39 protein-coding genes and 1 pseudogene (2 of these 40 running past the window's edge) are annotated in these 57,671 nt (G+C 37.8%); 24 read left to right on the top strand and 16 right to left on the bottom strand.

The window, feature by feature from the left end:
- The 9 genes and pseudogenes from BGC7_RS09285 to BGC7_RS09245 all read left to right on the top strand — a co-directional run.
- Positions 1-1,445 carry the end of a SusC/RagA family TonB-linked outer membrane protein gene (locus tag BGC7_RS09285; RefSeq protein WP_242034328.1) on the top strand. Its footprint begins 1,810 nt before the window's first position, so only the last 1,445 of its 3,255 coding nucleotides appear in the window; its start codon lies beyond the left edge, outside the window; its stop codon occupies positions 1,443-1,445.
- 16 nt (positions 1,446-1,461) lie between these two features.
- Complete coding sequence (locus BGC7_RS09280) at positions 1,462-3,435, top strand: RagB/SusD family nutrient uptake outer membrane protein (RefSeq protein ID WP_050701303.1); 1,974 nt, start codon at positions 1,462-1,464, stop codon at positions 3,433-3,435.
- Positions 3,436-3,655: 220 nt separating this feature from the next.
- Entirely contained in the window at positions 3,656-5,977 is a 2,322-nt protein-coding gene (locus BGC7_RS18040) for an alginate lyase family protein (protein ID WP_050701302.1), read from the top strand.
- Between the two features lie 21 nt (positions 5,978-5,998).
- Entirely contained in the window at positions 5,999-7,243 is a 1,245-nt protein-coding gene (locus BGC7_RS18035) for a glycoside hydrolase family 5 protein (RefSeq protein ID WP_050701301.1), read from the top strand.
- A gap of 98 nt (positions 7,244-7,341) precedes the next feature.
- Positions 7,342-7,839 carry an ROK family protein gene (locus BGC7_RS18165; RefSeq protein ID WP_255351464.1) on the top strand — a complete coding sequence of 166 codons (498 nt, stop codon included), beginning with the start codon at positions 7,342-7,344 and terminating at the stop codon, positions 7,837-7,839.
- Entirely contained in the window at positions 7,817-8,335 is a 519-nt protein-coding gene (locus BGC7_RS18160; RefSeq protein ID WP_255351463.1) for an ROK family protein, read from the top strand. The genes BGC7_RS18165 and BGC7_RS18160 overlap by 23 nt, the downstream gene beginning before the upstream one ends.
- Before the next feature lie 286 nt (positions 8,336-8,621).
- A pseudogene (locus BGC7_RS18325) lies at positions 8,622-10,475 on the top strand (glycosyl hydrolase family 18 protein).
- 53 nt (positions 10,476-10,528) lie between these two features.
- The gene (locus BGC7_RS09250) at positions 10,529-11,344 is read left to right on the top strand and encodes a ThuA domain-containing protein (protein WP_050701298.1); all 816 of its coding nucleotides are present in this window, start codon (positions 10,529-10,531) and stop codon (positions 11,342-11,344) included.
- 15 nt (positions 11,345-11,359) lie between these two features.
- Positions 11,360-12,583: a DUF5009 domain-containing protein gene (locus BGC7_RS09245; protein ID WP_050701297.1), complete on the top strand. Its 1,224-nt coding sequence runs from the start codon at positions 11,360-11,362 to the stop codon at positions 12,581-12,583.
- A gap of 143 nt (positions 12,584-12,726) precedes the next feature.
- Here BGC7_RS09245 and BGC7_RS09240 read toward each other — a convergent pair whose 3' ends face one another.
- From BGC7_RS09240 to BGC7_RS09205, 8 genes are all read right to left on the bottom strand, one after another.
- Positions 12,727-14,145 carry a Gfo/Idh/MocA family protein gene (locus tag BGC7_RS09240; protein WP_050701296.1) on the bottom strand — a complete coding sequence of 473 codons (1,419 nt, stop codon included), beginning with the start codon at positions 14,143-14,145 and terminating at the stop codon, positions 12,727-12,729.
- 11 nt (positions 14,146-14,156) lie between these two features.
- Positions 14,157-15,671 (bottom strand): alpha-L-fucosidase, encoded by a 1,515-nt coding sequence (locus BGC7_RS09235; RefSeq protein WP_050701295.1) that lies wholly within the window; start codon positions 15,669-15,671, stop codon positions 14,157-14,159.
- A 273-nt stretch (positions 15,672-15,944) separates the two neighbouring features.
- On the bottom strand, positions 15,945-18,098 hold the full coding sequence (locus BGC7_RS09230; protein WP_050701294.1) for a glycoside hydrolase family 2 protein: 2,154 nt from the start codon (positions 18,096-18,098) through the stop codon (positions 15,945-15,947).
- 4 nt (positions 18,099-18,102) lie between these two features.
- The gene (locus BGC7_RS09225; protein WP_050701293.1) at positions 18,103-19,248 is read right to left on the bottom strand and encodes a glycoside hydrolase family 88/105 protein; all 1,146 of its coding nucleotides are present in this window, start codon (positions 19,246-19,248) and stop codon (positions 18,103-18,105) included.
- A gap of 131 nt (positions 19,249-19,379) precedes the next feature.
- A complete protein-coding gene (locus BGC7_RS09220) occupies positions 19,380-23,474 on the bottom strand; it encodes a hybrid sensor histidine kinase/response regulator transcription factor (protein ID WP_050701292.1) in 4,095 nt (1,364 codons plus the stop codon).
- A 415-nt stretch (positions 23,475-23,889) separates the two neighbouring features.
- Positions 23,890-25,890 carry an OPT family oligopeptide transporter gene (locus tag BGC7_RS09215; protein WP_050701291.1) on the bottom strand — a complete coding sequence of 667 codons (2,001 nt, stop codon included), beginning with the start codon at positions 25,888-25,890 and terminating at the stop codon, positions 23,890-23,892.
- A 117-nt stretch (positions 25,891-26,007) separates the two neighbouring features.
- Positions 26,008-26,460: a hypothetical protein gene (locus tag BGC7_RS09210; protein WP_050701290.1), complete on the bottom strand. Its 453-nt coding sequence runs from the start codon at positions 26,458-26,460 to the stop codon at positions 26,008-26,010.
- 183 nt (positions 26,461-26,643) lie between these two features.
- Positions 26,644-27,408 carry a tRNA threonylcarbamoyladenosine dehydratase gene (locus BGC7_RS09205; protein WP_050701289.1) on the bottom strand — a complete coding sequence of 255 codons (765 nt, stop codon included), beginning with the start codon at positions 27,406-27,408 and terminating at the stop codon, positions 26,644-26,646.
- A gap of 112 nt (positions 27,409-27,520) precedes the next feature.
- On the opposite strand from BGC7_RS09205, the gene purD reads away from it, so the two are divergent.
- The 9 genes from purD (at position 27,521) to BGC7_RS09160 (ending at position 37,448) form a co-directional block, all read left to right on the top strand.
- A complete protein-coding gene (purD, locus tag BGC7_RS09200; protein ID WP_050701288.1) occupies positions 27,521-28,792 on the top strand; it encodes a phosphoribosylamine--glycine ligase in 1,272 nt (423 codons plus the stop codon).
- A 2-nt stretch (positions 28,793-28,794) separates the two neighbouring features.
- On the top strand, positions 28,795-29,808 hold the full coding sequence (locus tag BGC7_RS09195; protein WP_050701287.1) for a hypothetical protein: 1,014 nt from the start codon (positions 28,795-28,797) through the stop codon (positions 29,806-29,808).
- A gap of 83 nt (positions 29,809-29,891) precedes the next feature.
- Positions 29,892-30,362, top strand: a complete 471-nt coding sequence (locus BGC7_RS09190; RefSeq protein ID WP_050701286.1) for a DUF4251 domain-containing protein — start codon at positions 29,892-29,894, stop codon at positions 30,360-30,362.
- A gap of 125 nt (positions 30,363-30,487) precedes the next feature.
- The gene (gene lpxD / locus BGC7_RS09185; RefSeq protein ID WP_185112970.1) at positions 30,488-31,528 is read left to right on the top strand and encodes a UDP-3-O-(3-hydroxymyristoyl)glucosamine N-acyltransferase; all 1,041 of its coding nucleotides are present in this window, start codon (positions 30,488-30,490) and stop codon (positions 31,526-31,528) included.
- An 18-nt stretch (positions 31,529-31,546) separates the two neighbouring features.
- Positions 31,547-32,932, top strand: coding sequence for a bifunctional UDP-3-O-[3-hydroxymyristoyl] N-acetylglucosamine deacetylase/3-hydroxyacyl-ACP dehydratase (locus BGC7_RS09180; protein ID WP_050701284.1), 1,386 nt, complete (start codon positions 31,547-31,549; stop codon positions 32,930-32,932).
- A gap of 13 nt (positions 32,933-32,945) precedes the next feature.
- Positions 32,946-33,731: an acyl-ACP--UDP-N-acetylglucosamine O-acyltransferase gene (gene lpxA / locus BGC7_RS09175; RefSeq protein ID WP_050701283.1), complete on the top strand. Its 786-nt coding sequence runs from the start codon at positions 32,946-32,948 to the stop codon at positions 33,729-33,731.
- Between the two features lie 12 nt (positions 33,732-33,743).
- Positions 33,744-34,538, top strand: a complete 795-nt coding sequence (locus BGC7_RS09170; protein ID WP_050701282.1) for an FkbM family methyltransferase — start codon at positions 33,744-33,746, stop codon at positions 34,536-34,538.
- Between the two features lie 112 nt (positions 34,539-34,650).
- Positions 34,651-36,453, top strand: a complete 1,803-nt coding sequence (typA, locus tag BGC7_RS09165; RefSeq protein WP_050701281.1) for a translational GTPase TypA — start codon at positions 34,651-34,653, stop codon at positions 36,451-36,453.
- A gap of 140 nt (positions 36,454-36,593) precedes the next feature.
- Positions 36,594-37,448 carry a hypothetical protein gene (locus tag BGC7_RS09160; RefSeq protein ID WP_050701280.1) on the top strand — a complete coding sequence of 285 codons (855 nt, stop codon included), beginning with the start codon at positions 36,594-36,596 and terminating at the stop codon, positions 37,446-37,448.
- A 15-nt stretch (positions 37,449-37,463) separates the two neighbouring features.
- Here the strand turns inward: BGC7_RS09160 and BGC7_RS09155 are convergent, their stop codons facing one another.
- Both BGC7_RS09155 and BGC7_RS09150 read right to left on the bottom strand, forming a co-directional pair.
- Positions 37,464-38,768, bottom strand: a complete 1,305-nt coding sequence (locus BGC7_RS09155; RefSeq protein ID WP_050701279.1) for an NAD(P)-dependent oxidoreductase — start codon at positions 38,766-38,768, stop codon at positions 37,464-37,466.
- A 322-nt stretch (positions 38,769-39,090) separates the two neighbouring features.
- A complete protein-coding gene (locus BGC7_RS09150) occupies positions 39,091-39,753 on the bottom strand; it encodes a hypothetical protein (protein ID WP_050701278.1) in 663 nt (220 codons plus the stop codon).
- Between the two features lie 171 nt (positions 39,754-39,924).
- Here BGC7_RS09150 and leuS point away from each other — a divergent pair, with 171 nt between their 5' ends.
- The 3 genes from leuS to BGC7_RS09135 all read left to right on the top strand — a co-directional run bounded on the left by leuS (position 39,925) and on the right by BGC7_RS09135 (position 44,473).
- Positions 39,925-42,726, top strand: coding sequence for a leucine--tRNA ligase (gene leuS / locus BGC7_RS09145; RefSeq protein WP_050701277.1), 2,802 nt, complete (start codon positions 39,925-39,927; stop codon positions 42,724-42,726).
- Positions 42,727-42,827: 101 nt separating this feature from the next.
- Positions 42,828-43,697, top strand: a complete 870-nt coding sequence (locus BGC7_RS09140; protein ID WP_050701276.1) for a YitT family protein — start codon at positions 42,828-42,830, stop codon at positions 43,695-43,697.
- Positions 43,698-43,699: 2 nt separating this feature from the next.
- Positions 43,700-44,473: an SDR family NAD(P)-dependent oxidoreductase gene (locus tag BGC7_RS09135; protein WP_050701275.1), complete on the top strand. Its 774-nt coding sequence runs from the start codon at positions 43,700-43,702 to the stop codon at positions 44,471-44,473.
- Here the strand turns inward: BGC7_RS09135 and BGC7_RS09130 are convergent.
- On the bottom strand, positions 44,470-45,039 hold the full coding sequence (locus BGC7_RS09130) for a phosphatase PAP2 family protein (RefSeq protein ID WP_050701274.1): 570 nt from the start codon (positions 45,037-45,039) through the stop codon (positions 44,470-44,472). The two genes, BGC7_RS09135 and BGC7_RS09130, sit on opposite strands and share 4 nt — an antisense overlap.
- A 155-nt stretch (positions 45,040-45,194) precedes the next feature.
- On the opposite strand from BGC7_RS09130, the gene ruvB reads away from it, so the two are divergent.
- A complete protein-coding gene (gene ruvB / locus BGC7_RS09125; RefSeq protein WP_050701273.1) occupies positions 45,195-46,217 on the top strand; it encodes a Holliday junction branch migration DNA helicase RuvB in 1,023 nt (340 codons plus the stop codon).
- A gap of 33 nt (positions 46,218-46,250) precedes the next feature.
- Positions 46,251-47,498: an ABC transporter permease gene (locus tag BGC7_RS09120; RefSeq protein ID WP_050701272.1), complete on the top strand. Its 1,248-nt coding sequence runs from the start codon at positions 46,251-46,253 to the stop codon at positions 47,496-47,498.
- 47 nt (positions 47,499-47,545) lie between these two features.
- Here the strand turns inward: BGC7_RS09120 and BGC7_RS09115 are convergent, their stop codons facing one another.
- From BGC7_RS09115 to murF, 5 genes are all read right to left on the bottom strand, one after another.
- Positions 47,546-49,579 (bottom strand): glycoside hydrolase family 97 protein, encoded by a 2,034-nt coding sequence (locus BGC7_RS09115; protein WP_050701271.1) that lies wholly within the window; start codon positions 49,577-49,579, stop codon positions 47,546-47,548.
- 42 nt (positions 49,580-49,621) lie between these two features.
- On the bottom strand, positions 49,622-53,068 hold the full coding sequence (locus tag BGC7_RS09110) for a glycoside hydrolase family 2 TIM barrel-domain containing protein (protein ID WP_050701270.1): 3,447 nt from the start codon (positions 53,066-53,068) through the stop codon (positions 49,622-49,624).
- 159 nt (positions 53,069-53,227) lie between these two features.
- On the bottom strand, positions 53,228-54,613 hold the full coding sequence (locus tag BGC7_RS09105) for a Gfo/Idh/MocA family protein (RefSeq protein WP_050701269.1): 1,386 nt from the start codon (positions 54,611-54,613) through the stop codon (positions 53,228-53,230).
- 14 nt (positions 54,614-54,627) lie between these two features.
- On the bottom strand, positions 54,628-55,731 hold the full coding sequence (locus BGC7_RS09100; RefSeq protein ID WP_050701268.1) for a phosphotransferase enzyme family protein: 1,104 nt from the start codon (positions 55,729-55,731) through the stop codon (positions 54,628-54,630).
- A 249-nt stretch (positions 55,732-55,980) separates the two neighbouring features.
- A complete protein-coding gene (gene murF / locus BGC7_RS09095) occupies positions 55,981-57,267 on the bottom strand; it encodes a UDP-N-acetylmuramoyl-tripeptide--D-alanyl-D-alanine ligase (RefSeq protein ID WP_050701267.1) in 1,287 nt (428 codons plus the stop codon).
- A 266-nt stretch (positions 57,268-57,533) separates the two neighbouring features.
- Here murF and cysK point away from each other — a divergent pair, with 266 nt between their 5' ends.
- Positions 57,534-57,671: the beginning of a cysteine synthase A gene (gene cysK, locus BGC7_RS09090; protein ID WP_050701266.1), read on the top strand. It continues 810 nt past the right edge of the window; 138 of the gene's 948 nt are visible here — the first part of the coding sequence; the start codon lies at positions 57,534-57,536; its stop codon lies beyond the right edge, outside the window.

Genomic DNA, 57,671 nt, shown 5'->3' with positions numbered 1-57,671 from the left:
GCAAACAAAGCGTTGTTGCCCGTGGTACTTATGGTTTCGACAACAGATATTATCTGGAAGCTAGCTTTGGGATGACAGGTAGTGAAAATTTTGCAAAAGGGCATCGTTGGGGTTTCTTCCCGGCTGTAGGGGCAGCATGGACTGTAAGTCAGGAAAGTTTTATGAAAAGTGCCGAGAATACACTTAGCAAATTAAGATTCAGAGTTTCTTACGGTAGAACAGGTAACGACCAATTGTCGAATGATTTATCACGTTTCCCATATCGTGAAAAAGTAAATGAAGGTGCTTCAGGCTATCCTCTCGGAATCACTCAAGGATCAGGAGGCGGAGGTACAAACAATCCAGGTAACGGAATCGTTGAGAGTGATTATGCTACTCCTTTACTGAAATGGGAAATAGAGGATAAGTTTAATCTAGGGATGGACTTAGGCCTATTAAGAGGAAAAGTTGATTTAGGAATCGACTATTTCAGAAACAACCGCCATGCCATATTAATGCGTCGCAATACAATACCTTCAGCAGCCGGACTTCGTGTAAGTCCAATGCAAAACTTTGGCAAAACCGAAAATCAAGGTATTGATGCCAGTCTGGTTGTTCGTCACGAAATAGGTAATGTTTCTTTGGCTGCCAGAGGTAATATTACATATACTAAAAATAAAGTTATAGAATATGACGAAATACCTCAGGTATACAAGTATCAGCAATATACAGGAAACAGTATTGGTCAGCCACTTCTCTATATAGCAGAAGGATTATATACTCCCGATGATTTTATTATTACAACGGACCCTCATTCTAAGAAACAAACATATAAACTGAAAGAAGGCCTTCCTGTACCGGGAGCCATAGTTTCTCCGGGAGATATAAAGTATAGAGACCTCAATGGAGACGGAGTTATAGACACCTATGACAGAACTTACGACAATGGGTTCTACCCGTCATCTTCTCCGGGCATTGTTTACGGATTCGGACTGAACGCAGAATGGAAAGGCTTTAATGTCGGAGTATTTTTTCAAGGAGTTACCAATGTGTCAGCAAACTTACTAAACAAAGTAGAAAACTTTGTTCCTTTTGTAAGAGGTGTAGAATATCAATCGGTACGCACCGAAGGCCTTAACCGATGGAGATCAGAAGATCCTTACAATCAGGATGTAATTTATCCAAGGCTACATTCAACATCTTTCTCAAACAATCTGGAATGGAGTACATGGTGGCATCGCGATGCAAGCTTCTTACGTCTGAAAAACATAGAATTTGGTTACACTTTCGAAAAAAAGTTAGTACAAAAAGTAAAACTCGAAGGAATACGCCTTTATGTACAAGGACAGAATCTACATACATGGGATAATATAAAATTCTGGGATCCTGAGTTACGTGATGCCCGTTCGGGAGCAAAATATCCGATGAGTGCCAGCTGGACACTAGGTTTAGATGTTACATTTTAAATAAATATGATATTATATGAAAACAATAAATAAAATATTCCTATCAATAATTGCAACGGGAGCTATCTTTTTCTCTTCTTGTAGCGATTATCTGGATGTATCAGGAGAACTATCCGACAACCTCACCATAGATAAGGTTTTCGAGAACACGACTTATACTAAAAGATGGCACGGTAATATATTTAATGCCATATGTGAATACTCAGAAAATGGATCAAGCTCTGCAAGCGGAATGAAGAATCCATGGTCGGGTATATCCGGAGAGATAATGCAGAATAATGGCCCTGCCAAGAATTTACTTGTACAAGGTTACAATGCTTCAAGTGCCAATCTGCATCGTTGGTCAACTCAATACCAATATATCCGCCAAGCTATGATCTTTATTGAAAGAGCCAAACCGATAGGAAATCCGAACGAATCCACTTCGCTCCGTGAAGCAGATGTGAACAAAATGAAAATGGAAGCGAAATTTCTAATGGCATATGCTTACTTTTCATTGTTCGAACTCTACGGGCCTGTTCCAATTGTCACTGAGATAACAAATACAGAGTCTAAAAACATCGACTTTGCCCGTGCTCCACTAGATGATGTAATAAAATATATAGACGACCTGCTAGTAGAAGTCATTGATTCTCCATATATTCCAAAATCGATATGGGACTGGGAAAAACCAGCGGGAAGTAATGCTTACAACCTCAACGAAGTTGTACGTCCGACCAAAGTCGCAGCAATGGCACTACGTGCAAAGTTATGGGTATATGCAGCATCTCCTTTATTCAATGGAGGTTTTCCTGAAGCTCTCTCTCTAACTAATTTTGACGGAACACGCCTATTCCCCGACAAAGATCCTAATAAATGGGATATAGCAAAACAAAGGCTTGAAGATCTATTGACATTTGCCGAAGCCCAAGGACATAAGCTGTATATCAAGCTAAATTCGAATGGAGGTATCGACGCAGACTTATCTGTATATGAGCTTTACCAATCATACAACGACGAAATCTTATGGGCTACAGCTCAAAATGATTATAGCACAGAACATGCTGCTGAAAAACGTTCTACCCCTCGGGATATTTATTCTTGTTATGGCAATATAGGCGTATCACAAGAAACAGTAGACGCATTCTTTATGAATAATGGATTGGATATAAATGATTCAGGATCAGGCTACCGCAAAGACGGATTTACAGGAGTTGTCAATCCATGTAATACTAGCAAGCGTACCGATACCAACATATTCAACATGTATGCAAACAGAGAAGCACGCTTCTATGCAGCAGTGGCCTATCAAGGAAAAAGCTGGCACAAACAGCCCAACAATAATGCGAACTATCAGATAGGCTTTGCTGTAGGACAACCATCTGATGGATCGAACGACAATAGTCCCAGAGGAGGTTACCTTCTTTATAAGCTAAAAAACAGACAAGTGCTGTGGAGTGGAGCCAGTGGCGACCTCAAGAGCTTCGCCCGTCCATCTATCCTTTTTCGTTTAGCAGATTTTTATCTCTATTACGCAGAAGTATTGAATGAAATAAACCCTTCCGATTCCAGAATTATTGAATATGTCGATAAAATTAGAGAAAGAGCTGGCATCATGGGATATGGAGAGTTACAAGCAGAAGGTAAAAAGACTGGAATCATAGGTGATCAGCAAAAACAGCGTAAAGCTATCTATCGTGAGCGCCGTGTCGAATTACTGGCCGAAGGGCAACGTTGGTTCGATATGCGCAGATGGATGATTTGCGAACCGACTGAAGCAAACCGTGAAGTGGAAGGGGATATCACTTTATTTAATGGAATGAATATGAAAGGTTATGCCGATCAGCCAATAGGGAGCCCTACATCTTTTTTCACCAAAGTACAAATCGAGAGCCGTACATGGAAGAAAGAAATGTATTGGTATCCTGTTCCTCAAAATGAAATAAGTAAGAGCCGCCTGTTAGTTCAAAATCCTCTTTGGGGTGAAGCTCTTGAGCCACCTGCAAAATAAAACAAGAGAAGATTGGGTTCTATATAATGCGAATAGCATAGTAAATGGATTTCGGGAAGCGACAGGGGGCTGAGCCCCCTGTTATTCTCTTAAAAGGTAAAATAAAGATGCATATCTAAATAAAGAAATAAAAGTCGAATTAAAAGCTCAATCGGGAAAATCATTTATCAACGAAATAAAGTTGAGAAAGCTATGGTAAACTATCAATAACTATTTAGGTATGAATAGAATATATATAATCATTATTACAACTATTTGTTTTTCACTGAATGCCCATGCTCAATGGCTGTGGAATAGAGAAAAACTAGAAAGCATAAAAGCCGATGTGAAATCACTGGCATATTTTAACGCATACGGACTGCTCATACAGCAGGCCGATACAAAGCTTTCGGAAGGAACCTATTCGGTTACCTATAAAAAATCAATTGCTCCCAATGGAAACAGACACGATTATGTGAGTCTGAGCCGTTATTGGTGGCCTAACCCTGATACAAACAATCATTTACCCTACATATATAAAGACGGACAATCCAATCCTGAACTTAATCAGTATGACAGAAACTCTTTGGGAGATATGTGCAATGCTGTCAACACCTTGGCTTTAGCTTACTTCTATAGTGAAGAAGAGCGCTATGCAACAAAAGCCATAGAGTTACTCCGAACTTGGTTTCTGAATAAAGAAACGAAAATGAATCCCAACCTCAATTACTCTCAATTTGTTCCCGGCAGAGACGGATCTAAAGGCAGACCGGAGGGGTTAATCGATTCCTACTCTTTTGTAGCCATGCTAAGTAGCGTTCAGTTATTAGAAGGTTCGGCAAATTTTACAAAACAAGACAAAACCGATTTGCAGAATTGGTTTGCAGAATTCGCCTATTGGCTTCAGACAAGCCCTCTAGGAAAAAAAGAAAATGAAATGAAAAATAATCATGCTACAGCATATGATTCACAATTAGTCACCTATCTCCTTTTTTCGAAAAAAATAGATGAAGCTAAAAAGATAATTGAGGCTTTCCCTGAAAAGAGGATTTTCACACAAATAGAACCTGACGGAAAACAACCTCATGAGTTGTGGCGTACCTTAGCCTATCACTATTCCGAGTATAATCTCAGCCATATGATAGACCTGTTTGCCACTGCAAAAAGAATTGGAGAAGAATTATACAAAGTCGAATCACCCGATGGAAGAAGTTTTTATAAAGCAATGGATTATCTTATTTCTTTCTTAGGCAAAGATGTATCGGAATGGCCTTATAAACAAATAAGCGGATGGGAAGCAAAACAACAGGATGTTTGCAATAATATTTATCGCATTTTAGATTTAGACTCTACTCGTAAAGATTATTCTACTATCTATAAGACATATAGTAAGCAAGATGCAACCGACAGAAATAGACTGTTATATGGCACAGTTGATCCGATAAAAGAAATATTCTCCTTTGCCGGCATACAATTCGACTATGCTTTTACTTGCATCGCTGAAGCTATGAAAGAGGCTCAAAAGAAAAACTTAGTAAGTCCCCGATCAATAGACAAGAACGGACATCTGCGCATGGTAAATCCCCGGGACTGGTGCTCGGGATTCTTTCCCGGTTCTCTGTGGTTTATGTATGAATATACAAAAGACGAAAAATGGAAAGAGAGAGCCAATAAACACTCTATGTTAATAGAAAATGAGAAGTTTGACAGAACGTCACATGATGTCGGCTTTAAGATTTTTAATTCATTTGGCAATGGGTACCGACTAACAGGAAGCCCTGAATATAAAGACGTAATAGTACAAGCGGCCAAAACATTATCGTTACGCTTCAATAAGAAAATAGGCTCTATACGTTCATGGGATTTCAACCAGAAAGAATGGCAATATCCAGTTATTATAGATAATATGATGAATCTGGAACTCCTTTTCGAAACTACAAAGATGACCGGAGACAGTTCTTTTTATCAGATAGCAGATGCACATGCTATGACGACTCTTAAAAACCATTTCAGAGAAGATTATTCATCGTTCCATGTTGTAGACTATGATAGCATATCAGGACTTCCTCGACTGAAACAAACACATCAGGGATACGCCGATCAATCTGCTTGGGCACGAGGACAAGCTTGGGCTATTTACGGATTCACAATGTCGTACAGATATACCAGAAGAACCGAATATCTGCAGCTAGCTGAAAATATTACCAATTTCATATTTTCGCACCCTAACCTTCCTAAAGACTTAATCCCTTATTGGGACTTTAATGACCCTTCGATACCAAATGCACCTCGCGATGCTTCTACGGCATGTATTATCGCATCAGCTTTATACGAACTATCAAAATATTCTGAGACAAACAGCAACAAGTATAAAAGATGGGGCGATACGATTATAAATAATCTAATCAGTCATTACAAATCAGATCCCAAAACAATGTATGGCTTTCTTTTGCTTCACTCTACAGGACACCATCCGGGAGGAGACGAAATAGATGTACCAATAAGTTACGCCGACTATTATTTTCTGGAAGCCCTATTAAGACGAAAAAATTTGAATAAATAAAATTATATAACACTAAACATTATGAAGAGAATATTAAGCACAATCACAATAGCCGTTGCTTTATTATCATGTCAACAAGCTACGAGCGAAGAACAAGTTTTACCTAATACATTCGTCCGTATAGATGGGCATAACTTAATCATGCCCAACGGAGAAAAACTTTTTATCAAAGGAACAAATCTTGGTAACTGGCTGAACCCTGAAGGCTATATGTTTGGTTTTAACAAGGCTAGTTCTGCCCGTTTTATCAATGAGATGTTTTGTCAGCTCGTAGGGCCCGATCGCACCGAAGAATTCTGGAAATCTTTCAAAAACAGCTACATCACACAAGAAGATATCCATTTTATCAAACAAACCGGGAGTAATACCATACGTTTGCCGTTCCATTACAAACTATTCACCGATGAAGATTATATGGGATTAACAGTGAATCAGGATGGTTTTACCCGTATAGATACACTCATTAGTTGGTGCAAACAAGAAGGACTATACCTCATTTTGGATATGCACAATGCTCCGGGCGGACAAACAGGAGACAACATAGATGATAGTTATGGTTATCCTTGGCTTTTCGAAAGCCAAGCCAGTCAAAAGCTATATTGTGACATTTGGCGAAAAATTGCTGATTATTATAAAAATGAGCCGACAATATTAGGTTTCGAATTATTTAACGAACCCATTGCTCCTTACTTCAACAATATGGAAGAACTGAACGATAAACTGGAAGATATTTATAAACTGGGAGCAGCAGCTATTCGCGAAGTAAATCAGAATCATATTATCCTGTTAGGAGGCTCACAATGGAATGGGAACTTTAAGCCATTTAAAGATTCCAAGTTTGACAACAAAATTATGTACACATGCCATCGCTATGGAGGAGAGCCTACTCCTGAGGCAATTAAAAACTTTATAAACTTCCGTGACAGCGTCAACCTACCAATGTATATGGGAGAAATAGGACATAACACAGCCCAGTGGATGTCAACATTTTGTAAAACGATGGAAGATAACAATATCGGCTGGACATTCTGGCCATATAAAAAAATACACGATTCTTCCTTTGTAGGCATCCAAGAACCCGAAGGATGGGATAAGATAAAAGCGTTTTCCGAAGCTCCACGAAGTACTTACAAGGAAATACGAGAAGCCCGCCCAAATCAGGAGGAAGCATGGAAAGCAATGCAAGCTTTTATCGACAATTCAAGATTAGAGAAGATTGTAATACAAAAAGAATATATCAATGCATTAGGACTAAAATCCGAGTGATGTAACAAAATAGAATATAGAATGATAAGAATAACAAGTTTCTTAGTAAGTGCTTGCGCTTGTGCTTCACTATTAGCACAAACAAATGTAGAGATATTATGAACGATACATACCTAGCTCTCGATCTAGGAGCAGCAAAACTCTTGATAGGAGAAGTTAATTCCAAAGGGAAAATACTCAATTCGAAAAGGTACGAAACCGGATATATAGATCAAATATCAGCCTTTTCAATTATCAAGAGATCTTTAGAAGACTATATCTCTACTGTAGGGTGGTATACTGAGACACGCCCTGTTTGCATAGGAATTGGATTAATGGGATGCGTAGACCATGAAAACGGAATTTGGCTGCAAACGCATTCCAAACGCACCCATTCTATTCATCTTGCTGAGGATATTACCAAAGCATTTAAAATACCTTGCTTTATAGATAATAATGTGAAAAGTATAACAAGAGCTATTAAGAAGTGGAAATACGGAACTTGTTCAAACAATTTCATATACTTAAATATCAGTTCGAGCATTACTGCCGGATTTGTTATAAACGGGCAGCTCATTAGAGGTAACCAATTTGATGCAGGAGAAAGTAGCTCATAGTAATTCGGGTGTGGAAGTTGGTATCAAGTGTAGCTGTGGAAGTAAAGATTGTGTAGAACTTGTTGCAACAGGATCGGGGCTGAATAAGTCGGCTCGCATCCTAAGTTCTTCTCACAAAACACAACTTTATATTCCTCAAGACGAAAACATAAAAGTTGATACTAAAGAGATATTCTTTCTATACCAGCAAAATGATGAACTATGTGTCCGTCTGGCTAACAATGCAATAACCGCAATAGTAAATCTCATAATGAATCTTATACGTGTAAGCGATCCCGATATGGTAATACTCGGAGGCAGTATTATTTCCGATGGATTCCTATATTCCAAAATACTCGATAGGTTGAATAAAACGGCTACCCGTTTTGTTACAAATGTAATAGTTCTGAATCAACTGGATCCGAATATAGCAGGTCTGCTAGGGGCGGCTGCGGTTGCTTCGGAGGAATATTCTGTATACAAAAGAACCGAACTAAAATCTTCTAATGCTCAATAAAAATTTATCTATATAAAAGCCCCTCCAACCTCCCCAAAGGAGAGGCTTAGGCAAAGCCAAGAGGGAAATATAAACTGGGGAAGCTAGCAGTGTCAACAGTTAGCACAAGTGGAATAAATTTCTAGCGTCAGCTGTTTCTCCCCTTCGGGGAGACGAAGAGGGGCTTGAAATATGTCCAACTTTGTCAGGTTTTAGTTAAAATTACATTTTCCAGAAGCTAGATAAAGAATTGTTTTAAATAAAAACAACTACTGATCGGCATTAATAATACAAACAGTAAAAGATTATGAAATACTTAAAAACAACCACTTTAATCATAATATTATACTTTGCCTTCGCATGTACATCGAATAAAACGGCTGGCAATGTAATTAATAGAAACGAAGAAAAAATAGTATTGGCCTATGTGACATCATGGAGTAGTATAATACCTGATCCGAACTATATCACACACATCAATTATGCTTTTGGCCATGTAAACAACACATTCGATGGAGTGCGTATAGACAATGAAAATAGGCTGAGGCAGCTAGTCGAGTTAAAGATACAAAAGCCATCATTGAAGATCATTCTATCTATAGGAGGATGGGGAAGCGGACGCTTTAGCGAAATGGCAGCAGACGAACATTTTCGACGTTCATTTGCAAAAGACTGCAAACGAGTAATTGATGAATTTGCTCTTGATGGCATTGACATCGACTGGGAATATCCTACTACTGATATGGCCGGCATCTCGTCTTCTCCGGCAGACAAAGATAATTTCACGTTGATGATGAAATATATACGGGAAGAAATAGGTGAAAATAAATTGCTAACCCTCGCCACAGTAGCCAATGCAAGATATATTGATTTTAGAGGAATAGGCTCTTATATCAATTTTGTAAACATCATGTCTTATGACATGGGTAGTCCTCCTTTTCATCATTCTGGTCTGTACAGATCGAAACATACAGGAGGAACCTCTGTAGATGAAGCAGTAAAAGCCCATGTAAACATGGGAGTATCATTAAATAAGTTGGTGATGGGAATTCCTTTTTATGGCAGAGGAAAAAAGGAAATAGGAAATTTCAGTAACTATAGAAACATTATTGCTCTTAACGGCTACACTACCAAGTGGGACGATGAGGCAAAAGCTCCGTATCTTAGTAGCGACTCCGTTCCGTTTGTTTGTGGCTATGACGACGCTCGTTCTATCAGCATCAAATGCAAGTACATCAAAGAACATGGAATGTTAGGAGCCATGTATTGGGACTATGCAGGAGATGATGACGAGGGAACTCTGCGTAAAGCGGTGTATAATGGATTAAATCTTTAATTTAACTGCACTATTATAAGAGAGACGGACGATAGTCAAATTTAAAACAAAAACAACATGAAAAAAATCTATGCCTTACTCATATTTTTTTCAGTAACAATTATCTGCTGCAATGCACAAGAAGCAGAAAATACCAAACCTCTCAAAATTCTGATACTAACAGAAAGAGGAGGGCAGCATGGCGAATTCACCGATGCAGGGATGAAATGGCTTGACTCTTTTGCCAAAGAGAACAATTTTGAATACACAGAAATAAATAATACAGACCGAATTAACGAAGAGTCTCTTTCTCAATATAAGTTAATTATTCAATTAGACTTTCCGCCTTACACATGGATCAAAGATGCAGAATCAGCTTTTATCAAATATATAGAGGAAGGAAAAGGCGGATGGATAGGCCTCCATCATGCTACTCTGTTAGGTGAATTTGACGAATATCCTATGTGGCAATGGTTCTCTGACTTTATGGGAGGTATCCGTTTCAAAAACTACATTGCGCCTTTGGCTACTGCTACCGTAAATGTGGAAGACACATTGCATCCGGTAATGAATGATGTAAACAAATCATTCATTATCCCTGACGACGAATGGTACACCTTCGATAAGAGTCCTAGGGCGAATGTTCATGTTTTGGCCAGTGTAGACGAGTCTACATATACACCCTACTCTGATATAAAGATGGGAGATCATCCTGCTATATGGACTAATCAGAAGATGAAAGCACGCAATATATATTTCCTAATGGGGCATTCTAAAACATTATTCGATTCTAAAGACTTTATCAATATGTTTTCAAATGCCATATTATGGGCATCCGAAAGGTGAGTCATATTTTCCGATACAAAACATATTTACATAACCTATAAATATTTATAACCATGAGAACAGGAAAACTAGCCTCTTTTATTTCAATATTTCTCTTGCTTCCTTTTTTATTGTATGCACAAAAGGAAATTGAATATCCCGCCAATTATGCAAAAGAACCACGATTCAATGCGCTAGTCTATTATACTACACATGCAGAGGAAGCACACGTAAAATTTGCCGAACAAGGCGTAGAGTTTTTTAAAAGGCTCAATTATGGAAAGGGGTTTAATTTGGATATTACAACAGACTTTTCACAATATCCTTATGAGAAACTAAAGGAATATGATGTAATAGTAATGCTTAATGTAGCCCCATCTGCACCCAAAGAGCGTGAAGCTTTCCAAAAATATATGGAGAATGGCGGAGGTTGGGTTGGATTTCATGCAGCCGCATACAACGATAAAAATATCAATTGGCCATGGCTTGTCCAATTTCTGGGAGGAGGAGTATTTTACTGTAATAATTGGCCTCCACAGCCAGTGAAGTTGACTGTGGATAATACAAACCATCCTATAACTAAAAGCTTGCCATTATCTTTTATTGCACCAGAAAGCGAATGGTATCAATGGAATCCAAGTCCAAGAAAGAACAAGGACGTAGAGGTATTACTTTCCATCTCTCCAGACAATTATCCTTTGGGTATAAAAGATGTAATCAGATTTGGAGATTTTCCTGTAGTATGGACAAACAAAAAATATAGAATGATCTATCTGAATATGGGACATGGAGATGATGAGTTCACCGATGCTACCCAGAAGTTATTATTTATTAATGCATTTAGATGGGTAGTAAGCAAAAATTCAAAAGGAGATCCTTTTAACCAATAATACGAAGCAATCTATATGATTACAAATAAGACCGATTTTACGCAAAGGAATATAGCTATAGATATATTTAGAGCTTTGATCATGTTATTAATGATTTTTGTAAACGACCTGTGGACAATTAAAGGCGAACCGGGCTGGCTGGGTCATGCCGAGTATAATCAGGACATGTTAGGGTTTGCAGATATAGTTTTTCCTTGTTTCCTTTTCGTTGTGGGCATGTCAATTCCTTACGCTATCGAACAGAGATTTAGCAAGAGGATATCGGGTGTGAGTACAGTTGCTCATATACTCACCCGTACACTGGCATTACTTATCATGGGCGTTTTCATTGTTAATACAGAATCGGGAGTATCTCAAGCAACAGGGCTAAACATAGCAACATACAGGATACTGATGGTCGTTGCTTTCCTCCTCATATGGAACATCTATCCTAAAACTGAGAATAAAAGACTAACACATGTATTCTCTATACTTAAGATTGGAGGTGTTCTATTTCTGTTATATTTAGCAATTATATTCCGCGATGATGATGGAGGAATTTTCTCTTCCCGTTGGTGGGGTATTTTGGGTTTGATAGGATGGACATATCTTATATGTGCCTTTACTTATCTATTTACACGCGACAGGCTAAAATATCTGCTACCGGTATGGTTCTTTCTAGTAGTATGGTGCATTCTTAAATCGGAAATGAAAGTGGGAGGAGCACTACTCGATTTACCTCACGGTAATTTTTTAGATCAAATGCTAAACATTTTCCACATAGGCAATGGAGCTTTGCCCGCATTTACAATAGGAGGTATTATACTATCTGTAGTAGTAGCAAGATATAGCAATAGATTAGGTAAGAAAGAAATAATCATATCCGCAAGCGTAATAATGTTACTCTTCTTAGTCGGATTCTTTTCCAATAGGATCTGGATAGTATCGAAACTACAGGAAACACCTCCTTGGTTATTTTACTGTACAGCTATTGCCATCACAACTTATACTTTAATATATTGGCTTGTCGAAAAAGGCAAAGTATCATGGTTCAACATGATCAAACCTGCGGGAACAGCTACTCTAACATGCTATTTAGTCCCTTATATCCTTTATTCGGCATTCTATCTTGCAGACTTCCAGTTGCCCGATACTGTACTCAAATATCCTTTTGGCATACTTAAATGCTTATTTTTCTCGCTGCTATCGATTGGTATAACTGCACTATTAAATAGAGCTGGAGTAAAACTGAAAATATAAATATATAAATCCTCCTCAAAAAAAATAAAGAGCTATCTTCTCAGACAGCTCCTTATTGGATGCTATATCGTATAGCAAAAAACTAAAGTAGTATGTTGAAAGATAATCTATCTAACATTATCGCATAATCTGATATTTCTATCTTACTTCGCAAATTTCAATCCATCAAGCTTATTCCATGCTCCACGGGTAAAGTCCGGAATTTCGACAGGAGCTCCATTATTCTTCACAGAGGTTTCTGTCAACTCAACCAAACAAGACCATTCTGCTGCATCATACACATCCTGATCGAGAGGAAGACCATTTCTCAGACAGTAAACCAAACGATAGTCCATAATGAAATCCATCCCTCCATGAGCTATTGCTCCCAGCTTCTTGGCTTGCTCTCCTGCCTCTTTATAAAATGGATGTTCATATACAGCAAGCACTGAGTCCATTTCAGCACGAGGCAACGCCCTATGGCTATCTAACGCTATTTGGGTTGCAGGCCATTTTTGAGCAAATCCTTTAGTTCCACTTACCATATGGATGCGGCTATAAGGGCGAGGACTTGTAACATCGTGCTGTATCATAATAGTCTTGCCTTTCTGGGTTTTTATCAGAGTTGTATTCATATCGCCAAGCTTATACACCTGCTTAGCCTCGGGAGAATTCTTTCCAAACCTTTTTTCGGCATATTCTGTCATACCAAATTGACCGGAAGACAATGATATAAGATGATTCATCTTATCGCCCCGATGTATATTCAGTATCTGACAAACAGGGCCTAGACCATGAGTAGGATAAGGATTACCGGTATGTTCTATATTATACTTCTTGCGCCAATAGTCCCAATAGCCAGTAAGTCCGGGTCTTTTCTTCACAGACTCTCCTATACCCGGCTCATAAGCTTCTGTTTGAGAAGTCCTTTTATTAAAATTCAAAGAGCGCAAATCATGTATATAAGCACCTTCAACATGCACTAATTCACCAAATACTCCTTGTTGAGCCATGTTTAGGGTTGCCATTTCAAACTTGTCATAACAACAATTCTCGAGCATCATACAATGCTTACGGGTTTTCTCTGCCGTATTTACCAATAGCCAGCATTCATCTAGGGTAGTCGCAGCCGGTACTTCTACAGCCACATGTTTACCTTGCTCCATACCATACACGGCTATAGGCGTATGACTAAGCCAATCGGTACAAATATAAATGAGATCAAGATCTTTATTTTCACAAAGTTGCTTCCACCCGTCAACACCTGTATATTCCTTAGCTTTAGGACGATTATTTTTAGCGATAGCATCTTGCGTGCGATCTAAATTATATTGTTCCAAATCACAGATTGCTTTTATTTCGACACCTTCTATTGCCATAAAGCGGTTGACAGCACCTATTCCGCGCATACCGATACCAATAAAGCCAACTCTGACTGTCGGTATAGGGTCACATTTCAGTCCCAGCACATCAGTTTGCCCTGTTGGTCGTTTAGGTGTATTGGACTTTATAATGCCTTGTGCCGGTAAAATCTGTACACTAATTAAAAACAGGCTAAATATTAGCAATATACATTTCCTCATTATTTCATTTTTTAGGTTAACGCTTGCTGATAGGCTTCTTTATCGCCTTTGTTCACTTCTTTCAGCTTTATTTTTATGACAAATGGCTTGTCTGTTTTTTGTATTTCCTTCGGAATAACTATATCATAATATAAGGAGCCTGTTTTGTCACGTCCGCCATTTTGCACAGATGCAGATTTTTTTAATGATAGAAACTCAGCTTTTTCGATAACAAAAATCATGTCTTTATCCTTACTTTTCGGAACTTTTACCCTAACCAGGTTATTCATTGGCTTATTAAAGACTGACAGATATATATTATCTTCTTTCTGGGTAGAATAACCCCAGTCTTGCTTATCGAGAACCGAATGATGTGTTCCATAAACAGCGCTGCCATTTACAGCCATCCACTCTCCTACTTCTTTGGCTATTTTTGTTTCCTCGCTACGAATGCTACCTTTTCCATCAGGACCAAAATTGATAACGAAATTTCCATCCAGAGCATTTGCTTTTACTGTCATTTCAATCAAATCATATGCCGTTTTCACATAAGTCAGCGACCAGTCTCTGTGATATCCCCATTGATTTTCAGGTACAGTCATTACACAATCCCAATCATTGCCTCCCACTTCTGCTAATGTGTTTGGCAGATTGCGTTCGAAACGTTGGTCATAATCATCTATAAGATCACCATTTGCATCTACATGGCGTTTACCTAGCTCATCTGCCCTAAAACGGCTACCAATGATAAGGCCGGGATGCATATTTCTCAGTTCTTCGCCAAGTTTGTCAACCCATGCAGCCTCTTTCATCCAGGCACCATCCCACGATCCGTCGAACCATAAGCCTTTTGCTGCCGGATAATTTGTTAACAACTCAATCAGTTGATTGCGGGTAAACTCTTTGAAAGTTTCATATCGGTCTTTTTCTTCTTTATTATTGAACGGATCATAATTGATCCACATTTTGCGATCGTCATTTGTAATTCCCTTTCCTCCCTGATAGCCGGGATGGCTCCAATCTATAATGGAAAAATACAAATAGACATCGATACCTTCCGCAGTATAGGCATCTACGATTTCTTTTACAATATCATTTCTATACGGAGTATTTGCTATTGTATAGTCAGTATATTTACTCGGCCACATACAGAATCCATCATGATGCTTCGTCGTAAAGATCATATACTTTGCTCCCATTTGCTTTGCTTGCTTTGCCCATTGCTTTGCATCAAAGTCTGTAGGATTGAACTCTTTATAAAGATTATCATATTCTTCTTTTGTTATTAATCCTGATGAGCGAAACCACTCGGCAGCATATGTTGTGGTTTTACCTTTCCATTGACCTCCGGGTATAGCATATACACCCCAATGGATAAACTGTCCAAGACCATATTCGCGCCACCGTTGCATCTCTGTGTCAGTTCGTTTACCTATCCGGTGAGCTCCATGCTTAAGAGGCAAACGCTCTTTTGAGTTTTGTTGAGCAACTCCTTCCAGTACAAAAACTGTAAACAGTGCAAAAATTAACAATAAACTTTTTTTCATTTTCTCTATTTTATATGTTTATTATGTATATCAAAGGTTAACATTATCCTGAGTTTCTATTCCCTTTTATCAGTCTCAGTAATTCTAATTTTAACTAAAATCTGACAAACTTGTACATATTCTCTTCTGTTTTTCAACTATTGTTAGTGAATCTATTTGACTTCACCTAAGCCTTCGCTTCGAGAGTAACTAGGGCTGTTTATAGATAAAGTTGAGACTATATCAATGAAGCTTCAGTTCCTACAGAGAATCTAATTTTATTCATCTATATAATTATAGTCCGATATGCTCTCCTGTTCTCTCCTGAGGAAGAGAATCGTCTTGCACCATTTTATTTTCCGGAGAATAGTTCCAAACAATCCTATCTTCGTAGGCTTTTCCTGCTCTATCCGCCTTGACTTCTATAATATTTTCGCCCTCTTCTAGTTTTACTTCATTAAATATAAAGTGAACCGGAGTAGTCCCAATAGAGAACTCTTTTATCTCATTACCATTTACAAATAGTTTTGGAGCTCCTATATTAGAATAAACTGTCACAGAGGTATTTTGATTTTCTCGCTCTGTTACTCTTCTTTGTGTCAGATACAATACAGGCTCTTTACTCCAGTTGGCTTTATACCAATAGAATGGATCTTTTTTTGTCTTACGATCAAATGTTACCAATCCTTTCATATTGCGGGAGTGAACTCCTCCTTGAGAAGAAAGTGGTGTTCCGAAGTCGAAAGTATTCCAGATATAAGAGGCCAACAGATAAGGATGCTGACTTATTTCGCCCCACTGTATTTCATGGAATTTAGTAGCAAACGACTCATAATATTTTTTATCGAAGCCACAGCAATCGCCAACTTCTCCAACCTCTTCTTTTTGATGGTCGAGATTAGCTTCTCCTCCATATTCCGAGAAAATGACTTTATGATCGGGAAATTTCTGTTCAACATCTTTCACCCACCCCTTTATGTCACTTATTTTTCCGCCATACCAGCCAAAGTAATGATTAATACCCTGTATGTCGGCATAATTATTCGCAGTGGCATCAATCTTATTATATCCACTAACAGAAACGGTATATCTATAAGGGTCTTCCGACTTTGCAAGGTCATGCAAAGTTACGGTAAGCGGAATTGTTTGCTCAAACGGAGTATATACCTCATTATGAAGCCCCCATACATAGATAGAAGGATGATTATAATTTTGACGAATAAGTTCGGTTAGTTGTTGTTTTGCATTCTCGGTTTCTGATGTACTGACTCTATTCACAAACGGAATTTCGGCCCAAACTATAAACCCGATACTATCGCATTTGGCATATATATATTCTGCCTGCTGATAGTGAGCAAAACGAATAGTAGTAGCTCCTATTTCTTTCATAATAGCCAAATCTGTATCGTGCTCTTTTCTTGTCAAAGCGCTCCCTAACTCCCACCAGTCCTGATGGCGACAAACTCCATACATAGGTACTTTCTTGCCGTTAAGGTACATCCCATCTCCGGTTTTCAACTCAAAATGACGTAATCCAAGAGGTTGTACAACTTCATCTATTACCGTTCCGTCGGCTATAATTTGCGTTACCACCTTATATAAATAAGGATCTTCGAGCCCTTGCCACAAATGAGGTTTGGATATTACAAATTTATGATTGAAAAAATGTCTGCCCTGCGGCCCTACAATTTCCTGAGTCTCTTTCCGGTCTTTTATTTTCTTACCGTCCATTTCATAAATTGTAGTTACTAAACGTATATTACGTTTTGTTCCTGTAGTATTATCTACTTTTATTTTCACATTGGCCTCAGCGGTCTTGTTTGTCACATTCTCCTGCGAAATATAAATGCCGGGGGAAGCATAGTCTGTAACAGCAATATTTACTTTATCTGTAACAATAAGTGAAATATCTCTATATATACCACCATATACGCCAAACAGAATATTATTGACAGGGATAACATCCGGACGTGGGGTATTATCCACTTTCACTACTATTTCGTTTTTTTCTCCAAACTTGAGTAAACTGCTTAGTTCTACAGTAAAAGCAGAATAAGCCCCCATATGTTTACCCGCGAATTTATTATTCACATATATTTTTGCCACAGAACCAACGCCTTCGAATCGTAAAAAAACCCGCTTATCTTTCAAAGATTGATCCGGTGTATATGTTTTTTTATACATTGCCTCTCCTGTATAGAATCTCTCTTGAGGGTTTCGAATCCAGTCCATGTTTGCCATCTCGGTCTGCATATCCTTATTGTTCCATGTATGAGGAATAGACACTTTATCCCATTTCCCACTCAGAAAGCCTGAGTTTAGTACAGATGGACTGCTATCAAATGGACCTTTTTTAAAAGACCATCCATCATTAAAAGAAACTACATTTCTTGCTGAAACTGTTACAGAGAAACATAAAACAACAAGTAAGTGTACAAATATTTTCATAATTTTATTTATTTATCATATTATATATCTCAGAACCTGCCAAAAGGAAAGCCCCGACGCCATAGACGGCGGTCATATCGTTGGTTACTTTTTTCGGATCGGCTCCTATTGGTTGCACCCAACCCAATTTACCCTCTTCATTTACAGCGGAAAGTAATGAATTCCATCCTTTTTGCATAGCAGGCATACATTCTTTTTCTGACAAAAGGCCACTATTTATACCATACGCTAACGAATAGGTGATAAGGGCTGTCGCGCTTGCCTCCGGCGATGGATAGCTATCAGGGTCTAACAGACTGGCATGCCAAAAACCGTCTTCACTTTGCAATTCTATTAATCTTACTGCCATTTCTTTAAACAGAGATTCATAGAAGGGTCTTAGTTCCGATTCTTGTGGTAATATTTTCAACAGATTAGCTACTCCTGCTATAACCCAACCATTTCCTCTACCCCAAAATACATCTGTACCATTAGCTTCGGTCTTTCCAAAATAGCTATCATCCCTATAGAACAGCTTTTCTTCTTTATTATATAAATGCTCGTAAGTACGCTTAAACTGGGTATCCATATACGTCAAATAATTGGAATTCCCTGTAATTTCAGCCATTTTTGCATATACGGGAGGAGCCATAAAAAGAGCATCGCACCATGTCCACGACTGCTTATTTTTATATGTCATATCTGGATCGGGCTGGTTGGCAAGAATCCAATCAACACGAACTTTGGTAGAATCTAACATTTTACTTTCGCTGTATTTACCATACATATTCAGATAAAATTGTCCTATACAAAGTTCATCGGCGTGATATAACTGATATTTAGGGTAGTTTTTAAAGTTAGAAGGAATCTTCCATTCGTTTTTGTCACCTAAATCATACAGCCATCTGTATATTGAATCATTATTTATTGTTTGAGCCCATTGTTGCATACCTAGATATAATACTCCGTTTGTCCATGCGTCAATTCCATAATCATGCAAATTACCATTAAGGGAATAAGTAAAATTTCTTATTTGCCAGTCTGTGACTTTCTGCATAACAAACTCTATCTCTTCTCTTTCTCGAGAAGACTGAGCTGAAGCATTTTCGGAAGAATTGCAGCTGGAGAAACTACTTATAAGTAATAAGCATGCTACTAAATACAATTTCATGGTATATTTATTATTTTATATTTATTCTAATATTTTTATGACTCGACAAAAATACCTTATAGCTACACCATGCTGTTACTCATTTTACCTTTTCTTTTATCATTTCCGTTTGTGAAGCTATTTATAGAGATCTATTTCTGCTTATTCTTTTTATGCTTAGAAGCAAAGGCCGTAGGTGTTTCTCCAAATTCTTTTTTGAAAGCATTGGTAAAATAAGGCTGACTCTCAATTCCTATTTGAACCATTATTTCCCGCATTGTCATATTCTCTTCTATAATCAGTCGTGCTGCTTTGCGCAGCCTATGGCTCAAAATAAATTCAACAATAGATTTATCTGTCAACGTCTTTATTTTAGTATATAGCTTGCTTCTGCTCATTGATAGTTCAGAGGCTATATAATTGACATCCATATCCGACTGATCTATATTGTCTTCAATAATTTCAATAAATTTTTTCAGGAATTTATTATCCTGCTCATTTGAAGATAATTCTGAACTATCGGCAAAATAATTTTTGGCATAATATTCTTTAAGTTGTTGCTGATGCTTAAATATATTCTGTAAGGATAATTTTAAGAAATTCAAATCTATTGGTTTCTCAAAATAAATATCCGCACCCGAATCGGCTCCTTCAATCTTGCTCTCTAGTCCTGTTTTTGCAGTCAATAATATAAATGGGATATGTGACGTATTTATATTACTCTTAATTTCGGCACAGAAAGTCACTCCATCTTTCAATGGCATCATTATATCGCTTATAATAAGATCTACATCCATATCATCGGCAAGTTCCGAAGCAGCTAGACCATCGGCAGCCTGAACGACGTCATACTCTTCGGAAAGCGAATCGGCAATGAGAATTCTTAAATCATCATTATCTTCAGCCAGTAATATTCGTTTTTTATTACGAAGCAATACGGTATCTTCTAATATCTCATCAGCTTGCAACACGTCTGCACCTTCACTTTCAATGAGGATCTCTTCCTGAACCTCTTCTTCATCTTTCAAAAACTCATTCTCTTTATAAGTTTCTTTATTCGAAGAAAGACAGACTTCCATTTCAGTTCCCTTCTCTCTCTCACTAAAGATGGTAATAACCCCTTTATGTAACAAGACTAAGCTTTTTACAAGAGCCAGCCCAATGCCGGTACCCAAGTGAGAATCCATATTTACAGTTTTCACTTTATAAAACCGCTCGAAAACACTGGATATAGATTCTTTAGAAATTCCGATTCCCGAATCTTTGACTACAATAGAAAACACTTCTGTGGGGATATAATCTCCCGACACCACATAGCTATCTTTATATAAAGGCTGGAAAGAAGACTTCTTTGAATAAGTTTCAATAACAACAGACCCTCCATTCTTTGTATACTTAAAGGCATTATTTAATAGATTCATAACAACTTTTTCTACAATATATTTATCGACAAAGAGAGGTACAATAAGTTCCGGATCGCAAATTATTTTGAAATCAATATTCCGTTGAACTGCATAGTCTATAAAATCGGATGCTACTTCTCTTACAAAAGAGTTTACATCGACAGCTTGCACTTCAAGCTTCATCTTACCATTCTCCACTGTTCTAAAATCCATTAATTCGTTAACGAGATTGAGCAACCTCTGCGAATTACCATTCAATATTCTATAATAATACTCTTTAAGCCCCTCTTGCCTCAGCTTGTCTAATGCAGCAATGATAAGAGATAGGGGAGTCCTGAAATCATGTGAGATATTTGTAAAGAAACGCAACTGTGCCTGATGGATTTGTTCTTTTTTATCTTTCTCAATATTTTCGAGATAAAGTTGCAGTTTCAGCTTTTTCTTCTCATTATAGTAACGTAATATTATACCTGATATGGTGAGTATAATAATCAAATAAAGTAAGTATGCCGGTGCGCTCAACCACGGTGCCGATTCTCTCTTCACCTTTATTACCGTTGGTATATCACTCCATACCCCGTCATTATTAGCCGCAAGAACTTCAAAATAATAAGTACCCGCAGGAACCTTTGAGTAAAGTGCTGTACGATTAGAAGCGTCTACTTCGATCCAGCGGTCATCATAACCCCTCAATCTATATTTGAAATGGTTCTTTTCAGGTATAAGATAGTTATCAGAAGAAAACTTAAACCCAAAATTAGACTGATCATAATTGAGCACAATCTCACTCTTCCAATCTCCGGAAATACCGGAAGACTGATCGTCATAATTTGCTTTTACAGGCTTATTATCAATAAAAAACTCAGATATAACAACTCTGGGTTTATAAGTATTGAATGTTATATTCTTAGGATTAACAACAGTAAACCCGTTAGTACCACCAAAATAGAGTTCCCCACTAGCCCCCTTCATAGCCGACAGAGGGTAGTAGACCTGTCCTTGAATGCCGTCTTTTTTATCGAACTGAAAAAACTTATTACTCTCTATATTATATTTAAACAAGCCATTGTCGGTTCCCATCCAGAGGTCGCCATCATCGTCATAACAAATACCATATATAGAGGAAACATTAAATTTGAGGATATCATCAAATATCTTGCAAGTCTCCTTTTCAGGATCATACTTGATAAGTCCATTGCCTATAGTTCCTATCCATATCTCGCCCAAATCTCCATTACACAGAGAATGAGCATTTAAATAGAGAGAATCTTTCAAATGTACTTCCTTAAAGGTACGCTCTTTTATATCCATTTTGTACAGTTTCTTGTGGCAAGCAAACCACAAACTGTTGTCACGTCCCCTCAAAACATCGTATATAAAATACGAAGAATCATCTTCACCAAAATAATAATGACTAAAAGAATAATCTTTAAAGGACAGAAAAGAAACAACCAGTCTTGGCAACTGATAAACGATCCACAAGCCTGAGTCAGATTCTAATACGATTTTTCTAAGATCATTACTCAATATACTATTCTTGTTATTCGTATCAGGCCTATAATGTCTAAAAATATTCTTCTGAATATCGAAGCAGTCTAGCCCCCCGCGAAACATAGAGATCCACAGATTTTTATTTTTATCTATTACCAGAGACTTTATATTATTGTGTGCCGGACTATTTACATTTGTTGTATTCGAATAATAGGTAAAATGATCATCAACCTTATTCAATCGGTTTACTCCTCCACCCTCTGTTCCTATCCACACATAATTCTCATCCTCAGCAAAACTGCTCACAGGAGCATGATTCAACTGCCCCTCTTGAGGCGAATACGATTTAAAGGCTGCCCTTTCATTTATATTTACATAACAGACACTTCCCGAATAGCCTCCAATCCATACATTTTTTTGCTGATCTTCCGATATAGTCCATATGGAATTGTTAGTGAGGCTAAAAGGATCCGATTTGGAGTGTAAAAAATGAGAATACTGTTTAGTTATAGTATTTAGGATATACAAGCCCTCCAAAGTACCTATCCATATATGCCCGTTTTTGTCAATATACATTGTCCTTGCAGGAACTTTTTTACCTGTAATATTCACTAAATCGAAACGCTCTTCAATAGTAAAGGTTCTCAAATCTATCTTATACAATCCATATTTATCGACAAGCACCCACAACTTACCCTTATACACCTTAGCTCCTTGTATCAGACCATCCTTCTCGGGCATTGTAAAACTCAATGAAAATTCTTTGTTGGAATAATCGAATCTATATATTTTACCATAATTACTAAACACATATAGATCAGAACTGTAAGGGCAAAAAACATTTCCTATATACAGTAAGGAATCTCCATCATATAAAGGCTTCATTATAGAAGCATTCTCTACATCAAGTATTCCAATCCTGCTGTTATTCTTTACCCAGACATTATTTCTATTATCTATCTTCACATAATCAAGCTGAGAACCAATCACTTTACGAAAAGAGTCTGAATTTCTATCATAGCTATAAAGACCATTGTTGCTAGACACAAAAAAGCGGCCTAAAGAATCTGCTGCAATTCCCGTAAAACGCCATCTGACAGAGCGATCCAATTCTCTGAAAGAGGAAGAGTAATGTCTGTATTGATAACCATCAAAACGATACAAATCATTCTCCATCAAAACCCAGATAAACCCATCTTTATCTTGTTGAATATCCCTTACACCATCATAGTAAAATCCTCCCTCCGGCGAGAAAGTTCTAAATACATAATTTTCTTTACCAGATAGAGAACTCCAGTCGGAAAATCCTTGTATAAATAAAATTAAGAAGAGAAATATTAAATGTTTTTTCATAGACTTTTATTTCGCATATTATCTTCACCCTATCTCAAATCAACAAACAATATCGGATATACATCTATTATACCAATAAAACAGACGGCTTGCTCTTATTTTAAGATATGGATTGTATGTCATTCAAAGTTAAGAATATTCCTATCTATTTTGCTATTAAATAGTTGCTGAAACAGAAGAAAATGGATGTGTCCTTTATAATATATACAGAACAAGGTTAAAAAATATACTCCTTTAGTTATTGTAAAAGTATATCTGATACCCTACATACTCTTTACTCTATTCAATATATATTTTACTCTATTTGCCTTAAGTGGTCATATAAAGCCATATACCCCACCTAATAAAGTAAAAAGAGGCCTTACAAACGCAAAGCCTCCTATATTATCAGTTCGAATACAAATGATATATTATACTATTCTTTTTTAGCCTTCATAGAAGAATAACCCAAATAGCAGATAACTACTATATACATAAACAGTGCAAGATATTCGGCTCCACTACTACTTACCCATTCTTCAAGAACCCAGTTCTGATCGGCAAAGCGTATGCCTGCACTTACTACTCCCATCAATGCCCCTCCGGCAATAAGTCCGGAAGCCAACAAGGTACCCTTTTCTAAACGAGCAGCATTGAGTGCCTGATCTTTACTACGGCTGCCAACATACCAACTTACAGCACCACCTATCAGCAAGGGAGCATTTAACTCCATTGGGATAAACATACCTAAAGCAAAAGCCAATGCCGGAACTTTGAGTAGAGTAAGCAGAATGGCCAGCAAAGCTCCTACCCCATATAAAACCCATGGAGCACCTGCACCCATCATCAATGGTTCGATAACGGCAGCCATAGCATTTGCCTGAGGTGCAACTAATGCTCCATCACCCGTAAACCCGTATGTCTTATTCAGGATAAGAATAACACCACCCACCGTAGCGGCAGAAACCAAAGTGCCGAGAAATTTCCACGACTCCTGTTTTGCAGGAGTAGATCCCAACCAATAACCGATCTTGAGATCTGTTACAAAGCCTCCGGCCATAGACAGAGCGGTACAAACAACCCCTCCTATAATAAGAGCGGCAACCATACCAGAAGTGCCTTTAAGCCCAACGGCAACCATTACAACCGATGCAAGAATAAGTGTCATCAAGGTCATACCCGAAACCGGATTAGTACCTACAATGGCAATTGCATTTGCGGCAACTGTAGTAAACAAGAAAGCTATAAGAGCAACAACCAATATACCTACAATAGCATGAAGAAGGTTGTTTATCACTCCGAAATAGAAAAACAAGAATGTAACAATAAGTGCCACAATAACACCTATCGAGATTATCTTCATAGGAATATCCCGCTGAGTCCGTTTGTTTATTTCTTTAGCACCTGTAGATGTGCCTCCTCTTAATTCTTTTGAAGCCAGCCCGACTGCGCTTTTTACAATACCCCACGATCTGATGATACCGATAAGACCTGCCATAGCAATACCTCCAATACCAATATGACGGGCAAAAGTAGAGAATATCACCTCAGGTGGTAATGCTGAAATATCGCCTGTAAAAGTTGGGTTCAAGACAGTCAGAGTAGACTCTCCCAACATTGGCAACAATGGAACTATAATAAACCAGACCAAAGCCGAACCTGCACATATAATTGCAGCATATTTAAGCCCTATTATATAACCAAGTCCCAGCAAAGCTGCACTTACATTTATTTTGAATACAACCTTTACTTTGTCTGCCATCTCGGCTCCATACGGAAGTACTCTGGTGGTAAAGGTTTCGGCCCAAGTACCAAATGTCGCTACAAGAAAGTCGTATACACCACCAACAATTCCGGCTACAATAAGAGGTTTTGCCTGACCTCCTCCTTTTTCACCCGACACTAACACCTGAGTTGTAGCTGTAGCCTCCGGAAAAGGAAACTTGCCATGCATATCAGCCACAAAATATTTACGAAATGGTATAAGGAAAAGAATACCCAATATACCTCCGAGCAGTGAACTAAGAAACACCTGAAAAAAATCGACTGAAATCTCAGGGTATTTCGATTGCAATATATATAAGGCAGGAAGGGTAAATATAGCTCCTGCTACGATAACTCCACTACTGGCTCCTATCGACTGAATTATAACATTCTCGCCTAAAGCACCCTTGCGTTTCGTCGCACTCGACAACCCCACTGCAATGATAGCTATAGGAATAGCAGCTTCGAACACTTGTCCCACTTTCAGTCCGAGGTAAGCTGCTGCTGCACTAAATATTACAGCCATAACCAAGCCCCACAATACAGACCAAGGCGTTACTTCCCGATATTGCTTATCAGGAGACATGACAGGCTTATATTCCTCACCCTCTTTTAGTTCTCTGAAGGCATTTTCCGGTAGCCCACTTACCTTTTCTTCATTTTCAGTTTTCACGTGTCAGCTATTTTATAGGTTATATGCTAATTATAGTCAATAAACTGATGCAAATCTACATTTTTTATCGGAAACAAAAAAGCTGCCCTAAAGCAGCTTTCAGTATATAAATAAGCATTAATCGTTTTGATATGGAATATTTTTATGCTCACAGAGTTCAATTATTTTACTTTTCACTGTTTTCAGATCCTCATATCTCAGGTCAGACAATTCTATCCTCTTCTGTTTCTGCTCTCCATTTACCAAAAACACAAAGTAGCTCATACCGATAGTAACTTTACTTACGCTAACCCAGTCTACAACAATACTTTTCTTTCCTTGTGGGTTAGACTCCACTCGTTCGTTGCTGATTAGGACAACAGGTGCAGGAAGCCATAAGGTATTCCTCAAAATCATTATAGCAGCTAAAACAAAAGCGATAAGAGCACAAATAAAAAAGGCTCCGAAACGATTAGCTATACCCTCTGTAACACAGATATACAATACAAAAAGTGCGATATAAGAGAAAATTACAACATTTATTGTTCTAATTCCTTTAGACAGGCTGTAGTCTATTTTCAAATCTTCCATTATCGTTTAGTTTATATTTAAGGTCTCAGACCTATTTGTTATCCATTGAAGTATAAAATTCACTGTTCGTAATATTTAAAAATGTAACATTAAATTTTATCTTTTACTTACAAGAGATGAAATTATAATAAAAATTTGAGTTACAGTTATCATTCTTAAAAAATCGGTAAAACTTATTTTGTGCTATTTTGCGCAGATATCTTTTATCACAAGACTTGCTAATGTAAATCCGAAAACAGCTGTTACATGAGCGAGCGTTCCGTTAGTCTGAGCCTTTACACTTGGATTTTCTTGTTTAAGAAGTTCTGAACTTTTCGATTCATCGAACTCATACTTTATTCCTTTATTTTCCAAAAGTTCGTCACTGTATACACACAGAAACTTCTTTGCAGGCTTTTCGCCCTGTTTCATCTTTCGTCTGAGCGCCGCACCCAATGGACACCCTTTCACTTTCCAAAACTCAGCAACTTTTATTCTTGTAGGATCCATTTTCAAGGCTGCACCCATAGATGAGAAAAGTTTAGCATTAGTTCGTGTAGCTGTCTTTATTAGGTGCACTTTATGCTTAAGACTGTCGATAGCATCTATTACGTAGTCATAAGCATCTATACAAAAACTATCCGATGTCTCTTCACTATATACTTCTGCTATTGTTGTAATTTCTGCATCAGGGTTTATATCCAGCAAACGAGCTTTCAACACATCCACTTTTCGTTGACCAACAGTCTTGGTAGTAGCCATTAACTGCCGATTAATATTCGTTTCACACACTTTATCAGAATCTACAATTGTAAGATATTTCACCCCTGTTCTCACAAGGCTTTCCGCACACCAACTGCCTACACCTCCTACGCCAAACAATATAACTCGAACTTGGGCTATTTTATCCATCGCTTCTTTTCCTAACAGCAGCTCTGCACGTTTAAATATACCTTTTTCTTCTTCCATCTATATTTATTCTATATAAAAATGCACTATAAAATCATTTATCAAGACAAAAGTAAATTCTTTTTACCTAGTGACAACAATAAATCATTTATCTTTGTAAAAAATAAACACTATGGACATCTTATTACTTGGTAGCGGAGGACGCGAAAATGCTCTGGCTTGGAAAATAAAACAAAGCCTGAAAGTGAACAACCTTTACATTGCACCCGGCAATGCAGGTACACACTCATTGGGCAAAAATATAGACATTTCCATATCTGACTTCCCTGCAATCAAGCAATTTGTTCAGGCAAACAATATCCATATGGTAGTAGTAGGGCCTGAGGAACCATTAGTAAAAGGGATATACGATTTTTTCATTAACGATCCGGAAGTAAAAAACATTCCGGTTATTGGCCCATCTAAAGAAGGCGCAAAGCTGGAAGGTAGTAAAGACTTTGCCAAACAGTTTATGATACGGCACAATATACCAACCGCCCGCTACAAAAGTTTCACAATCGATCAGCTAGAAGAGGCCTATAATTTTCTAGGAGAATTAGAAGCCCCTTATGTATTAAAGGCAGATGGACTAGCAGCAGGAAAAGGTGTTCTTATTATTCACGATATAGAAGAAGCCAAGCATGAACTGAAAGAAATGCTAAGCGGAATGTTTGGAGATGCCAGTAAAACGGTCGTTATAGAAGAATTTCTTTCGGGGATAGAATGCTCCGTTTTCGTACTCACAGATGGTACTTCCTATAAGATACTCCCTGTAGCCAAAGATTACAAGCGAATTGGAGAAGGCGACACAGGTCTCAATACAGGAGGAATGGGAGCTGTTTCTCCAGTTTCTTTTGCTGATGATGTTTTCATGCAAAAAGTTGAGCAACGCATAGTTGTACCTACAATAGAAGGTCTGAAGAAAGATAACATTACATATAAAGGATTTATTTTTCTCGGACTGATAAAAGTCAAAGACGAGCCTATAGTTATCGAATACAATGTTCGTATGGGGGATCCGGAAACAGAAGCTGTGATGTTACGCATTAAATCAGACTTTGTTTCTCTTTTGGAAGGCGTAGCAACAGAATCCTTAGACAAAGAGGAGCTTACGATAGACACAAGGTATGCAGTCACAGTTATGCTGGTATCGGGAGGATATCCGCGCGATTATGAGAAAAATAAAGAGATAACAGGTCTTGATACCGTAAAAGACAGTATTCCTTTTCACGCCGGCACTAAGCTCGCAAATGGAAACGTATTAACAAATGGAGGACGGGTTATTGCAATAAGTTCTTATGGAAATACAAAAGAAGAGGCTCTTAAAACGTCTTTCAGCAATGCAGAAAAAGTCTCTTTCGATAAAAAATATTATAGAAAAGATATAGGCTTCGACCTAGAATAAAAATGGCAGGAGTTTCCAGATTCTACAAAAAAAATATCGCAGAAGGAAAAGGGATTCTTTTCTTCTCTATTCTTTTTGCCATTATATTCAGATTGTTATATTTCACAAACACCGAATTTTCAATAAAAACTCCCGAATATACAGGCTATTTATGGAGTTCTATTTCGTGGATATTTAGCAATCAGTTATTCTCTTTCATCAGTAGTTGTGTTGCAACAGCAGGAATTGCGATATACGCTGCACATATAAACACTAAGCACGTATTAATAAGACGTAAGACACTCCTATTACCATCAATATTAGTTCTGGCATTTAGCTGTCACCCTTCTTTTATGCTGATGTCGGCTGAATATATCAGTACCTTCATTTTTCTTTTTGTAGTTTCCATTTTATTTTCATCCTATAACAGTCCTGTTAAACAGACACAATCGTCAAAAGCAACTTTCTTTTTGGTTTTGGGTAGTTTATTTTGCCCTTTCCTTCTAGTATACACACCTCTGCTATGGCTATGCTTAGGAATAATGAGGTGCTTTAATTTAAAAGCATTCTTGGCATCGCTATCAAGCATCGTTGTCGTATACTTTCCTCTGTTCTCAATATTTCTTATAAAAAATGACATTTCTGGATTTACTTTCCCGTTAATAAAGTTCGCAAATATCTTTTTACAGAATACTATACCATTATTAGAGTTCTCACTTATGCAATGGTGTATATTTATCTTTTGCACAATACTGCTCAATGCTGCTTTCATAGATAATTATCTTAACCGCCACAAAGACAAAATAAAGGTTCGTGCCTATTTGAATCTGTTAAGTTTGCTCGCAATATGCGCTATATTCTTTTATATATTGGCAGAAACAGGTACTACATTAAATCTTTATATTGCATTTGTTACAGGAGCAATGCTTCTATCTCATTTCTATGCATTGGCAGAGCAAAGGGCTACCGCTGTATTTTTCTACATATCGCTTATTCTCTTCTCGGGTATATGTATTTTACCCTTTTTACAGGTATAAATAAAACTTTTATCATCGTATTACGTTTTAATATCATAATCTTATCACAATAAAGTATATATTAAAAATAGGAGGATATTGAAATGAGAACTTTTTTTTCCTTAATATTAATTGCCCTGTTTACAATTAGTTGCAAAACTATAACAGATCAACAAAAAACTGAAATAGCTAATCAGTTCAGAAACAAGATAGAATCGTCTGAATATTCATTTATACCTCAAACCGCACTACCGATGGGCGGTCAATCAATAAGCCTCAACTATTCATACTCATTAAAAGTATCCAAAGATACCATAAATGCATATTTACCATATTACGGCAGGGCATATACAGCTCCTTCTCCATCTGAAGAAGGAGGCATAAAATTTATCAGTACAGACTTTAAATACAACCTCTCAAAAGAGAAAAATGGATCATGGGATGCGACCATAGATATTGCAGACAATCAGAAACGCTACAAGCTAATACTTAAACTAAGCGACTCCGGATATGCAACGCTCAGCGTACAGGATAATAACAGACAACCTATCTCTTTTTATGGAAAGATTGAATAATATAATAATATTTCACCTTCTCCAACCGTTTTTTTAAGCATAAAAGTCATATATTTGGAAAATTATTATTTATTTCGCATCTCTCAAAGAGAGGCTCAATCGTTTTTGAATGTTTTTTTATGCAAATATCCTTCACTGCAGAGCAAATTGCTACAGTATTAAACGGTACAATTGAAGGCGATCCTTCTGTTGTAGTAAACAATTTTTCCAAAATAGAAGAAGGAAAGCCAGGATCCCTAACCTTTCTGGCCAATCCCAAATATACACACTATATATATACTACAAATGCCAGTATAGTGTTAGTGAATAATGATTTTATTTCCGATCAACCCATCAAGGCAACACTTATAAGATGCTACAATGCCTATGCAGCATTAGCTATATTATTAGATATGGTGGAAAAAACCAAGCCTCAGAAAGTAGGGATAGAACCAATGTCTTACATATCGGAAACAGCAAAAGTAGGTAACAATACATATGTAGGAGCATTTGCATACATTGGGGACAATGCAAAGGTAGGTGATGGGACAAAACTATATCCTCAGACATATGTAGGAGATAATGTTGCCATTGGAGACAATACAATCATATATCCGGGCGTTAAGATATATGCAGGTTGTACCATCGGTAACAACTGTATATTACATGCAGGAGCTGTTATCGGAAGTGATGGCTTTGGTTTCGCTCCGGAAGATGGAGTATTCAAGAAAATCCCTCAGATGGGAATAGTTGCTATAGAAGACGATGTAGAAATAGGTGCAAACACAACAATCGACCGTGCTGTTATGGATGCCACCATTATACATAAAGGAGTAAAACTAGATAATCTTATTCAGATCGCTCATAATGTAGAAGTTGGAGAAAACACTGTAATGGCTGCACAAGTTGGTATTTCCGGTTCTACAAAAGTAGGGAAAAATTGTATGTTCGGGGGTCAAGTAGGACTTGGAGGACATATATCTATTGGCGACAACGCTAATATTGGAGCACAATCGGGAATAATAAGCAATATAAAACCCGATGCAAAAATACTCGGTTCACCGGCAATCCCTGTCAGAGATTTCTTTAAATCGAGTGTCGTGTTTCCAAAGCTACCGGAAATGTACAAGCAAATAGCTCAGTTACAAAAAGAAATTGAGTTATTAAAATCAAACCAGAACAAATAAACAACCATTTAAAATAAAATGAGTAAGCAACATACGCTAAAAGATAGTTTCACACTAAAAGGAAAAGGTTTACACACAGGACTCCCTATTACCATAACATTCAATCCGGCTCCCGATAACTTCGGATATAAAATAAAAAGAGTAGATCTTGAAGATCAACCGATAATAGATATCCTTGCTGAAAATGTAGGAAATACACAGCGAGGTACAGTACTTGTGAAAGGCGATGTATTTGTTAGCACCGTAGAACACGCCATGGCTGCCCTTTACGCATTACGTGTAGACAATTGTCTTATAGAAGTAAATGCTCCCGAATTCCCTATACTAGATGGTAGTGCCATACAATATGTAGAAGCAATAAAGAAAGTTGGTGTTGTAGAACAAGCAGAAGAGCGGGATTACTTTATTGTTCGTCATAAAATGGAAGTAGTCGATGAAGAAACAGGATCTAAGTTAACACTTCTACCTGACGATCGTTTTTGCATTAATTCTTTTATCGAATTCGAATCAAAGTACATACCAAATCAGTCTGCAACTTTAGAAAATCTGGAAGACTTTGAAAAAGATATAGCAAACTGCCGCACATTTGTTTTTGTTCGTGAAGTACAACAACTCCGTGATGCAGGACTAATAAAAGGAGGAGACCTCGACAATGCTATCGTAATATACGAGCGTCAGATATCGCAACAAGAATTAAACAGTCTTGCTGACCTATTGGGTGTACCACACAAGGACGCAACTGAGCTTGGATATCTCAACAATAAGCAAATAATGTATCCGAATGAACCAGCTCGTCACAAACTTCTGGATATTATAGGAGATATGGCTTTGATAGGCAAGCCAATCAAGGGGCGTATTATAGCTACCCGTCCGGGGCATAAAATAAACAACAAGCTGGCTCGATTAGTACGCAAGCAGATAAAAATGAACGAAGTACAACCTCCTATTCATGATCCTAATAAAGAGGCTGTCTTTGACATCAACAAAATAAAAGAATTACTACCTCACAGATACCCTTTTCTAATGGTAGATAAGGTTATAGAAATAGGACAAAAACACATTGTAGGAATAAAGAATCTAAGTGTCAACGAATTATTTTTCCAAGGCCACTTTCCTCAAGAGCCGGTAATGCCGGGAGTTCTTCAGGTAGAAGCCATGGCACAGATCGGAGGACTCCTAGTTTTGTCTCAAGTCGAAGAGCCAGAAAGATATTCAACATATTTCCTTAAAATAGATAATGTAAAATTCAGGAACAAAGCTGTTCCGGGCGACACTCTTATTTTCAGGCTCGATCTGACATCTGAAATCAGACGAGGCATTGCTAATATGAAAGGATACGCCTTTATTGGAGACAGACTGGTTTCGGAAGCTGAATTTACAGCACAAATAGTCAAGAATAAATAAACAATATAAGGTCATGTCAAATATATCCAATCAGGCATATGTACATCCTGAAGCAAGGTTAGGAAGCGACGTTACAGTAGAACCATTTGCCTTTGTCGATAAAAATGTAGAAATAGGAGACGGCACTCTGATTATGTCAGGAGCCAATATCCGATCAGGAGCTAGAATAGGGAAAAGATGCACAATCTTCCCCGGTGCTGTTATTGGAGGAATCCCTCAAGACCTAAAGTTTAAAGGAGAAGATACACTGGCCATAGTAGGAGATAATACCACTATTCGCGAATGCGTTACAGTAAACAGAGGTACTGCTTCGAAAGGACACACTACCGTAGGTAGCAGTTGTCTACTTATGGCTTATAGCCACATTGCACACGATTGTGTAATTTCCGACAGCGTAATTGTAGGTAATGCGACACAGCTAGCCGGAGAAGTAGAAGTCGATCATCATGCCATCTTAAGTGGAGGTACTCTTGTTCATCAATTCACTCGTATTGGAGCCCATGTTATGATACAAGGGGGTACTCGTTTAGGCAAAGACATACCTCCCTATATTATTGCAGGGCGCGAGCCAGTTTGCTATTCAGGAGTAAATCTAGTCGGTTTACGCAGACATGGATTTTCCAATGAAAAAATAAACGAAATACAGGAAATATACCGCACTATATATCAGGCAGGATTCAACTTCACGGATGCCATAAGTAAAATAGAGAAGGAATTCGAAGAAACTCCAGAAATGAGAATTATAGTAGACTTCGTAAAGAATTCTCCTCGTGGAATCGTTAGAGGGTACATGGGGTAAGATACCTTTCCTATGAAAAAACACATACAAAAGTTTATCTTTTCTTCTCTTGGAATAGAGAACTATCTTCGTTTCCTACAGAGGTCTTTTTTTGTAATGTATAATCTTAAGTTACTTAATAAGGATAAGGAATATGAATATCATTACTTTGCGAAGAATCTGATAAAGGAAGGAGATACGGTTTTAGACATAGGAGCAAACCTAGGTTACTATTCTATGCTATTTTCTAAATGGGTAAAAGATTCAGGAAAAGTATATTCAGTAGAACCAATCGCCTTATATAATAAGATTTTCAAAGAAAAAGCAAAAAAGCGTAAGAATATTACCCTCCTTCCATATGCATTGGGAAAGGAAGAAAAAAACGTTGTATTGGTTTGTTCCCCTAATGTCGGATATTTGAGAACAGGACTTCCACACGTTTACGATCAGGAGCGGGATGGCGATATGCATGCCCAAGAGTTTTCATTCGATGCAGAAATGAAAATACCCTCAAAGCTATTTTCATCTCTAGGAAAACTAGATTATATAAAATGTGATATAGAAGGTTTCGAGTATGTTGTCCTCTCTGACATGGAAGGCATAATAGAAAAGAGTAAGCCGATAGTTCAGGTCGAAGTATGGTCCGACAACGAACAACAGATTACCTGTCTATTTTATAAATTGGACTATATCCCCTATAAGCTAAAAAATGGAATTCTTTCTCCATACAAAGAAGGCTCAGAACATTCAGAACATATTTCCGGCGACTACATCTTTATACATAAAGATAATGATATAATAAAAAGATTAAACCTTTCGAGAGGATAGCAATATTGCTATTCTCTTTATTTTTTCCTCTCATCTTTTCTTTTACATTTAGGAGACTAAAATATTGACATATTGCTAAAAAAACGTATCTTTGCACCCTCAAATTATATATATGCAAAATATTAGAAATATTGCAATCATTGCACACGTCGACCACGGCAAAACTACAATCGTCGATAAGATGCTACTTGCCGGACAGCTTTTCAGAGACAACCAATCAACAGGAGAGTTAATTCTTGACAATAATGATTTAGAGCGCGAACGAGGAATAACCATTCTTTCCAAAAACGTTTCAATCAACTATAAAGGGACTAAGATAAACATAATAGATACTCCGGGACACGCCGACTTTGGCGGAGAAGTTGAACGAGTATTAAATATGGCTGACGGATGCCTCCTTTTGGTAGATGCATTCGAAGGTCCTATGCCTCAAACCCGTTTTGTTTTACAAAAGGCAATACAAATGGGACTAAAACCCATTGTTGTTATCAACAAGGTAGACAAACCTAATTGTCGTCCTGACGAAGTCCACGAAATGGTTTTCGACTTGATGTTTAGTTTAGACGCAACCGAAGAACAGTTGGATTTCCCCACCATCTACGGATCGGCCAAACAAGGCTGGATGTCTGACAACTGGACTAAACCGACAGAAGATATAACACCTTTGCTAGATGCTATCATCAAATACATTCCTGCTCCTGAGATCTTGAAAGGTACACCACAAATGCTAATCACGTCTCTCGATTATTCAAAATATGTAGGACGTATCGCCATAGGAAGGGTTCATCGTGGCGAATTAAGAGAGAATATGGATGTATCTCTTTGCAAACGAGATGGCAGCATAATGAAAACCAAGATAAAAGAAATAAATACATTTGAAGGTCTTGGTCGGGCGAAAGTACAAACCGCGGGATGTGGAGATATATGTGCACTTATAGGTATAGAAGGATTTGAAATTGGAGACTCTATTGCAGATATAGAAAACCCGGAACCTCTACCTACCATTGACATTGACGAACCTACTATGTCAATGCTATTCACCATAAATGACTCGCCTTTTTTCGGAAAAGATGGGAAGTATGTAACCTCCCGCCACATACACGATCGCCTAATAAGAGAGCTTGACAGAAATCTTGCACTGCGTGTAGAACTTACAGAAAATGCTGATTCATGGATTGTATACGGACGTGGAATACTTCACCTTTCAGTACTTATAGAAACTATGCGTCGTGAAGGCTACGAACTACAAGTAGGACAGCCAAAAGTGATTATAAAAGAAATTAATGGTACAAAACACGAACCGGTAGAGCAATTAACGATAAACCTTCCGGAAGAATACGCCAGCAAAATTATAGACTTAGTTACCCGCCGTAGAGGAGAATTGACAATGATGGGTAGCAAAAGGGACCGTGTATATCTTGAGTTTACCATACCATCAAGAGGAATCATCGGGCTCAACAATGCAGCACTTACCTTATCGGCAGGAGAAGCTGTTATAGCCCACCGTTTCTTAGAGTTCCAACCTTGGAAAGGAGATATAGACAAGCGGACAAACGGCTCCATTATTGCAAGTGAATCGGGGAATGCGTTTGCATATGCCCTTGACAAGCTTCAGGATAGAGGTAAGTTTTTCGTAGAGCCTCAGACAGATATCTACATGGGACAGATAGTTGGAGAGCATAGTAAAGAAGGTGACTTAGTCGTAAATCTGACCAAGTCGAAAAAGCTGACCAATGTACGCGCCTCAGGTACTGACGACAAAGCGAAATTAGCTCCGGCTATTATATTCAGTCTTGAAGACGCTCTCGAATACATCAAAGAAGATGAATATGTAGAGATAACTCCACACTCTATTCGTTTGCGCAAAATATATCTGGACGAAAACGACCGAAAGAGAATGTCTAAAAATAGCTAATAGATTTATTAGTACAGAAAGCCTTGGTTCCTCAAAAGCTAAGGCTTTTTCTTTTAAAAGTTATCAGACAAAGCTTGTATTATTTGCTCAAAAGTGGTAATATTGTATCTACTCAATCGAATATTTAATACACTTACGCCATGAAAAGATTTCTGCCTTACATAGTGTTACTGTCATTCATTTCTCTGGCATCATGTCAGGCTACCTACTTCTATTCTACGCTTAACTCGCCAAACGACTATGTAGAAAAGGTAGAAAACGGTGACTTCCTTCTCGAAACAGATAGCCTCTGGATTGCATACTGCTTCAAAGGAGAAGGTGCACCCATGCAGATTACAATATACAACAAATTGAACGAACCTCTGCATGTAGACTGGGAACGCTCAGCGATGGTAATAGATGGTATGGCTCATTCATATACAGGAAAGGAAACGCCTTTTCAGGGTAGTCTCGAAAATTTTAGCGTAAGCCATAACACAGACAATAATACATACACCTATTCGGCGGGTAATTTCGGCGGCATAATAGAATCGCCAAACAGAATGAGTTTCGTTTTTCCCGAAACAATGATTTCCAATACTCCCATAAGACTAAATCCCGGCATAAAAGGAATGGAGACTAAATCTTATGAGAATATTCAAATAAATGACGGAGACAATCAGTCCCAAGCACAAAGAATAACATTCGAAGAGAGAGATAGCCCTTTGAAGTTCAAAAGCTATCTGACTCTATATTACAAACCTGACAAACCAATGTATTTTATTCAGGACTTCTATATGGAAGAACTATTAAAAACTCATGTCAAGCCATCCAAATTTGGAGCAAGCATGATAGATAGAGGCGATTTCTTCTACACTATTAAGCCTGCCAACAACAACTACCTTTATGGAACGCTTGCTGTAGTAGGACTAGCCGGAGTCATCATAATGGGTGCATCCATAGACACAGACACTAGCATAGACTACGATCCACCCGCCCCTCCATCTTGGTGGTAAGTTTTCAATAAAAACTTATTGACTCAATAGCTTTACAGCATCCACATATTGCGCAATTCCTTTTGCCACCTGCTTTGCCTCACGCATAGCAAGCACAACCGTTTGAGGGGTGTGCACTACATCTCCTCCGGCAAATACACCTCGGCGGGTAGTCATACCATAAGGATGCTCTTTTGTTATCACGTAGCCACTTTCATTCACTTCTATACCTAAAGAGGTCGATACAATACGGTTTGCCGGTTTAGAACCAATAGCTATCAATACACGATTCATCGGCATCAGCTTCTCTCCTTCTGGAGTTTCCACTCGAATAGCATTCAGTGTATTATTCTCTCCCATGCATTCGATAGTCTTACTCTGCCAAAGGAATTCAACCCCCTCTTCCACTGCTTCATGATACTCTGTTTTCAGAGCCGGAAGAGTTTCTTCAGTTCCCCGATATATGATTTTCACAGAATTAGCCCCCATACGTAAAGCTGTACGGGCGGCATCCATTGCTACATTTCCTGCACCTATAATAGCAACATCTTCACCATCTATCAACGGTACTGCATTACGGCTGATATCTCCATTATTATAAAGATTCACCATCCGTAAGAAGTAAGAAGTCTGCAACACCTTATATAAATTAATTCCCGCTATGTCTAACGTCTTAGGCACCGATGTACCCGACCCGATAAAAACTGCATCAAACTCATGCTCCAACATTTCATCTACAGTCATTTTCTCTCCTATCAGAAAATCATTCATAAAGGTAACACCCAATGCCTCAATTTTCTTTATCTCCCGGCGTACTATGTCTTTTGGCAAGCGATACTCAGGTATCCCATACATCAATACTCCACCCGGTTCTTTCTGCCCTTCAAATACAACCACATTGAATCCACCGCGAGCCAAATCACCGGCTACAGTCAGACCCGCTGGCCCCGAACCCACAATAGCCACTTTTCCTCTCGTCTTAGGTTTCAATCGTTCTTTGATCAGTGACATATCGCTATCAAAATCTGCGATAAACCGTTCCAATTTACCTACTCGCACCGGATTGTCTTTCTTATTTAAGATACAATGTCCCTCACATTGCTTCTCGTGAGGACACACCCTGCCACAGATAGCCGGCAAATTACTTTTTTCGTTAATAATCTGCATAGCAGCTCCGACATTCCCCATCGACAACTGATGAATAAAGCCCGGAATATCGTGTTCGATAGGACAGCCCTGAACACAAAGAGGATTCTTACAATTAAGGCATCGTTTTGCCTCATCAATAGCTTCTTTAGTAGTATAACTTATGTTAGTCTCTGCAAAATTGTCTCTTTTCATAGATTCAAATACGTAAAACTTCTATTTTGTAATGTTGACTTCGCAAAAGTATATATTATTTTGCAAACCCCACATAGCAAAATAGGCATAATATCATTCTGAATAACACTAAAAAGCCCTCAAAAACAACATAACACACAGACAATCAACAAAAAGAAAGTCAATAGAAATTGAAAATAAAAATAAGTCGAATAAGAATTTTAACTAAAAGGTGACAAAAGTTACAGATTTCGTATGCTTTTTCTGCTACTTTTCCGCGATACACCTTCACTCTCATACATAGAATAGATAAAGAAAAAGGGTTTTTATGATACAAAAATAACTAATTTGAATTAACCTCAATCAATTTAAGAGTCAAATCACGAAATGTCTTAATATCTCCAGTTTCAAAAAAGAGAGGTGTTTTCGAAAAAAAACTAAAAAGGTGAGCTAATCCTTTCTTTGGTTTATCTCCTCTTGTTATTTCTATTATATCAAACTGATCGAAAACAACATAACCTTTAGCTAAGATTGTTATTAGCATAATCATTTCAGAAAAATATTTATCTAAATAAGGAGAAAGGGCTGTCGATGGTCTTATCTCGGATACATCTACTCCTTCTTCCTTTAAAGATCTCTTTAATGTAAAGAAAACAGATGAGCTTAAGCATTCTTTACCTAATACTCTCATTGGATAGATATTATCATTTGAAGAATGAGTTACAATTAAGTCACAGACACCTTTTAGTGTCCGTCTGCAAGAAGGTGTCAATACAGACTTCCATTCTTTTTCGGAAGGAGATATTCGGAATTCTTTATTCAAAAAAAGAGATAGCGGCCTCCATGATATAAGATCATTCGCATCTCTCCATTCTGCAATACTTGAATCAAAAGACAACTCAATAAACGGATCTGCTTCGGGATCAAATGGACTAGCAAGTCTATGTTGTTCAACAAATATATTAAGAACATCTTCTGAAGTTAGATTACGATTAAATTCAACCATAATTTCTGTTTTAAAAATGTATTTCCATTTTGAATTACTATTCTCTGCCTAAATTAGTTATTTAATCTGATTTGTCAAAAAACTATTACACATACAAAAGCAACAAATAGACCTATAACCTTAAAAGAAATTGACTATATTTGCACGATAAAAAAAGCAATAAGTCTGGTTATGGAATACAACTTCAAAGAGATTGAAAAACGTTGGCATCAGTATTGGATCGACAACAAAACATATAAAGTTACAGAAGATAAAAACAAACCAAAATATTATGTTCTCGACATGTTTCCTTACCCATCTGGGGCAGGTCTGCATGTAGGACATCCACTAGGATATATAGCATCTGATATTTTTGCCCGTTACAAGCGATTAAAAGGATTCAACGTTTTGCATCCTATGGGTTATGATGCCTATGGACTTCCGGCAGAACAATATGCTATACAGACCGGACAACATCCGGCTATTACCACCAGCCAGAATATAAACCGTTATCGAGAGCAGTTGGACAAAATAGGATTCTCTTTCGACTGGAGCAGAGAAATACAGACTTGTGATCCTAGATATTATAAATGGACACAATGGGCATTTATACAAATGTTCAACAGCTACTACTGCAACGACGAACAGCAGGCACGCCCTATAGCTGAACTTATCGAAGCATTCGGACAATCGGGTACAGATGGTTTAAATGTTGCATGCAGCGAGGAGCTTCAATTTTCGGCCGAAAACTGGAAAGCATATTCTGAAAAAGAAAAACAAGAAATATTACTTAATTATCGTATAGCCTATCGTAGCGAAACCACAGTAAACTGGTGCGCAGCTTTAGGTACAGTATTGGCAAATGACGAAGTTATAAATGGCTTATCGGAACGTGGCGGCTACCCTGTAGAACAACGCCTGATGCGTCAATGGAGTTTGCGCGTGTCGGCTTATGCACAACGTCTGCTTGATGGATTGGATAAGATAGACTGGAGCGATTCTATCAAAGAAACACAGCGCAACTGGATAGGTCGTAGCGAAGGTGCCGAAATGAAATTTAAGGTAAAGGATTCAGATATTGAATTCGAAATATTTACAACACGTGCCGACACTATATTCGGAGTTACTTTTATGGTACTTGCACCCGAAAGCGAATATGTACAGATGGTTACTACTTCGGGTCAAAAAACAGAGGTAGACGCATATCTGGATGCCACCAAACGCCGTACAGAAAGAGACCGCCTGATGGATAAGAAGATTTCGGGAGTTTTCACCGGCTCTTACGCCATCAACCCTCTCAATGGAAAAGAAATTCCTATCTGGATATCAGACTATGTACTAGCCGGATACGGGACAGGAGCTATCATGGCCGTCCCAGGACACGACAGTCGTGACTATGCTTTTGCAAAACATTTCGGTCTGCCTATTATCCCGCTTATAGAAGGCTGTGACATTTCGGAAGAAAGCTTCGATGCCAAAGAAGGTATCATGGTGAATTCCGGATTTTTAAACGGATTGCAGGTAAAAGATGCTATCGAGAAAGCAAGACAATATATCAAAGAAAACAATCTTGGACGCATCAAGGTCAACTACCGTTTGCGTGATGCTATATTCTCTCGTCAACGTTATTGGGGCGAACCATTTCCTGTCTATTACAAAGAAGGACTTCCTTATATGCTTCCTATAGATAAGCTTCCTTTAGAGCTTCCTGAAGTTGATAAATACTTACCGACCGAAACAGGAGAGCCACCATTGGGACGAGCTATCAAATGGGCTTGGGATACAAGCAAAGAAGAGGTTGTTGACACATCGAAGGTAGATAATAAAACTATATTCCCTCTCGAGCTGAATACTATGCCGGGATTTGCAGGCTCGTCTGCTTATTACCTGCACTACATGGATCCGTACAATGACAAAGAGCTGGTATCGAAAGAGAAAGACGAATATTGGCGCAATGTCGATCTATATATAGGAGGAACCGAACATGCTACAGGACACCTTATATACAGTCGTTTCTGGGATAAATTCCTATACGACATAGGCGTTTCGTGTGAAGATGAGCCTTTCAAAAAGCTTATAAATCAAGGTATGATACAGGGACGTAGCAGTCTTGTGTACCGTATCAATGGAACTAATAAGTTTGTATCTGTAAATCTGAAAGACCAATACGAAACAACCGAGATTCATGTGGATGTAAATATCGTAAGCAATGATATTTTAGATATAGATGCATTTAGAGCATGGCGTCCCGAATATGCCGATGTAGAATTTATACTCGAAGACGGCAAATATATATGTGGATGGACTGTAGAAAAAATGGGAAAAAGATACCACAACGTGGTAAACCCTGATGACATTGCAAATAAATATGGAGCAGACACTCTTCGCCTCTACGAAATGTTCTTAGGTCCGTTAGAATTCTCTAAACCTTGGGATATGAATGGAATTGATGGAGTTCATCGTTTCTTGCGCAAGCTGTGGGGATTGTTCTACAAAGCTGACAGCCTTGTTGTATCGGACGAAGAGCCAACTAAAGATGAATTGAAATCGCTACACAAGCTTATAAAGAAAGTTTCGGGCGATATAGAAACCTTCTCGTTCAACACGTCAGTTTCTGCCTCTATGATTTGTGTAAACGAGCTTACCTCTGCCAAATGCAGCAAGAAAGCCGTATTGCAAGAATTAGTTATTGTTTTAGCTCCTTTCGCTCCTTTCATTTGCGAAGAACTTTGGCATGCTTTGGGCAATCCAACTTCTATAACAGAAGCCGAATGGCCTGTATTCAGAGAAGAGTATCTTGTAGAAGATATTGTAAGCTACACTATCTCTTTCAATGGTAAAGCACGTTTCAATATAGAATTTGCTGCCGATACGACAAATGAAGAAATAGAAAAAGTAGTTTTAGCACACCAAAACTCAACTAAATGGATGGAAGGTAAAACTCCTAAAAAGGTGATTATTGTTCCTAAAAAAATAGTAAATATTGTGCTATAATTATATTAACTGAAATATAGCTAAAATCTCGGCTAACAGACTGGCTAAAATCTTATACAATAGAATTTAACTAATTGAAAAAACACATAAATATAAAGTCCATGCCTAAGAGATATTTAAAAGAGTTTTATTGGAAAGACTACGCACTTATATTCGTTGGTCTGGTACTCTACGCTGTTGGTCTGATTGGGTTCATAAAACCTGGAGGTATAGTTACCGGAGGACTCGCCGGTATTGCTCTACTTGTAGAATACGCTACCGATTCGAGGATACCCTTACAGTATACCTATTTTTTGGTAAACTGCGTCCTGCTATTTGTAGCCCTCAAGGTTTTGGGACTAAAGTTTATGGTAAAAACCATTTATGGGGTAATAGTGCTCACATTTCTTCTAACACTTTGCCAAACATACATAACAGAGCCTATTGTAAAGAATGAACCGCTGCTATCAGGTGTTATAGGAGGTATGATGTGTGGTGTCGGCATCGGGCTAGTATTCAGCTCCAATGGTAGCACAGGTGGAACAGATATAGTTGTTGCTCTTATAAATAAATATAAGAATATCGCATTCGGGCGGGGAATGCTATTATGCGACTTTGTTATCATAAGTTGTTCATATTTTGTATTTCAAAACTTCCAAACCATCATATATGGTCTTATAGTAATGGGAGTAATGACATACGCTATAGATATGGTTATAAACGGATTCCGCCAATCAGTACAGATTCTTGTTTTCTCTGAGAAATACGAAACTATAGCCAATGCCATAAACAGCGAACTTCATAGAGGCTGTACTATTCTTGATGGTATGGGCTGGTATACAAAGAGACCAACCAAAGTCATTATAGTGCTGACTAAGCGAACGGAAGCTCTCGATATGTTTCGCCTGATAAAAAGTATCGACGAAAAAGCATTTATTTCACAGAGTACTGTAAGAGGTGTTTATGGTGAAGGGTTTGACAAAATTAGATAGGGTTGAAATACTATTTCGATAAAAAAATAATACTTACAGGAGCCTCTTCCGGTATTGGAAAAGAAGTCCTTGATATTCTATCTTCTATTCAGGGAGTGAAAATTATCGCTGTTGCCCGACACATAGCAAACATACAGGAAATAAAAGACACAATATACCCTTTCTCTGCCGATGTAAGTACGCAGGAGGGAGTGGATAGCATATTCCAATATGCGAAGCAAGTATTTGGCAGAGTAGATATATTTATTGCAAATGCAGGATTTGCATATCTAGAAAGGCTGAATACTCCTGACTGGAAACATATTGAGCACATATACGACCTCAATGTATTCTCTCCAATCTATTCTTTAGAGAAGATGCAAGAACAAGGAGGGGAACAACAAATCGTTTTTGCCTGTACAATATCTGGCGCAGGATTGGCATCGCTACCTGCCTACTCTCTCTACTGTTCGACTAAAGCCGCATTGCACCACTTTATACAAACATACAGGTACGAACAAAGAAAAAACTTACAGATAACAGCTATCTATCCCGTAGCCACACGTACCGCCTTTTTTGACAAGGCAACAGGGGAAAATAACACTCCACTACCCTTTCCTTCTCAAGATGCAAAAGTAGTAGCTAGGAAAATAGTAAAAGGAATTGCCAAAAGAAAGAAGAAGATTTATCCGTCTATCCTTTTCCGTATGTTCTATCCTATTGGCAGAGCCTTTCCTTCTTGTATGAAAATATACTCTTCCTTAGAGAAAAGGAAAGTTTCAAAATGGCTAGACTAAGCTTCTAGCGTCTCATTTTTCTTTTTGTAATATTCATAAAGTTTATAGCCTAATACTCCTATCAGAGAGCCGAAAACTATTCCGCAAAACACATCGAAAGGATAATGCTTTGCAAGATATATCCGACTATATGCCACAGTAGTAGCCCAAAGTATAGCTATCCATCCAAATAGTTTATTGGAGCGAAAAAATAAAAAGAAAAAGACAGCCATAGTAAATGTAGTAGCCGAATGGGAAGAAAAGAAGCTGGAACTGGTACTATACTTTTCTATAGCATGAATAGTATCTCCCCAGTCTGTATTATGTATAGGACGAGGACGACCAATTACGAACTTCACAAGGTTAGTCAATAGTGCACTACAGCCAATAGAAACAAGAAAGAAAACAGTTGCATGCAAATTTCTCTCTCGCCCTCTGAAATATATTATCGCCACCATCGTCAGACATACAACAATCCAACACGGATAAGAACTCAGTACCAGCATTACAGGATCGAGCCAGCCGATATGCTTGCTATTGAGGAAAAGAAACAGTTCCTTATCCCATTCTATAAGTTTGTATAGCATATAAGTAAAAGTTTAGTGTCACAAAGAAAAAACTTTTTAGCTCTAAAACACAAAATATTCAAATCTTTTATATTTTTAGCAAGTATGTGACAGAGAATTCAAACCAACAAGATGGAAATTAAATATATTGGTGTAAATTTGTACCTACAGTATATATGGAAGAAACATTCGACATACACAGAGGGAGTATAAACGATAGCGAGAAAGAATTTGAAAATGCTTTGCGCCCCCTCACCTTCAACAGTTTCAGCGGACAAAGTAAGGTGGTAGAAAACCTTCAGGTATTTGTTACTGCTGCAAAAATGCGTGGAGAGTCTCTCGATCATACGCTGCTGCATGGGCCTCCCGGATTAGGAAAAACAACACTTTCCAATATCATTGCAAATGAATTGGGCGTAGGGTTTAAAATTACTTCAGGCCCTGTTCTCGACAAGCCCGGAGACCTCGCCGGCCTGCTTACCTCGCTAGAACCCAACGATGTATTGTTCATAGACGAAATACACCGCCTTTCTCCTGTAGTAGAAGAATATCTTTACAGTGCAATGGAGGACTATCGTATAGACATAATGATAGACAAAGGGCCTAGTGCCCGCTCTATTCAGATAGAACTCAATCCGTTCACCCTTATTGGGGCAACTACACGTAGCGGACTGCTTACAAGCCCATTACGAGCTCGATTTGGAATCAACCTTCACTTAGAATATTACGATATAGAAACCCTAACCCGAATCATATTACGGTCGGCGGATATATTAAACGTACCAACATCTAACGAAGCTGCTGTAGAAATAGCATCCCGCAGCAGAGGTACTCCCCGTATAGCTAATGCCCTCTTGCGACGTGTCAGGGATTTTGCTCAAGTGAAAGGTTCAGGAAAAATAGATAAAGATATAGCTACATATTCCTTAGAAGCTCTCAATATAGATAAGTACGGATTGGATGAAATAGACAATAAGATATTGCTGATACTCATAGACAAGTTTCAGGGAGGGCCTGTCGGCATTTCTACTATTGCAACAGCATTGGGTGAAGATGGAGGCACAATAGAGGAAGTATATGAACCCTTCCTCATCAAAGAAGGTTTTATGAAACGGACTCCACGAGGACGAGAAGCTACCGAACTGGCATATAAACACCTGGGACGCAAAAGGCAAAGCGAACAGGGTTTCTTGTTTTAGTCTTAGTAATCAACCTATAACGATTTTCTGATTTTGAACTTAGAGTTATTCATAGCAAAACGCATCCATTTTGGAGGAAATAAAGGAGAGAAAAAAGCATCTTCTCCAGCTATAAAAATAGCAATAGCCGGAGTTGCAATAGGCTTGGCGGCTATGATACTGGCACTCTCTATCGTTATTGGGTTCAAAAAGGAAGTTCGCAACAAAGTGGTAGGCTTTGGATCTCATATACAGATAACGAACCTGAACAACAGCAGCAGCTACGAAACACAACCTATATGTGTCGATTCTCAGCTTATATCGCGACTAAAGGCCATAGAAGGAGTAGAACACGTTCAGACTTACTCTACCAAGCCGGGAATAATAAAGACAGATAGCAGCTTTCAGGGTGTCATTTTAAAAGGGGTAGGTGCAGATTACGATTGGAGCTTCTTTGAGCACAATATGGTGAACGGTGACATCATCAATGTAAATGATACCAGCAATACCAATCAAGCTATTTTATCTCAAAACATAGCGAATAAGCTACACCTAAAAACAGGTGATAGCTTTATCTGCTATTTTGTAGGAGAAAAAGTGCGCTATCGCAAATTTACAATAACAGGTATATACAGTACCAATTTCGAGGATTACGACAAATTATTTGTTGTTACTAATATAAATCTTATTCGCAAACTCAACGAATGGGACGAAGACGAAGCAAGTGGTCTGGAGCTTCTGGTAAACGACTACGATAAACTGGATAAAATATACGGAGATGTTTTTCTGAATATGATGGCCTATCGCGATCATAAGGACAACACTCTCCTTTCGAGATCGATAAAAGAACTCAATCCAATGATATTCAGCTGGCTTGATCTGTTAAATATGAATGTGGTTGTAATTATAGTACTAATGTTTGCCATATCTATATTTACAATGATATCGGGACTACTCATTATTATACTCGAACGAACAAATATGATAGGAATGCTAAAGACCTTGGGAGCACGAAACTATAGCATAAGAAAAACTTTTCTCTATGTATCATCTTTTCTTATCCTCAAAGGTATGTTTTATGGCAATTTTATAGCTCTGGCAATCTTACTTATACAGAAATACTTCGGCATAATAAAGCTAGACCCGGATAAGTACTATATGTCTGAAGTCCCTGTAGATATAAATATTGTATATATATTACTACTGAATATAGGTACATTATTTTTCTCAATACTGGCAATGATAGGACCTTCTTATTTGATTGCTAAAATATCACCATCTAAATCTATTAGATTCGAATAAAAAAGGACAGTACCATTCGGTACTGCCCTTTTATCATCTATAATTACTTATTTCTTAGAAATCTTCATCACAAATCCTCCTCCCGGAGCCATTGAAATAGAGAGTTTCCTGTTTGAAGGAATGTCTATAGTTTCTTTTTTGTAATCGCGCGCAGCTTTATCTGCATTTACTCCATCTTTAAACACCTCTGCTTTGAAGTTACCTTCTCCAAGAAAAGATAAATCTAAGTCGAGGCTTCTTGCATCCCAGTTTGTCAAAGAGCCTACATACCAATTACCTCCTTTTTGGCGAGCGATTGATATATATTTTCCAATTTCACCATTTAGAGCAATAGTGTTGTCCCACACAGTAGGTACAGTTGCAATAAATTCGGTACACTCCTTCTCATTCATGTAGTTGGAAGGACTGTCGCAAAGCATATTAAGAGGCGATTCAAAAATTACATATTCTGCCAATTGACGGCAGCGTGTACCCTGACTCATAGCTTCACTCGATACACTTCTGTAATTTGCCTTTGTTGCATTACGCATAGCACCTTGTGTATAGTCTATAGGGCCGGCTACCTGACGGATAAACGGCACAGTAACATCATAAGTTACCATATCCGTTTTGGCATCCCATTTCATTTGCTCAAGCCCAAACACACCTTCAAAGTTGATTACGTTAGGGTATGTACGTTGAAGTCCGGTAGGCTTATAAGTTCCATGAAAATCTAAAAGCATTTTATATCTGGAAGCGATTTCCGCAGCACGATGATGAAAATCGACCATAAGTTGATCATCTCTATCCATAAAGTCAACTTTAAATCCTTTGATACCCATTTCACTATAATGCTTGCATATACCTTCTATATCCTTATTAAAAGCATAGTATCCTGCCCATAGAATAAGACCCACATTCTTTTTTTCGGCATGAGCTACCAAATCTTTAAGATCTATTTCTGGAATCACCTGATATAAGTCAGCCTTTTTGTTCACAGCCCATCCTTCATCCAGAATAACATATTCTATACCATGCTCAGAAGCAAAATCAATATAATATTTATATGTTTCATTATTTATTCCCGATTTGAAATCTACACCATAAAGATTCCATGTATTCCACCAATCCCATGCTACCTTTCCCGGTTTAATCCAGGAATAATCAGTACCCTGCGTTGGGGTTGCTAATTTATAAACCATATCACTATTAGCTAGTTCAGAGTCTTTCTCTGTAACAATAACCGCACGCCAAGGAAAATTTGTAGCTCCATCAAGCTTTGCTATATAGGGTTCACGAGACTGCACTTCTCCTTGTAGAAGGTTATGTCCTCCTTGTTTTATATCTTTAGGAAACGGAGCAAAAACACCTGACAGGCTTTTTCCACCTTTATTATTATACAAATACATTCCCGGATAATTGAGCAGGTCGGCTTCTACAATACACACCTTCTTACCATTTGCACCCTCTACGACCAAAGGAAGGAATGCAAGACGATTCTTTTCCCATTCCGACAGTTTTACATGACTATATATATTCTCAAAAGAATTATAAAACTGAATATCAAATAATCTATCTGCATCAGCCTCCCCTTCTCTCTTTGTTTTATTATCTCTTACATAAGGAATAAAAGCTTTTGTGTCTGCCGGAAAATTAAAATCAGCCTGCTCCGATTCCACCTCAAAAGACTTCTTCGAAGAAGAAACAAAACGGTAAGCAACACCATCATTATAGGCTCTAAAAACAATATTATAATCTCCTTTAAATTTAAGATTAAGCTCATTGTAATTCTCAGAGATCTTACTTCGCTTATAAATTACAGCATCAATAGTCTGATTAACAGTCTTTGTCGAAGATCCTGAGAGTTTTGGATTTATTCCATAAGAATTTCCGCCAACCAGAGTCATCGAAATAGGAGACTTTGCCAGCATAAGGTCACCATTGTGAGAAACTGAATATTCCACAGTCTTGTCCACTGTGATATTTGTTTCCAATTTTCCATCAGGCGATTTTAAAGAGAATTGTTTCTGGGCATTGCTTGTCACTGATAAGCACAGAAAAATGCTAAAGAGTGACAAAAGAGTTAGATTCTTCCTTTTCATGTTTTTTTAGTTCTTTTTAGGTTATAAACAATTAAATATCAATCAATACTGATAGCCTGTTTTTTTCAGAATATCATTCGGATTATTAATTGGAATCAGAGTGAAAGACCAGTTATACTCCTTATTTGCCGGAATATTATATCCAGGCTCAGGTCTGGCTCCCCAGCTATTGTATCCGGCCACTCCCGATTGCTTCATATCCACACATACTTCAACATAGTTTCGAGGAACGATATCTATTTCATGTGTTTGTTTACGAAGTACATCTTTAGCTGCTGCATAATCCTTATTTGCAATTTCGTCAGGAGACATATTCCGCCATTGATAGTCTACATCAGATTCCTGACAATCAAAATCTTCCACAGAATTCCTTAAGGCATTAAAACCAATCTTCTCTCCTGCCTCAATAAGCAAGCCTCTACCATTACCTTGATTGAGAGCAACCCAACGAGTATCCATATGATGCCCGTTTTCCTGAGGACGTACATATGGATAATACATATCATCGGCAGTTGTTTTATACCAGCCTACAAGAGTCCCTTTATACCTGTCGAGGTAATTTTCTTCAGGGCCCCGTCCTAGATATTGTACCTGATTCATCATTGCTGGCAGACGGAATCGCACACCAATACGAGGAACCTCCAGTTTAGAGGTGGCGACTCTCTGCTTATCTCTTTCTCCACTATCAGACTGTGTAGCCTCTTTGGCTTCCGCTGTCAACTCTGCCGTTGCTTCTTCCGCTGTAGCGGCTGTAAATCTAAGATTTGCATTTACCACCCCCGATGGAAATATCTTGTAACTGACAATGTAATCGTTACCTGCAGGCAATTCATAAGTAATATTCATCTGTGCATTTCCCTGCTCATCTATAGTAACATCCGCTTTTGCGACTTCAAAGTTCCTACTCGATGTTTTCCATATTTGCAAGCGCTTAGGTGCGCCATTACCATAATCGTTATCGTTAGGTGCCCGCCAAAAATTAGGCTGAATACCAAATCCTTCTGCAAAATATTCGTTACCATCTACCTTGTATGAAGTAACAATACCTTGTTTCTTATCAAAAACAAAATTTACTTTTTGAGAGCTGACTATTAATTCTTCGGACGAATCGTAAATGAATAATTGGGGGCCATTAGGATTTTTATAAGCAACTTTTTCGGTTTTTACAGGTAGCTCAAACTGATCGTAGGCTACAATATACCCAAGAGGAACAAGTGGTTCTTCAACTTTGGAAATAACCTCAAAATTTACAAAATATTCAGTTCTCGGTTTAGATTTCAGTTGAGCCATAGGAATAGTAACAATTACCGAGTCTTGAGGAGCCAGACTTAGAGGAAGTACAGTTTCTTTTACGATCTTTCCATTCTCAATCAACTTATACTTTACTGTGTAGTCTGACAAATCGGAAAAGTAAAATCTATTTTTGATTTTTATTTGTCCTTTACTAAGGTCTTCGACATAGAAACCTACATTCTGATGGGTATACTTAACTTCTGCCATAGCCGGGTGCGGCTGTTGATCGGGTCCTACAATTCCATCAGCAACAAAGTTTCCATCCGAAGGCTGATCTTTCCCAAAATCACCACCATAAGCCCAATAATACTTCCCTTCTTTATTCTTTATTTTCACAGCATGGTCTATCCATTCCCAGATATACCCCCCTTGCAGATTTGGATACTTATAAATTTCGACCCACTGATCGTACAAGTTCCCATTAGAATTGCCCATAGCGTGCGAATACTCAGATGGCACATAAGGGCGATTGTTCATATGATCGCTTCGACGCCCATTCTTTCCATAATATTCAAACGATTTTGCCGAAGGATATTGAGGGACAATCATATCGGTATTCCACTCTTCCAAAGATCTTTCATAATTGACCGGACGTGCCATCAGATCTTTATCCAAATTTTTGAGAAGTGTATAAGCATTATAAAAATTATATCCATTGCCAGCCTCGTTGCCTAACGACCAGATAGTAAGAGAGGCATAGTTCTTATTGCGCTCAAACATGTTACGAATACGAGACAGATGACTTTCCAAATAATCAGGATTATGCCCCAGAGTTCCACGTTTCTTACCATCAATATGTCCCACAGCACCCTTACGCATATCATCTTGATATATTGTATAATACATGCCATGAGATTCTATATTGGCTTCATCATATACGTAAAGACCATATAAATCACACATTTCGTAAAATTTACGATCTTGCGGGTAATGGCTAAGACGCACAGAGTTTATATTGTTGAGTTTCATTAACTCAAAATTTCTTCGCATCTGCTCGGGAGTCACATAATGTCCTGCTTCGGATGTTTCGTGGATGTTAGTTCCTTTCAGTTTTATTGGTTGTCCGTTGACAAAGAACAAACGAAGGGGCTTCTTATTCACTATTATATCTGTGTCTTTGATTTCTATCTTACGAAATCCCACTCTGAAAGGAACTGCTTCGATAACATTTCCATTCTCTTCTATAGACATAATTAATTTATACAGATTCGGATGTTCGGAAGTCCATGTTGAAACATTCTTTACGACATATTCAAAATCGACCGTTTGCAGACTATTCGGGTCTAACTTAACTGCTTTTGAAGAGGAAGTTACGACCTTCCCTCCTTTATCGATTAGTTGATATTCTACTATAACACCTTTTTCTAAAGCTGATGAGTTTTTTAAATCAATTCCAAGATTGAAGATACCATCTTTATAGCTTTCGTTGAGAGTAGATATAATACGAAAATCTTTTATAGCAGTTTTGGGCTGCGACCAGATAAATATATCTCTTTCTATTCCGCTCATCCGTAAAAAATCCTGACACTCGAGCCAAGAACCAGTACTCCAGCGAAGTATTTTCAGAGTCAGTACATTTTTCCCGGCTTTTATATAAGAGTTCAGCAAAAATTCGGCAGGGTCTTTCGAGTCTTCACTATAACCAATTTCTTTCCCATTAATATACACATACACTCCGGACTTAGCTCCGGCAATATGTAGGAAAATATCGCGGCTTAACCAATCGGAAGGGATATCTATATCACGACGATATACGCCAACAGGATTATCTTCAGGCAAAAGAGGCGGAGTAGGATTGTATGTTGCAAATTCGTACGGCTGATTTACATAATAAGCCTCTCCAAATCCCTGTAATTCCCAATTACCCGGAACTTTTATATCATTCCATGTACTCGCATCAGTAGCAGGATCAGTAATGTTAACAGGTAATTTTTTATAACTATCTACGAAATAAAATTTCCATGTTCCATTTAGTAAGTAGAAGTGCTTACTTATATTATAATCAGTATAAGAATTATCTATAGATTTAGTAGCATCATCTACACTTGAATAACTCATAAATGTAGTACGTGGAACTTCTTTATTAACTGCCACTACATTTATATCCTTCCAAAAAGGAACGTTATTTTGAGCCAACAGATTTGAGAAGAACACAAATTGAAGCAAAAAGCAAATTCCTCCTATAAATTGTTTCATGCAATGATTTATTTTAAAATTTAAAGTTATCGGGACTTCTTTTAAAAGTCTATATTTAGCAAAAACCGGGAACTACTTCCTTCGTAATTCCCGGATTTATAAATTCTAGTATATGAACCCAGTTACCTAGACACAAGTTTTTATTAAATAAAAGAGATTTTATTGAGCAAATTTCAACTCTTTAAGTTTATTCCATGCACCTCGCGTAAAATCAGGTATTTCTACAGGTGCGCTATTATTGTCTAACGACTTCTCTGTAAGAGGTATTAAGCTACACCATTCGGCAAGGTCATACACATCCATATCTAAAGGAAGACCTTTTTGCAGACAGTAGATCAAACGATAATCCATTACGAAGTCCATTCCACCATGACCTCCAACTTTCTTAGCTGTCTCCTCTATCTCTTTCACTATCGGATGTTTATATTTCTCCATTAGAGCTGCCTTAACATCGTCGGGAACGAAAGAGTGCGTAGTAAGATTTTCGTGGTTGGCTGTCAACGAAGGGTCTAGAGATTCTGCACCAAGAGCATAACCTGTAACAGGATATTTATTTGCAAAGCCTTTAGTTCCTGTCAGCTGATACATTCTATTATATGGACGAGGTGATGTTATATTATGTTCTATCAATATAGATTTTCCATTTTCAGTTCTTATCAATGTGGATGTATGATCTCCATTGCGGAAGTCTTTAACTTCTTCTCCTCTCTTTTCTTTCAGAAATTGGGGATTACCAACGGCTTTAGTATCTACTGAAACCAGATAATTCAGTTTGTCTCCACGATGTATATTCATTGCTTGGCAAACAGGACCTAAACCATGTGTAGGATAAACATCTCCACGATGATTCTTATTGAAGTCCATACGCCAATCGTTCCAATATTCATCCCAATATGGCTGTAGCCCATGAATATAAGCACCTTCTCCATGTATTACATCTCCTAACAAGCCTTGTTGTACCATATTTAATGTAGTAAGCTCGAAGAAGTCATACACACAGTTTTCAAGTTGCATACAATGTTTACGAGTCTTTTCCGATGTGTTAATTAACCCCCAGATCTCATCCATATTCATTGCAGCAGGTACTTCTATAGCTACATGCTTACCATCGTTCATAGCCTGTATACCTATAGTTGCATGGCTTTTCCAGTCTGTGGCTACATAAATAAGATCGACATTGGGCAATGCTGTCACTTTGCGCCACACTGTAGTATCTCCATAAAACTCCTGTGCTTTAGGGAAGCCTCGCTCCTCAAGCATTTTATTTACTTTCTCAGTATTCTTTTGTTCTACATCACACAAGGCAACAATCTCTACACCCGGTATATGCGTCATACGGCTTACAGCTCCGGGACCACGCATTCCCAATCCAATAAAGGCAACACGTACAACAGGTAGAGGGTCGGTTTTCAGTTCAAGCACATCTGTTTGTCCCGCTGTACGCTCAGGTACAGGAGTCGAAATAATGTTACTCTCTTCTTTTGGAGACTGTGTACAGCTAAAAAAAAGCAAACATACAGCCAACAATGGTAATAGTTTTTTCATAATTGTGAGTTAGATTATTTATTACTCAAGCTATCAACAGCTTGTCTTACTATTTTGCACATTTCATCGTAGTTATCTTCCATAGATTGCAACAATTTATATTGTGCATGCGTACGCACCAGATTATGCTTATCTGATTTTACTTTATAATAATTATCTCCATCTATATAATCCATCAAAAATCTTAGAATCTGCTCGAAAGTAATATATTTAGCAGAGAAAGCCAGATTTTCAATCTCGGCAGGAGTCAGGAAAGATATTGTTTCTGAAAGATAGCCTTTGGTATATCCTTCAAAAATATCCATTTTGATATATACATTATCAAGATTTTCATCATCCTCTTTTCCGGCATTCGTATACGAACGGATAGCATCTCCATAGTCATTAAGGCAAATACTGCTCAGCACAGTATCCAAATCTATGACACAAAGAACATTACCTTGCTGATCGAATAATATGTTGCTTATTTTTGTATCGTTGTGTGTTACTCTTGTTGGTATTTCTCCCGTTTCAGCTTTCTTCCACAGGGCGAGCATTTCTTCTCTACGGCTCTCTATCCACTCTATTTCTTCTTTCACTTCCGCTTTTCGTCCTACAGGATCTTTTTTCAAGATATCATCCCATTGCTGAAAACGAAATCTCATATTGTGAAATCCAGGCAGTATATCTGCTAATGGCTCCTTCATGTCTGCCAGCATTGCCTGAAACAATCCTATTCCTTTTCCACCTTGAGCAGCCAATTCAGGTGAATCTGCATACTGATAGGTAACTGTATCTTCGACAAACAAACATGCAGCCCAATATTCATCATTTTCGTCCTTATAGTACAACTTACCATCTACTGTAGGGGTTACTGTCAAAGCTTCACGCATTGGATCACCACCTTTCTCAATAATCTTCTTTTTGAGATGTGTTGTTACTTTATATATATTATCCATCATTGCAGGCACATCCTGAAAGATAGTTTTATTTTTACGTTGTAAAATGTAATTGGGGCTATCACCTTCTGTTTCTATAAAAAATGTGTCATTAATAAGACCTTCCCCCAATGAGCGTATCTCTTTAACGATACCTTCGATGACAAAGTGCTTTTCGATATTTGCTGGTAGAGCAATCATAAGTTGAAAATTAATTATTAGGTTAAAATATATATGTTTTAAGTATTATCCCTGTGTTTTATATAGAATGACAACGAAGATAACCCTTTCATTTTTAAAAATATCGCATTATTTTAAAAAAATAACTTTCAGATGTTATTATATCTTTATTAATTCTCTTTTAGACGAATAATACATTATTAAATACAAAAAGGCACTAGCATCCAGCACCTTTTATTTTATTATAAGCTATCTTTCCCGAAAGCTTATCTATAGTAAATCAATACATTTCTCAAGTTGTACACTTCTCGAACCTTTCAGCAGAATATAACTATCCTGTAATGGATGAGACAATAAGTAGTCTTGTAAACCATCCATATTCTTGAAGCGGGGAATATCAGTTTTAATGCGACTAAAATTATCGCCGACAAGCATCGCTGCATCAAAATTATGATGTGATATATAATCCGCTATCTTCTGATGCTCCATATCAGTATCGGGGCCGAGTTCTTTCATATCACCAAGAATCAAAACCTTACGGCTGACATCCATATGATCAAAATTGACTAATGCTGCATACATACTTGTCGGATTGGCGTTATAGGCATCAATAATAAGCATATTCTTGTCTGTTTTCTTCAACTGAGAGCGATTGTTTGTTGGCTCGTACCCTTCTATCGCCTTACAAATCAAAGAGGCATTTATTCCCAAATACTTACCAACAGTTATTGCGGCCAGTGCATTCGAAAGATTGTAATCTCCGATCAACTTTGTTTTAACCTTATTTTTCTTACCGCCAAATCTCCATTCAAATTCGAGATATGGATTTGTTGACAACACTTTACCTGAAATAAACAAATCATCATTCAGACCATAGTATATAGATGTTATTCCCTCTGCCATTTCGCGAAGCAAAGAATTATCGAAGTCTATGAATATTTTTCCATCTCTGGTTCCACGTATATATTCATACAATTCTCCTTTGGCTTTTATCACATTTTCATATGAGCCAAACCCTTCTATATGCGCATGTCCTATATTCGTGATTAAACCATAATTCGGTTGTGCTATATCTGAGAGGAATTTAATTTCTCCAACATGGCTGGCTCCCATTTCCACAACTGCGATTTCATGCTCCTTCTTTATTCTAAGTAAGGTAAGAGGTACTCCAATATGATTATTAAGGTTTCCTCTTGTAGATACAACATTATATTCCTGAGACAAAACAGAAGTTATCAACTCCTTCGTGGTGGTTTTTCCATTTGTGCCTGTTATACCTATTACAGGCGTCTTTATGTGCTTGCGATGATAACGGGCTAATTCCTGCAACGTGACCAAAGCATCTTCTACCAAAATAATATTGGGACGCGTGGCATATTTTTCTTCATCCACAACAGCATAACTACAACCGCTGTCAATAGCCTTTTCCGCATATTCATTTCCATTAAAATTGGCTCCTTTAAGAGCAAAAAAGATAGAATCTTTGGGGGCATTGCGGGTATCTGTAGAAACTTCGGGGTACTGCTTATAAAGCTTATATAATTCAGCTATCTCCATAGATTTGCTAAAAAAGAATATTTAATAAAACGACTATCTGATTGTATTTTTGGCATTCCTCCCTATTTTTAAGCCCTGCCTAAGGCTATACGAATATAGTGCTAATAATTCACATCACGCACTGTCTTAACTTTTTTTACTTTATATCTTTTCGAGGCGAAAAAGATACCACAATCATGGTATAAAAATACCTTCTTATAGCTATTTCATGATTGTTAAAAGGTACGTATCTTTGTATTATTAAAACATTTAAAAATATAAATCTTATGGGACGAATAGCAAAAAAATTAACAGACCTGATCGGTAATACTCCTCTACTGGAACTGTCAAACTTTAATAAAAAGCACGGGTTAGAAGCTTCTGTTATAGGAAAACTTGAATATTTCAATCCAGCCTCGAGTGTA

The sequence above is a fragment of the Dysgonomonas sp. BGC7 genome (assembly GCF_001261735.1).
In the GTDB taxonomy this organism is placed as follows: Bacteria; Bacteroidota; Bacteroidia; order Bacteroidales; family Dysgonomonadaceae; genus Dysgonomonas.
This window is presented reverse-complemented; position numbering and strand designations above follow the sequence as displayed.

Bases quoted from the DNA above. Each gene is read 5' to 3' on its own strand.
- BGC7_RS09220 (WP_050701292.1), bottom strand. From the start codon at position 23,474: ATGAAAAAACATTTAATATTTCTCTTCTTAATTTTATTTATACAAGGA.
- BGC7_RS09230 (WP_050701294.1), bottom strand. From the start codon at position 18,098: ATGAAAATATTTGTACACTTACTTGTTGTTTTATGTTTCTCTGTAACA.
- BGC7_RS09170 (WP_050701282.1), top strand. From the start codon at position 33,744: ATGAAAAAACACATACAAAAGTTTATCTTTTCTTCTCTTGGAATAGAG.
- BGC7_RS18035 (WP_050701301.1), top strand. From the start codon at position 5,999: ATGAAGAGAATATTAAGCACAATCACAATAGCCGTTGCTTTATTATCA.
- BGC7_RS09245 (WP_050701297.1), top strand. From the start codon at position 11,360: ATGATTACAAATAAGACCGATTTTACGCAAAGGAATATAGCTATAGAT.
- BGC7_RS09115 (WP_050701271.1), bottom strand. From the start codon at position 49,579: ATGAAAAGGAAGAATCTAACTCTTTTGTCACTCTTTAGCATTTTTCTG.
- ruvB (WP_050701273.1), top strand. From the start codon at position 45,195: ATGGAAGAAACATTCGACATACACAGAGGGAGTATAAACGATAGCGAG.
- BGC7_RS09280 (WP_050701303.1), top strand. From the start codon at position 1,462: ATGAAAACAATAAATAAAATATTCCTATCAATAATTGCAACGGGAGCT.
- BGC7_RS09160 (WP_050701280.1), top strand. From the start codon at position 36,594: ATGAAAAGATTTCTGCCTTACATAGTGTTACTGTCATTCATTTCTCTG.
- BGC7_RS09240 (WP_050701296.1), bottom strand. From the start codon at position 14,145: ATGAGGAAATGTATATTGCTAATATTTAGCCTGTTTTTAATTAGTGTA.
- BGC7_RS18160 (WP_255351463.1), top strand. From the start codon at position 7,817: ATGCAGGAGAAAGTAGCTCATAGTAATTCGGGTGTGGAAGTTGGTATC.
- BGC7_RS09110 (WP_050701270.1), bottom strand. From the start codon at position 53,068: ATGAAACAATTTATAGGAGGAATTTGCTTTTTGCTTCAATTTGTGTTC.
- BGC7_RS09250 (WP_050701298.1), top strand. From the start codon at position 10,529: ATGAGAACAGGAAAACTAGCCTCTTTTATTTCAATATTTCTCTTGCTT.
- murF (WP_050701267.1), bottom strand. From the start codon at position 57,267: ATGGAGATAGCTGAATTATATAAGCTTTATAAGCAGTACCCCGAAGTT.
- BGC7_RS18165 (WP_255351464.1), top strand. From the start codon at position 7,342: ATGAACGATACATACCTAGCTCTCGATCTAGGAGCAGCAAAACTCTTG.
- lpxA (WP_050701283.1), top strand. From the start codon at position 32,946: ATGTCAAATATATCCAATCAGGCATATGTACATCCTGAAGCAAGGTTA.
- BGC7_RS09225 (WP_050701293.1), bottom strand. From the start codon at position 19,248: ATGAAATTGTATTTAGTAGCATGCTTATTACTTATAAGTAGTTTCTCC.
- BGC7_RS09155 (WP_050701279.1), bottom strand. From the start codon at position 38,768: ATGAAAAGAGACAATTTTGCAGAGACTAACATAAGTTATACTACTAAA.
- BGC7_RS09180 (WP_050701284.1), top strand. From the start codon at position 31,547: ATGAGTAAGCAACATACGCTAAAAGATAGTTTCACACTAAAAGGAAAA.
- BGC7_RS09105 (WP_050701269.1), bottom strand. From the start codon at position 54,613: ATGAAAAAACTATTACCATTGTTGGCTGTATGTTTGCTTTTTTTTAGC.
- leuS (WP_050701277.1), top strand. From the start codon at position 39,925: ATGGAATACAACTTCAAAGAGATTGAAAAACGTTGGCATCAGTATTGG.
- BGC7_RS09195 (WP_050701287.1), top strand. From the start codon at position 28,795: ATGGCAGGAGTTTCCAGATTCTACAAAAAAAATATCGCAGAAGGAAAA.
- BGC7_RS09205 (WP_050701289.1), bottom strand. From the start codon at position 27,408: ATGGAAGAAGAAAAAGGTATATTTAAACGTGCAGAGCTGCTGTTAGGA.
- BGC7_RS09100 (WP_050701268.1), bottom strand. From the start codon at position 55,731: ATGATTGCTCTACCAGCAAATATCGAAAAGCACTTTGTCATCGAAGGT.
- BGC7_RS09210 (WP_050701290.1), bottom strand. From the start codon at position 26,460: ATGGAAGATTTGAAAATAGACTACAGCCTGTCTAAAGGAATTAGAACA.
- BGC7_RS09140 (WP_050701276.1), top strand. From the start codon at position 42,828: ATGCCTAAGAGATATTTAAAAGAGTTTTATTGGAAAGACTACGCACTT.
- BGC7_RS18040 (WP_050701302.1), top strand. From the start codon at position 3,656: ATGAATAGAATATATATAATCATTATTACAACTATTTGTTTTTCACTG.
- typA (WP_050701281.1), top strand. From the start codon at position 34,651: ATGCAAAATATTAGAAATATTGCAATCATTGCACACGTCGACCACGGC.
- BGC7_RS09130 (WP_050701274.1), bottom strand. From the start codon at position 45,039: ATGCTATACAAACTTATAGAATGGGATAAGGAACTGTTTCTTTTCCTC.
- BGC7_RS09150 (WP_050701278.1), bottom strand. From the start codon at position 39,753: ATGGTTGAATTTAATCGTAATCTAACTTCAGAAGATGTTCTTAATATA.
- purD (WP_050701288.1), top strand. From the start codon at position 27,521: ATGGACATCTTATTACTTGGTAGCGGAGGACGCGAAAATGCTCTGGCT.
- BGC7_RS09235 (WP_050701295.1), bottom strand. From the start codon at position 15,671: ATGAAAAAAAGTTTATTGTTAATTTTTGCACTGTTTACAGTTTTTGTA.
- BGC7_RS09190 (WP_050701286.1), top strand. From the start codon at position 29,892: ATGAGAACTTTTTTTTCCTTAATATTAATTGCCCTGTTTACAATTAGT.